Raw genomic sequence first — 44669 nt, 5'->3', positions numbered from 1 at the left:
GGCACCAGAAGGTGCCGGGGGCCCGTTGCGCCGAGGGAGTAGGACCGCGGGTCAGACGGCCTCTGCAACCGCGTCCCGCGGACCGGGCGCGGCGTCCCCAGCCGCATCCCCGGCAGACTTGTCCCCTTCGGGGGCAGAGGGCTCGGCGTCCTTCGGCCCGGCCCCCCGCAGGGGAACCTCCTTGACGAACAGCGCAGCGATCAACGCGGCGACCCCGATGACCGCGCCCAGCAGGAACGCGGAGTGCGTACCGGCGGACACCGCGTGCTGATACGCGTCCCGTACGGGCGCCGCCAGCTTCGCCAGGCTGTCCGCGTCCAGCTGCGCCGACTGCTCGGTGACCTTGCCGCCGAGCTGCCCCGCCCGCTCGGACATCGTGCTCTCGACCCGGCTGTTGAAGAGCGCTCCCATGATCGCGACGCCGAACGAGGAGCCGAGCGTACGGAAGAGCGTGGCCGAGGACGACGCGACGCCCATGTCCTTCATCTCGACGCTGTTCTGCGCCACCAGCATGGTGATCTGCATCAGGCAGCCCATGCCCGCGCCGAGCACCGCCATGTAGAGGCCCGAGGTGAACCGCGTGGTGTCGGTGTTCATCTGCGAGAGCAGGAACAGGCCGAGGACCATCAGTACGGTGCCGGCGATCGGGAAGATCTTGTACTTGCCGGTCGAGGTGGTGAACCGGCCCGAGAAGAACGAGACGACCATCATCGAGAGCAGCATCGGCAGGAGCAGCAGACCCGAGTTGGTGGCCGAAGCGCCCTGCACCGCCTGCTGGTAGAGCGGCAGGAACAGCATCGCGCCGAACATCACGAAGCCGGTGAGGAAGCCGATCACCGACATCAGCGTGAAGTTGAGGCTGCGGAAGATGTGCAGCGGCAGAATCGGTTCCGCGGCCTTCTTCTGCACGATGACGAAGCCGATGAGGGCGACGACGCCGATCGCGATGAGCTCCATGATCACGGTCGAGGTCCAGTCGTACTCCGTACCGCCCCAGGTGGTGACGAGCACGAGCGAGCTGATGCCGATGGTCAGGAGCGCCGCACCGAGGTAGTCGATGCGCCCCTTCGCCTTCTTCTTCGGCAGGTGAAGGACCGCGGTGACCATGGCGAGCGCGACGGCGCCGAGCGGCAGGTTGATGTAGAAGGCCCAGCGCCAGCCGAGGTGGTCGGTGATGGTGCCGCCGACGAGCGGTCCGCCGATCATGGCGACCGCCATGACGCCGGTCATCATGCCCATGTACTTGCCGCGTTCCCGCGGCGTGACGAGCTCACCGATGATCGCCATGACGCCGACCATCAGACCGCCGGCGCCGAGTCCCTGTACGGCACGGAAGCCGATCAGCTGGCCCATGTCCTGCGCCATGCCGCTGAGCACGGAACCGAGCAGGAAGATCACTATGGAGGTGAGGAAGACGCCCTTGCGCCCGTACATGTCGCCGAGCTTGCCCCAGATGGGGGTCGAGGCCGCGGTCGCCAGCATGTAGGCGGTGACGACCCACGACAGGTGCTCCATGCCGCCGAGATCACCGACGATCGTCGGCATCGCGGGGCTGACGATCATGTTGTCGAGCATGGCGAGCAGGATGGTGACCATCAGCGCCATCATCACGACGCGCACGCTGCGCGGCTGAGGCGCGTCCTTGGCCTGCTCCTGCGGCTTCACCGAATCCCGCGGCTCCGCCGAGTCCCGGGGCTCCGCCGCACCCTGCGGCTTCACCCGCTCCTCCGTCTGTTTCTTGATCTCCGCCATGTCCCCTACTCCCCGGTTCACCCGACTGCCCTCTGCCACTTACTTGCCGACCGGCAAGCTGACTACACTGAGGGAAACTAGACCCCCAACTAGCCGGGCGTCAAGTAAGTAAAATCGGGTCCAAGGATTCGAGTCGAGGGAGTCGAGGAGCACCGAGATGGTCACGGGCACAGGCGCGGGCACGGGTACGAACACGGGCAGCGGCAAGCAGCAGCGCCGCGGGGACACCCGCCAGCGCATCCAGGACGTGGCCCTCGAACTCTTCGCCGAGCAGGGCTACGAGAAGACGTCATTGCGCGAGATCGCCGAACGTCTGGACGTCACGAAGGCGGCCCTCTACTACCACTTCAAGACCAAGGAAGACATCCTCACCAGCATCTTCGAGGACCTGACCAGGCCCATCGACGAGCTGGTGGAGTGGGGCAAGGAGCAGCCGCGCACGCTGGAGATCAAGCGGACGATCCTGACCCGCTACAGCGAGATCCTCAAGGACGCGGCCCCGCTCTTCCGCTTCATGCAGGAGAACCAGGCGACGATGCGGGACCTGAAGACGGGCGAGACCTTCAAGGACCGCATGATCAGCCTGCTCGACATCTTCAGGGAGCCCGGCTCACCGATGACGACCCAGGTGCGCTGCTTCAGCGCGCTGTTCACGATGCACGGCGGGATGTTCGTGCTCAAGGACGTCGAAGGCGACCCCGAGGAGAAGCGCAAGGCCATCCTCGAGGTCGCCATCGATCTGGTGACGCAGGCGCACGAGGGCGCCTGAGCGAGTTGCTACGGGGTCAGACGTTGACGCCGTTCGAGCGCAGGAACGCGACCGGGTCGACCGCCGAGCCGTAGTTCGGGGTCGTGCGGATCTCGAAGTGCAGGTGCGGGCCGCTGGAGTTTCCGGTGTTGCCGGAGGCGGCGATGTGCTGGCCCGTGCCGACGGTCTGGCCGACGCGCACGTCGATCTTCGACAGGTGCGCGTACTGCGAGAACGTGCCGTTGTCGTGCTTGATCACAATGGCGTTGCCGTAGGCGGGGCCGTCACCGGCGCCGTTGCCGCCGGCCTTGACGACGGTGCCGTTGTGCACGGCCTCGACGGAGGTGCCGATCGAGACGGCGAAGTCCTGGCCGGAGTGCTTGCTGGACCACATGTTGCCGCCGAGCCCGAAGGACGCGGAGAGGGTGTACTTGTCGACCGGGTCCTGCCAGGCGACGGCCTTCTTGGCGGCGGCCTGCTTGGCCTTGGTCGCGGCCTTGGCCTGCGCGTCGGCCTGAGCCGAGATCGAGTTCGCGGAGACGCCGGGCAGCGCGCCGCTCCTGGAGTTGTCCGCGGCGGACGCGACGCCGGACCCGAGAACGGCCGAGGCACCGAGCCCGACGGTGGCGACGGTGACGACGGCGCTCCGCGTACGGAGCAGGGACAGACCGGACTGGGTGGACGTGGCGCGCTTCGACATACGGATTGCCTCCGGGATGGGGGAGCGTGTGGCATGCGGTGCATGCCGGGGCATAGGGCACCCGGCACGAGCCGGGACATAGGGCGACCCGGCACACGCAGCTCTGCGCTTCCGCCGGGGGCGACCCGGCCTGCGCAGCTCTGCGCTTCCGCCGGGTTGGCCATCCCTTGGTAACCCGCACCCCGCCAACCGCTCAAACACCCCATCTACTACCGAAAGCCGTAGTAAACCACCCGACTTTCTCCTCCTTGACACCCCCAAATCCCGACAATTCCCCCTTCAACTACTTGCCTGATTCGACCCCCGAAACCTGGTTTAACCCCACTTCGGGGCAGCCCTCCCGGCCAGCCACGGCCTGAGCCCCACCTCCGGCCCCCCGACGAGCCGAAGGACCCGGAGGTTGCGGACCGAAGGTCCCGAACCCCCCTCCCGCCGGTCCCACTATTCCTCCTAGTACCGGACATAACGCCTGTGCGTCATGTCACCGGCCCCCGAGATCCACAACCTCCGGAATGTGACCGGCACTACGCTGCGGCGCATGGATCCCGCGGTCATAGGCGTCCGGCTCGCCTCGGGCGTCGCAGCCCCTCTGATCAAGAAGCTGTTCGTACGGGAGGGACCGGGCGCGGGCCTGGTGGACAGGCCGGTACGGGTATCGGGCCTCGTCTCGTTCCGGGGCGAGAAGCGAACCCTGACGCAGAAGGACCTGACCAAACTGGCCGGGGACCTGGTCCACCAGGCGTTACGCACGGGCGAGCGGCCGATCGCAGCCGAGGAGCGCCAGGCGGTGACGGACGCGCTGGCCCGCACCCTGCACGCCCTCGGCGACCTGCCCCTGAGCGACGTGGAGGCGGTCGAACTGGGCCACACCGCTCTGGCCTCCCGGCTCCGGAACGCGGCCGACGCCCCTACCCGGCCCCGGAACGCGGCCGACGCCCCTACCCGGCTCCGGAACGCGGCCGAACCCCCGACCCGGCACCTCTCGGCGGACGCGACGTACTTCTACGACCGCCTCCTCGACACGACGTGCCTGCACATCCTGCAGTTCTTCACGCAGCGCTCGACGTTCGTGGCCGCGACGCTGGTCGAGCAGAGCCGCGGGCAGGCGGAGCTGATCGCGAAGGTGGACGAGCTGATCGCGCGAAATCCGCTGCCGGGCAGTCCTCGTGAGCCATTACGCTCACTCCCATGGATCCTCTGGCCATTCGACTCGCGTCGAGCGTAGTCACTCCTTTGGTCAAGCGGCTGTTCGTCACCGAGGGACCCGGCGCGGGTCTGGTGGAGAAGCCCGTCCGGCTGTCCGGTCTCGTCTCGTTCCGGGGCGAGAAAAGAGAGTTGAACGACAAGGACCTGGCGAAACTGGCGGCGGAGCTGGTCCGCCAAGCCGTACGGGCCTCCGGCGAGCGCCCTGTCCCCGCCGTCGAGGAAAGGTCCGTAGCCGACGCCCTGGGCCGCACACTGCACGCGCTGGGTGACCTCACCCTCACGGACGTCCAAGCGGTCGGACTCGGCCACAACGCCCTCGCACTGCGCCTGCGCCGAGCGAGCGGCAACCCGGACCGTGACCTGTCGGCGGACGCGGCGTACTTCTACGACCAACTGCTCGACACGGCCTGCCTGCACATCCTGCACTTCTTCACTCAACGATCGACCTTCGTGGCCGGGGAGCTGGTGGAGCAAAGCCGCAGACAGGCGGAACTGATCGCCAAAATAGATGAGTTGATTGCTCGCAATCCCCGCCCCGGTGCAGAGGACGTGGCTTTTGAGCAGCGGTATCTCGCGTACGTCGCGAAGAAGCACGGGAAGCTGACGATCTTCGGGATCGATCTTTCCGACTCGCCTGGGCGGTGGCCACTGGACGCGGCATACATGAGCCTGGAGGCAACCGGCCTCCCCGACTCCGACAGCTTCTACCAGTCGCTCACCGACCTGGCGGCAGAGGTGTCCGCCGACGCGGCTGCTGCCAGGTCGTCCGGCTTCAGCGTCCTTACCGCTGCGCAGCAACCCCCTCCTCCGCGGGCCGGAAACACGCCTCCCGGCCCCATGCCAGCCGATCAGGCCTTGGCCACCGACGACCGGGTCCTCCTGCGCGGCGAGGCGGGCTCCGGGAAGACCACGCTCGTCCAGTGGCTCGCCGTGAGCGCGGCGCGCCAGGACCTGGGCAACGACTCCACGGCGTATCTCTACGACCGCATCCCCTACGTCCTCCCCCTACGGACCCTCACCCGCAACGGTGGGCGCCTCCCGGCGCCCAAGGGATTCCTGACCGCCGTCGGCTCCCCCCTCGCCGGTGAGCAGCCCGACGGCTGGGAAGCCCGTGTGCTCAGGGCAGGCCGTGCCCTGGTGCTCGTCGACGGCATCGACGAGATTCCGTACACGGAACGCGCCCGCACGCGCATCTGGCTCAGGGACCTGATCGAGGCCTACCCCGGCAACCGTTGGCTGGTGACGTCCCGTCCTTCGGCGATCCGTGAGGAGTGGCTGGCCGACGAGGGCTTCACGGAGCTGACTCTCTCCTCGATGAGCAAGGCGGAGGTATCGGACTTCATCAAGCGCTGGCACAAAGCCGCCCGCACCGGCACAGATGACGAGGACACGGCACTCGCCTTGTACGAGGCCCAGCTCCTGGAAGCGGTCGGGGCCAAGCCCGACCTGGGGCGCCTGGCCACCAACCCGCTGATGTGCGGACTCATTTGTGCCCTGCACCGGGACCGCCGGGGCTTCCTCCCACTGGGCCGCAAGGAGCTCTACACAGCGGCTCTGGAGATGCTCCTGACCCGCCGCGACCGCGAACGCGCCATAGCCGTAGCGGAGATACGGGAGGAACCGCAGCTCCAGCTGCTCCAACGCCTCGCCCACTGGCTGATCCGCAACGGCCGCACGGAGATGGACAGCTCTCGAGCGGAGTCGATCATCGCTGACGCTCTCCCGGCCGTCCCCGCCCTGGGGGTGCTGGGCGATGCGCAGGCGGTGTATGCGCATTTCCTAGACCGCAGCGGCCTCCTCCGCGAGCCCGGACCCGGCACCGTCGAGTTCATCCACCGCACGTTCCAGGATTTCCTGGGGGCCCGGGCAGCGGTGGACGAGGGGGACTTCGGACTGCTGGCCAGCCACGCGACGGACGACCAGTGGGAGGACGTCATCCGGATGGCCGTGGCACAAGCCCGCCCGCGCGAACGGGCGGCAATCTTCGCGGACTTGATCGACGCCGGCGACGCGCATCCGGACGTACCAGCACGCAATCGGGTTCATCTCCTGGCAGCGGCCTGCCTGGAACATGCGGCAGATTTGGCTCCCGAGGTGCGGGAGGCGGTGGAGCAGCGGATGGCGGCGCTCATTCCGCCGCGCAGCGCACAGGAGGCTCGCGAGCTTGCGGCGGTCGGCCCCATGGTCCTGGACCTGCTGCCCGGTCCAGACGGACTGGACGAGCAGGAAGCCAGTCGCGTCGCGATCACCGCGACGAGCATCCCTTCGGACGCGTCGATCCCTTTCCTCTCACGCTTCGCGGCCCACCCCTCGCTCGCCGTGCACAGCCAGCTCATGTGGGGGTGGAGCCGCTACGACTGCCGCAATTACGCGGATGCGGTCATCGCGCAACTGGACGACGGCGAAACGCACTTCACCCTGCGCAGCGCCGACCAGGTCCTGGAGCTGGAGCGACTTGGGATCCGGCCGAAGCTCCTGGACATCCGCGAGACAGTCTCGCCCGCCGCCGCATCACGCCTGATCGCGGCCTGCACACCCACGTTCCTCAGCCTGAAGGTGCCCCCCGGCCGCCTCTCGTCCGATGCGCTCCACGGGCTGCGTGACCTGGACCAGCTGCACCTCGCCTCCATCGGCGAGTCCTGGAGCCTCGAGCTGCTCCCCGACAACGCCCCGCTGCGCACGCTGGGAGTGCTCGACTCCGCACGTGCCGCGGACGACATGCACGACTTGGACAGGTGGCAGGGGTTGGAGTGGGTCATCTTCGGCGAGAACGACGGCCCGTACTCACGCGCCGTATGGGAGGCCCTTGCGCACCTCCCGCGCCTCGTTCGTCTCGACCTGACATCCCGCTATCTCGACCACGTGCCGGCCGGGCTGACTCTGGCCGGCGTGACGGAACTGTCCCTGCTGCACGAAGGTATCGACTGGGTGGAGACGGTATCTCACGTCACCAGGCTCTTCCCGGACCTCACACATCTCTCCGTATACGGGCTAATCGGCGGGGCGAAGGTCAGCCTGGCCCCGCTGGCGGACCTCTCCGCCCTGAGGCACCTGACGATCGCCACCGGACAGGTCTCCGACATCGGCGCGCTCCCCTCTCGCATCGAGATACGCGACCCCATGATCACCGATTGAGCTGAAACCACACGCCTTTACCGCTCCCGGTCGGCGTCACCCCGCAGACATCCGACAACGCGGTCACGAGAAACAGCCCCCGCCCGCCTTCGTCCTCGACGGGGGCCCGCCGGGGCGACGGCAGCTGAGGGTTTCCGTCGTACACGGCGATGCGTACGTGGGTCACGCCGACCGCGGCTCTCAGATGCACGTCACCCTTCGTGTGCCGGTGGACGTTGGTCACCAGCTCCGAGGTGCAGAGCGCGGCGGTTTCGGCGAGGTGGTCGAGCCCCAGGGTGGTCAGCGCGTTGCGTACGAAGTCGCGGCAGATCTTCGGGGAGATGGCGTTGGCCGGGGAGAACAAGGTGTAAGTCTGCGGGAGTTCGGGCTCAGGCCCGTCTCCGTCAACGGAGTCATGCACGGTTACGCCCATTGAGACGCCTCCAAGGCGCGCGTCGGGGTTCGTTCGCTGTGACGGTGACTGCCGGATCTACTGTTCGCCCGGCCGCAGTGGCCTACTGCCCCTCGCGAACAAGCCGCCGTCCGGCACGGTGACTTGGATCGGGCAGTGCGCTTCTGCGGTCAGGCGTGGGGGTACTGCGTCGCCAGCGAAGCTTCCACCATCAGCGTGTGAGCGTCGCCCTACGTAACGTAAGCAATAACGGCCCACTAGTGCAACCTAGTTGCCTCAATCGGTGGATCCATCGCGACGGACACGGCAAACTGAGCCCGAACCCCGGGGAGGTCCAACCTTGGCACTGCGGCTGCGCACCACCGAGCGCCAGCGAAGGCTCGGCATCGAGCTACGGAAGCTGCGCGAGAGCGCTGGGCTCAACCTCATCGAGGCGGCTGCGCTCATCGACATGGGACGTCCGCAGCTGACCCACATCGAGGCAGCAAGGACCGGCATCTCCACGGAACGGCTCCGCACTCTTATCGGCGAGTACGGGTGCACTAGTGGGTCGTACATCGATGAACTGGTCCGCATGTCGGAGAGCAACGGCAAGGGGTGGTGGTCCGAGTACCGCAAGGCGCTGCCCCAACAAGTTCTCGACCTGGCTGAACTGGAAGACCGAGCGACTGACATCGCAAGCTACGAGACGCTGCTCATCCCCGGGTTGCTCCAGACGGAGCCCTATATGCGCACCCTCTTCCGTGACGCTCGGCCCGAGGCCACACCCGCCGAGATCGACAACCTCGTGGAGTTCCGCCTCGCACGCCAGAGCGTCCTCTCCGGAGAGCGCCCTCCACAACTGCATGCCGTCATCCACGAAGCCGCCCTGCGCATGGTCGTCGGCGACCCGCTCATCATGCGGAGGCAACTGGCACATCTGATTGACGTCGCTGCCAATCCGAGCGTGACGATCCAAGTGCTCCCGTTCCACCAAGGGACGCAGGCGTGGCGAAGCGCCCCGTTCCTGCTCACCGCGCCGGGCGTACCCGGGCTAGAGACCGCTTTCGTCGAGCATCCTGCCGCAGGTATGACCCTGCACGACGCCGCTGCCGTGTCCCGGTATCAAGCGACCATCGCCGGTCTCGCCCAAAGTGCGCTTCCAGCGCTCGCCCGCGAGGACACACCGGACACTCGTGAAGGGCCCGGCTCTTGGGGCCTCGTCCAGCACATCCTGTACACCCACAGTGGAGGACCCCGATGACCGACCACACCTGGCAGAAGTCAACGTTCAGCGAGGGCGCAGGCGCCAACTGCGTCTACGTCGCTGCAAACTCCGACACCCGGACCATCCACCTCCGCGAAAGCGACGCCCCAGAGACAACCCTCACCACAACACCCGCCGCCCTCGCAGCCCTGATACGCACCCTCAAATAGGACCAGCGATGACCGAACTCCTCTGGCAGAAGTCGTCCTTCAGCGACGGCGCAGGCGCCAACTGCGTCTACGTCGCTGCAAGCCACGGCGTCCAGACCATCCACCTCCGCGAAAGCGACGCCCCGGAGAAGAGCCTCACCACAACACCCGCCGCCCTCGCCGCACTGATACGCACCCTCAAATAGGTCAGGATCCGGCCTATTACACGCCTAACGTCGGACGCTCCTCGGCATCAACGCAGATCCCAAGGGAGCGATCGATGAGCCACGTAAAGACCCCCCAACCCCACGGCACCCCCACCTGGATCGACCTCCGCGTTACCGAGTTCGACCGCACCCTGGAGTTCTACGGCGCCCTCTTCGGCTGGGAGTACGCCGAAGAGCCCACGCAAGGAGATCGCACCGCCACCTGCCTCCTGCGCGGCAGCCCCGTCGCGTCGATCACGCGGACCCCGGCCCCCGCAGTCTCCGGCTGGACCATGTACTTCGCCACCCCGGACTGTGACAGCACCGCCAAACGCATCGCGGAAGCGGGCGGCAAGGTGACCGAGGCGCCGGTGGACGTCACGTACCAAGGGGAAGGCGCCCGCACGGCCGTCGCGGAGGACTCCGTGGGCGCCCGCTTCGGGCTCTGGGAGGCCCGGCCCCACCCCGGCTGCCGCACCGTGAACGAGCCGGGCTCACTCGTCCGCAACGACCTCATGACCCCGGACCCCGAGCACGCCCGCGCCTTCTACAGGGCAGTGTTCGACTACACCCTCGATCTCAACGACGTAATGCCGGAGGCCGACTTCACCTTCCTGCGGCGCCCGGACGGCCACGAGATCGGCGGCATCTTCGGAGTCCCCAAAGCCCCCGCCCCCGCCTCCGCGCCATCCGCGTGGGCCACCACCTTCGAGGTGGCCGACACCGACGCGGCAGCCGCGCAGGCCACCTCATCCGGCGGCACCTCCACCACCCCGGAGGACATCCCGTACGGCCGCATCGCAACGATCACCGACCCCGCCGGCAACGAGTTCTCCGTCATCACGAGGCTCTGAACCGCGCCGCGGCAAGTTGTGCAACAGGCTGCTGCACAATTGCCCCGCCGACACATCGTGGGGCCCGGCGATGAGCGACGTACCAACCGCGCCGTCACGGAATAGCCGCCCCAAGCGCCAAGTTCCCCCCAACATGACGACACCCGAAACCTCCCCCTTCGACCCCCACACCCTCCTCGCTGAAAGCAACCTCGGCGTCCTGGCGACCATCAAGGCCAACGGCCTGCCCCAGCTCTCGCCCGTGATGCCCTCCTACGATCGCCCCGCGGGCCTCATCCGCGTATCGACGACCGCGAAGACCGCCAAGTTCGTGAACCTGCGTCGCGATCCCCGTGCCGCCCTTGAGGTGACCAGTGCCGATGGTCGGGCCTGGGCCACCGCCGAGGGCACCGTCACCCTCATCGGGCCCGGGACCGACCCGCAGGGTCCTGAAGTCCAGGCCCTCGTGGACTACTACCGCGCCGCCGCCGGCGAGCACCCCGACTGGGACGAGTACCGCGCCGTCATGGTGTCCGATCGCAGGGTGCTGATCACGCTGACGGTCGACAACGTCTACGGCACCCGGATCGGCTGACACCCCCGCCCCGCCCCAAGGCATCCGCCCCGCCCCGCCCCGCCTCAAGCCAAGCGGATTGCAAGGAAGTCTCACCCCACACGCCCCCGTACCGCTCCCGAGCGGGATTTTCTTGCAACCGCCGCCCACCGCCCCCCGAGCCTTCCCCTACCCTCAACCCATGGTCGAAGCCACCGCGCTAGGCGCCCGCATCGCGTCCAGCGTCGTCGTGCCGCTCATCAAGATGCTCTTCGTGGCCGATCAACCCGGCGCGGCACTGGTGGACAAACCCGTGCGCATCGCCTCGCTCGTCTCGTTCAACGGCGAGAAGCGCGGTGTCACGCCGAAGGACGTCGAGAAGGTCGCCGACGAGCTGGTGCGCAGGGCGCTCAAGGCGGCCGGGCCGATCGAGCAGCCCATCTCCGCCGGTGAAGCCGCCGCCGTCAAGAACGCCCTGGCCCGCTCGCTCTCCCTCCTCGGGCTCATCAAGATCGAGGATTACGAAGCCGTCGCCCTGGGCCCCGAGGAATTCGCCAACCGGCTGCGCACGGCGACCGAGATCAGCGGCTACGGCCTGTCCCGCGACGCCGAGCTCTTCTACGACCGGCTCCTGCACACCGCCGCCCTCCACATCCTCAACTTCTTTTCCCAGCGGTCCACCTTCATCGCGCGTCAACAGCTTTTGCAAACGCAGCAGTTGGGGCGGCTCGTGCGGACCATCGATATTCTTCTCGAACGCCTTCCCTCGCAGAGTTCCGAAGACGCCGCCTTCGAATCCCGCTACGCCACCCACATCGCGGAGCGCCACGGCACCCTGACGATCTACGGACTCGACACCGGTACGGGCGAGTGGCCGCTCGACACCGCCTACCTCAGCCTGGAGGCGACCCGCGAGCGCGCCGGGCACAGCGGCAGCGGGGCGCCCGTCCCCGCCGAGCAGGTACTCGCCCAGCACGACCAGGTGCTGCTGCGCGGCGTCGCCGGGTCCGGGAAGACCACCCTCGTCCAGTGGCTCGCAGTGACGGCGGCGAGCCGGACGTACGAGCACGGGCTCTCGCACCTCATCGGGCGCGTGCCGTTCGTCCTGCCGATGCGGCGCATCCTGCGGCCGGGGGCGGACCTGCCCATTCCGGGGAACTTCCTGGAGGCCGTCGCCTGCCCGATCGCGGGCGAGCAGCCCGCCGGCTGGGTCGAACGCGTCCTGCGCGCCCGGCGCGGCGTACTTCTCGTCGACGGGATAGACGAGATCGCCGGTGAGCGGCGGGAATCCGCCCGCCGCTGGCTGCGCGAGCTGGCGCGGACCTTCCCCGGCAACCTGTGGCTCGTCACCTCGCGGCCCTCGGCCGTTCCCGAGCAGTGGCTGACCGCCGCCGGGTTCAACGAACTCACGCTCTCGCCGATGTCCCGGCACGACGTCGCCACCTTCGTGAGCCGCTGGCATCGCGCGGCCGGGGCCGACGCGACCACCGGCGTCTCCCTGCTGCAGGCCGTACGGACCACGACCGAGCTGAACCGCCTCGCCACCAACCCCCTGATGTGCGGCATGCTCTGCGCCCTGCACCGGGACCGCAACGGCTTCCTCCCCGAGGACCGCAAATCCCTGTACGAGGCCGCCCTGTCCATGCTGCTCGAACGGCGGGACCGGGAACGGGGATTGGATGATCCCGGTGGTGTGCGCATCCCGTACGCCACCCAGATCCAGCTGCTGCAGCGGCTCGCGTGGTGGCTCATCCGCAATGGGCGCTCGGAGATGGACCGCAGCGACGCGCTGCACATCATTACGCAGGCACTCCCCTCGCTGAATCTGAACAGCAGCGCCGAGGAGGTCTACACCTCGCTCCTGCTGCGGTCGGGCCTCCTTCGCGAACCCGCCGACGGGCACGTCGACTTCCTCCACCGCACGTTCCAGGACTACCTCGGCTCCCGGCTCGCCGTACAGGAACTGGACTTCGACCTGCTCCTGAACAACGCGGACAAGGACCAGTGGGAGGACGTCGTCCTCCTCGCCATCGCCCACGCCCGGCCCAAGGAGGCCGAGCGGATGCTGCGGCGGCTCGTGGAGCAGGGCACCCCGCGCGGCAAGCTGCTCGCCGCGGCCGGGTTGCCGTACGCGGCCGAGGTGGCGCCCGCGATCCGTTCCTTCGTGGAGGTCGGGGTGCGGCTGCTCGTGCCGCCGGGGTCCGGCGCAGAGGCGGAGGAGTTGGCGCGGGCCGGGGGCGAGCTGGTGCTCTCGCTGCTGCCGCCCGCCGCTGACCTCGACGACTTCGCGGCGCGCCATGTGGTGCGGACGGCAAGCGAGTTGAGCAGCGAGACCGCGCTGCACTTCCTGACCCAGTTCCGCGAGCACCCCAGCATGGACGTCCAGCGGACCCTCGCCGCGGCCTGGCCGCGATTCGACCGGGAGCTCTACGCCCGCGAGATACTCGCGCACCTGCCGCGCCAGGCCCGGGTCACCGTCCGCGACGCCGACGACCTGCGCTCCCTGCGCTCCATCGGCGGCTGGGCGGACATCCAGGTCGTCGGCGCCTACCGCGTCGAGGACCTGACCGAACTCATCGTGCGCGAGAAGCTCACCCGGCTCGGTCTGGAGGCGTCCCATCCCGTCGAAGGACTGGCCTGGCTCTCGGTCTTCCCGAACCTCAAGAGGGTCCATGTGGCCTCTGAGGTGAGTGAGGCGGTGGCCCAGCAGGCACCGGAGCGCATCGAACTCATCACCCCACCGCCGTGGCGGAGTTGACCTACCCTTGACTTTCCACGGCACCGTCCGCGCAGTCCGCACAGTCCGCGACACACGAAATCCCACCCGCAGGGACCCTCTATGTCCATGGAGCCCGTTGTCCGCATCCCCTCGACTCTCGCCGCACCCCTGGTACAACGGCTCATCCGCCTGCCTCCCCCGCTGCCGCCCGCCACGCCCGAGCTGATCGCCGCGCTCACCACCTGGCGCGGCGCCGACGCCCCGGCGACGCCCGACGACGTACACCGCACGGCGGCGGACTTCGTGCACGTGGCCGCCGAGGCGCACACCGCCCCGACGACCGAACTGGGCGCCGTGGTCGACGTACTGACGCGCACGCTGCTCGCCATCGGGGAACTGGACCTGACGGACGTGGACGCCGTGCGCCTGGGGCCGCAGGACTACGCACGACGGCTGCGGGGTGCCGTGCAGGGCGCGGACCGCTCCCTCTCCCCCAACGCCGCGTGGTTCCACGACGAGCTGCTCGTGGCCGTGTGCCTGCACGTCCTCTACCACTTCGTCCGGCGCTCGCCGCACATCCAGCGGCACATGGCCGAGAGGGCAAGCCGTATCCGCCAGCTCATCGACCTGAACGACGCGGAGGCCGCGGCCCGCCAGCCCGAACGCTCCCAGGAGGACCGGGACTTCGAGTCGGCGTACGCCGAAGAGGTCGTACGCCAGCACGGCTGGCTCACCATCGTCGGCGTGGACCTCGCCAACGCGCCCGACCGCTGGCCCCTGGAGGACACCTACCTCAGCCTGGAGGCCGAGGAGAGCAGCAACAGCGGCGTACCGGGCGAGCCGCGCACCGTGCTGCTCGCCGACCGGGCTCTTGAGGGGCACGAGCGGGTGCTGCTTCGCGGCGTCGCGGGCTCGGGCAAGACGACCCTCATCCAGTGGCTGGCCGTGGCCGCGGCGCGCGAGGGCGTCCGCGTACCCTTCGTCCTGCCCGTACGCCGCTTCGCCCGCGAGGGCTTTCCCGCCCCGGACGACTTCCTGCACGCCATCCGCCACCCGCTCGCCGACCAGGCCCCGGAGGGCTGGGTCGTCCGTACGCTCCTCGCGGGCCGCGCCATGCTCCTGGTCGACGGGATCGACGAGGCTCCGGAGGAGACCCGCGGCGAACTGCGCAACCAGCTGCGCCGCCTCCTGCGCATCTTCTCCGGCAACGGCTGTCTGGTCACCTCCCGCCCCTCCGCCGTCGAGGACGGCTGGCTCGCCCAGGAGCGCCTCGCGGAGGAGGGTTTCAAGGAACTCTCCCTCGCGCCGATGTCCCGCGACCAGGTCACGCGCTTCATACACGACTGGCACGCGGCGGCGATGAGCGACGAGCAGTGCAAGGAGCAGGCGGAGCGCGACAAGCTCAAGGAGTACGAGCAGCGGCTCCTGCACTCCGTACGGATCTTCCGCGAGCTGCGCCAGCTCGCCACCAATCCCCTGATGTGCGGCCTGATATGCGCCCTCAACCGCGACCGCTCCGGCTCGCTCCCCAAAGGCCGCAAGGAGCTGTACGACGCGGCCCTGGAGATGCTCCTCCAGCGCCGCGACCCCGAACGCGACGTTCTTTACGCCGACGACGTACGCCTCCAGCAGGGCCCCCGCGAGCTGCTCCTGCGCAAGCTGGCCCACGCGATGGTCGAGGAGGGCGTCTCGGAGCTGCCCCGGCAGCGCGTGGTCGCCATCCTGGACGGCGCGCTGCCCGCCATTCCCTCCGCGCGCGCCGAGGGCGACGGCGAGAAGATCTTCCGTCACCTGCTGCACCGCACGGGCCTGCTGCGCGAGCAGGCCGGCCTCTCGGTGGACTTCATCCACCGCACCTTCCAGGACTACCTGGCCGCCAAGGAGATCGTGGCGCGCGGCCAGTTGCGCACCCTCGTCGAGCACGCGCACCGCGCCGAGTGGGAGGAGGTCATCCGCATGGCCGCCGCCCACGCACGCCCCGAGGAGTGCGCCGACTTCCTGGAGCGGCTCCTTTCCGCCGCCCCGAACCTGCGCCGCCCGCACGTGAACCACCGGCGCCTGATGGCCGCGGCCTGCCTGGAGCACGTCACCGAGCTCGACCCGGCGGTGCAGCAGCTCGTACAGGAGCGTACGAAGAACCTCGTGCGCCCCACGACGGAGCTGGCCGCCCGCAGCCTCGGCTGGGTCGGCCCCATCGTCCTGGAGCAGCTGCCGGACCCCGAGCAGGTGCCGAGCGACCAGCAGGCGCTGCTCCTGGCGATCACGGCGACCCACGTCCAGGACGACGTCGCCATCGACTACCTCGCCCGCCTGCGCCACCGCTCGGCGCTTTCCATCCGGATGGAACTGGTCCGCCCGTGGCGGCACTTCGACACCGAGCGGTACGCGCGCGAGATCATCGCCCATCTCGACCCGGTCGGCCTGTACTACCCCGTGGCCGACACCGCCGAGCTCGCGGCGCTGCGGCAGCTCGGCGGGCGGCCGTGGATCCAGCTGGTCGGCGTCATGCCCACCGAGGAGCTCCTGGACGGCCTGGAGCACGAACAGCTGACCCACCTGTGGGTCACCGCCGAACTGGCCGACACAAACGTCTCCTGGCTCTCCCGCTTCCCAAACCTGACGGTGCTACGAGTAAATCCCCGCCTGCCCCGCCTCCGGAATGTCCCGGAGGGGGTAACGATCACGTCGTAGGACTTCGTGCGGAGGGCGCCCCGTCAGGGGCGCGGGGAACTGCGCGACAAGCCACAAGGCACCCGCGGCCAGAACTCAAAGCAAAAGGGGCTGCCCCGGACCGTAGTAAACGATCCGGGGCAGCCCCTTTAACCCTGCAAGCCGAGCCGGAGGCTACGCCTCCTTGCTCAGGTTGGGCCCGGCGCCACCAGCCGCCTGCTCAATCGGCGGAACATCCGGCAACGCCGCCTTCTCCTCGCCGCGGAAGGTGAACTTGGCTTCCTCGCCCTCACCCTCCGTGCCGACGACCACGATGTGGCCGGGGCGGAGCTCGCCGAAGAGGATCTTCTCCGACAGGATGTCCTCGACCTCGCGCTGGATCGTCCGGCGCAGCGGCCGGGCGCCCATGACGGGGTCGTAGCCCTTCTTCGCGAGCAGCTTCTTCGCGTCACCGCTGAGCTCGATGCCCATGTCGCGGTCCTTGAGACGCTCGTCCACCTTGGCGATCATGAGGTCGACGATCTCGATGATGTCTTCCTCGGTGAGCTGGTGGAAGACCACCGTGTCGTCGACACGGTTCAGGAACTCCGGGCGGAAGTGCTGCTTCAGCTCGTCGTTGACCTTGGTCTTCATGCGCTCGTAGTTCGTCTTGACGTCACCCGACGCGGCGAATCCGAGGTTGAAGCCCTTGGAGATGTCACGCGTACCGAGGTTGGTCGTCATGATGATGACCGTGTTCTTGAAGTCCACGACCCGGCCCTGGGAGTCGGTCAGGCGACCGTCCTCAAGGATCTGCAACAGCGAGTTGAAGATATCCGGGTGGGCCTTCTCGACCTCGTCGAAGAGGACGACCGAGAACGGCTTGCGACGCACCTTCTCCGTCAGCTGACCGCCCTCTTCGTAACCGACATATCCGGGCGGCGAACCGAAGAGACGCGAGACCGTGTGCTTCTCGCTGAACTCCGACATGTCGAGAGAGATCAGGGCGTCCTCGTCACCGAAGAGGAATTCGGCGAGCGTCTTGGAAAGCTCCGTCTTACCGACACCGGACGGGCCGGCGAAGATGAACGAACCACCGGGACGCTTCGGGTCCTTCAGACCCGCACGCGTACGACGAATCGCCTGCGAAAGCGCCTTGATGGCGTCCTTCTGGCCGATGACCCGCTTGTGGAGCTCGTCCTCCATGCGCAGCAGACGCGAGGACTCCTCCTCGGTCAGCTTGAAGACCGGAATGCCCGTCGCCGTGGCGAGGACCTCGGCGATGAGCTCGCCGTCGACCTCGGCGACGACGTCCATGTCGCCGGCCTTCCATTCCTTCTCGCGCTTGGCCTTCGCCGCGAGCAGCTGCTTCTCCTTGTCGCGGAGAGAGGCCGCCTTCTCGAAGTCCTGGGAGTCGATGGCCGACTCCTTGTCGCGACGCACGCCCGCGATCTTCTCGTCGAACTCGCGGAGGTCCGGCGGCGCGGTCATCCGGCGGATGCGCATCCGGGAACCGGCCTCGTCGATCAGGTCGATCGCCTTGTCCGGCAGGAAGCGGTCCGAGATGTACCGGTCGGCCAGGGTGGCGGCCTGCACAAGGGCCTCGTCCGTGATGGAGACCCGGTGGTGGGCCTCGTAACGGTCGCGCAGACCCTTGAGGATCTCGATGGTGTGCGGCAGGGACGGTTCCGCGACCTGGATGGGCTGGAAGCGGCGCTCGAGGGCGGCGTCCTTCTCCAGGTGCTTGCGGTACTCGTCGAGCGTCGTGGCACCGATGGTCTGCAGCTCGCCTCGCGCCAGCATCGGCTTGAGGATGCTCGCAGCGTCGATCGCGCCCTCGGCGGCGCCCGCACCCACCAGGGTGTGGAGCTCGTCGATGAACAGGATGATGTCGCCGCGGGTGCGGATCTCCTTGAGGACCTTCTTCAGGCGCTCCTCGAAGTCACCGCGGTAGCGGGAGCCGGCGACCAGCGCGCCGAGGTCAAGCGTGTAGAGGTGCTTGTCCTTCAGCGTCTCGGGCACCTCGCCCTTGACGATGGCCTGCGCCAGGCCCTCGACGACGGCGGTCTTGCCGACGCCGGGCTCGCCGATGAGCACGGGGTTGTTCTTCGTACGGCGGGACAGCACCTGCATGACCCGCTCGATCTCCTTCTCGCGCCCGATGACCGGGTCGAGCTTGGACTCACGAGCGGCCTGGGTGAGGTTCCGGCCGAACTGGTCGAGCACCAGGGACGTGGAAGGCGTGCCCTCCGCAGGACCGCCGGCGGTGGCGGTCTCCTTGCCCTGGTATCCGGAGAGCAGCTGGATGACCTGCTGCCGCACCCGGTTGAGATCGGCGCCCAGCTTCACGAGGACCTGGGCGGCGACGCCCTCGCCCTCGCGGATCAGGCCGAGCAGGATGTGCTCCGTGCCGATGTAGTTGTGGCCCAGCTGAAGGGCCTCGCGGAGCGAAAGCTCCAGCACCTTCTTGGCACGGGGGGTGAAGGGGATGTGCCCGGACGGGGCCTGCTGGCCCTGACCGATGATCTCCTCCACCTGCTGGCGGACCGCCTCGAGCGAAATCCCGAGGCTCTCCAGGGCCTTAGCGGCGACACCCTCGCCCTCGTGGATCAAGCCCAGGAGGATGTGCTCGGTGCCGATGTAGTTGTGGTTGAGCATCCGGGCTTCTTCCTGAGCCAGGACGACAACCCGCCGCGCGCGGTCGGTGAACCTCTCGAACATCGTTAATCGCTCCTCAGAGCGGTCAGGCAGTAAGGGGGCTGTCCCCTCCCTGTCCTTCCGCAGCTTAGTCCCGCAAGCGGGGACCGCTCATTCCAACTGCCGACACCCGGCCGAGAACAAGAGGTGCCTCCTGACCCCGAACGCCGACAACTGCTCCAACCCGATGGTGCGAGACGATGTTCCCGCAGGCCAAGCACTTACCCTCACCACAGCTACGCCGATGGCGAACGTGAGACGGCCTCGCGCGTGTGTCGCCCCTCCCCACTAGGGATGTCTTACCCGTAAGGACTGACACTCCATGCGGCGCGCGCCGGTTCCCTCCGCTACGGGCGAACAGCCTTGCGCCGCCGAACACGCCACCACGCCTCTTTTCCGGCCACTGTGCGCATCCCCAGCGACACGCTGCGTAACCCGGGAACCTTCCGGCCGGTTGCTCCTGGCATGGCCATCACGGTTCCCCCGCCCCGCGTACCGGTCGAGCAGAGCGACCCGGTGCGGCAGTGGTACGCGAACGAACTCGGCTGGGCGACCGCCGAGCGCCGTCCGGGACTGCCGGTGCAGCTCCTGACGGGGCTCCGCTTCGATGTACTGCAGCTGCCCGCCGAAGCCGGTTTCGCCGCCCTGCGGCACGTCGGGCCGAAGGCTCCGGTGGCTCTGCGGGGCGATTCCATGCGGCTCTTCGTGGCCGCGGGGAGCGCCGACGAACTGCCGGGGCTCCTGGAGTGGCTCGAGTGGGGCGACATCCCGCTGGACCTCACGGCCGTCGGGGCGGGCGGACGGATCGACGCGCCCACGCCTCCGGGGTGGTCCGGCTCGCAGGGGGCCGCCGTATGGCTGCGACCCCCGGAGCCCGGGTGCGAGGTGGAGCCGACGCTGCCGGCACTGCCGTCCCTGTCGTGCGTGGGGGGTGGCACCGCGCCGCACAGCGATCCCGCCGTGGGCTCCGGTCTCGTACGACTCGTGGACACGGCGGCGACGCAATGCCACCGGGTCCGGCTGCGACGAACCCGTCGTCAGCCGTTGGCCTTCTCGTAGGCCTCGCGAATGGACGCCGGGACGCGGCCGCGGTCGTTGACCTCGAAACCGTTCTCCTTCGCCCAGGCACGGATCGCCGCGGTGTCCTGACCGCCACCGGCAGCAGAAGCACGAGCTTTGGCGCGCCCGGCCGAACCACGGCCACCGGTACGACGACCACCCTTGAGGTACGGCTCAAGAAGACCGCGGAGCTTGTCCGCGTTCGACGTGGTGAGGTCGATCTCGTACGACTTGCCGTCCAGCGCAAACGTCACGGTCTCGTCTGCCTCGCCACCGTCGAGGTCATCGACAAGAAGGACCTGAACCTTCTGTGCCACCGGATTTCCTTTCATCGATAACTTAGGGCCGGATCGCACGACGCGAGCCGCAGAATCGCCGCCCCCTGTTATATGCAGTACTGCAGTACGTCGGAAAGCAAACCGCTTTTGCTGGGAAAACACAAACCCCTGGGAGAGACCGACCTCCGCGGGAACCCGGGAAACGTGCGCGTTTCGGACATAGGGAACCCGGGCAGCGGGCAGCCCGGAATACCGGCGGCGATCACAGATGCAGAAGCATCCGGCTGTTGCCCAAGGTGTTCGGTTTCACTCGTTCGAGGCCGAGGAACTCCGCGACACCCTCGTCTTTGGAACGCAGCAGCTCGCTGTAGACATCTCCGTCGACAGGAGTCTCACCGATCTCCACGAAGCCGTGGTGCGCGAAGAAGTCGACTTCGAAGGTGAGACAGAAAACCCGCCGGACACCGAGCCAGCGAGCTGTCTGCAACAACTTCCCCAGTACCTGGTGTCCCACTCCGAAGCCCCTGACATCGGGGTTCACCGCGAGAGTGCGTACTTCCGCGAGGTCTTCCCACATCACGTGCAGGGCTCCGCAGCCGACGACCTCGGCGTTGTCGTCGCGTTCGGCCACCCAGAACTCCTGGATGGACTCGTAAAGCGCGACCGTCGCTTTGTCGAGCAGGATCCCCTGACGGGCGTAGGAGTCGAGGAGGTTGCGTACGACCGGCACATCGGCGGTGCGCGCCCGGCGTACGGAGACTGCTTTAGCGCTGAGTTCAGGGGGTTCTGCTGGCATGACCGGACGCTATCTCTCTGCTTCGGGCTCCGCCGCGCCGGGGTTCTCCGGGGCTTGAGTGGTGGAGTCCGCGGAGAGGGGGGCTTGAGCGGCCGGGCCGATGATGCGCATCGCGTCACTGAGTGCTTCGCGCTGTTCTGCCGACATCATCCCGAAGAACGCGACGAGAGCGGCGGCGGGGTTGTCACTCCGCGACCATGCTTCGTTCATCAGTGCGGCGGCGTAGGCGGCCCGAGTGGAGACCGCCTCATATCGATAGGCGCGGCCTTCCGCTTCACGGCGCACCCAGCCCTTCTGATGAAGATTGTCCAAAACGGTCATGACGGTGGTGTACGCGATGGACCGTTCCTGCTGAAGGTCTTCCAGGACTTCTCGAACGGTCACGGGGCGGTTCCACTTCCACACCCGTGTCATGACTGAGTCTTCGAGTTCTCCCAAGGGGCGAGGCACACCAGAACAATAGTGGGAGAAGTCACTAATGCCATGACGGACGTGGCGGAGGTGCCATTTCCCCAACAAAAAGGGCGTACGACTCGGAATGTGAGCGAGTCGTACGCCAAGAGTGTGCGGGCGGTGACCTCTGGTCACCGGAGGGCCGGACGGGTCCGGTCAGGCCTTGGGAGTCTGCTGTGCGCCTTCGGCGCGGGCGATCACGGCGTCCACGGCCGCGTCCTCCTTGGCCTTGTTGGCGCCGCCCTGGGTCTTCACGATCGTCACGATGAGACCGCCGAAGAACACGGCCATCACTACGGGGGGCAGGAGCGCGGAGACGTATTCCATGCCCCCAGAGTAGCTAGCCCGCGGCGAGCTGGTGCGGCGGGTCCGTCGGGCGGCGCTTGGGAGGGAAGACCTCGGCCGGGGTCGGCACGGGGCGGGGCGGCGCGGGAGCGGCCGGCTTCTGCGGCGGGGAGCTCGGCGCCTTGGGGCCCGGCGTCGTCCGTTCGTCGCCCTCGGACCGGCCGCCGGGGATGGACAGGAGCCGCGTACGCGAGGCGGGGACGAGGGGGCGGGGCGCCGGGACGGCCGTATGGGACCGTCCCGCGAGACGGGTGCGTACGGCCTGTTCGGCGACGGTCCGGCAGCGGTCGAGGAGGGCGGCGGCGACCGGGTTGCCGCGCAGGGCGCGCAGGGCGGCGAGGTCGTCGGCGCCCGGCTGGTAGCCGGAGGCGAGGAGGTCCTCCAGGAGCGCGAGGTAGCCGGTGGCGGTGCCGGGCAGGGCCGTCCGGTAGCGGGCGAGGTCCGCCATCAGGAAGGCGCGGAGCCTGACGCCCTCGCTCACCGCCTCGTCGACGGCGTCGGCGAGACGGAGGCAGTCCTGGACGTCCTCGTCGGAGACGGGGCTGGGATGCAGGGCGACGGCCAGAGCGCGGCGGAGCACACGCAGCTCCTCCGCACCGAAGGCCATGCCGCCGCGAGAACCGTATGGCGTGGGCATGAGCCGACAATACGTGTTAAACGGACAAAATCCGCTAAACGTCATGCTGTGGCGTGGCTACGGATGGCGTCTCTTGTTGATCCCGGTCGTCCCGGTCGCTGGTTCCGGCCGCCGTTTCATTCCGACCGGCGGCGGATCATCGCGAAGACGACCGCGCCGACCCCGAGAGCACCGGCCGCCGCGGCGGCGATCCAGGGCAGTACGCCCGCACCGGTGTCCGCGATGGTGCCGTCGGAGGCGGGGGCGTCCGCTTCCGCATCGTCCGCATCGTCCGCATCGTCCGCGCCGGACATCGGCGACGTGCTGGAGGTGGCGGACGCGCTGGGAGTGACGGTCGCGTCGGGGGCGTCGGCCGCGCCGCCCGCCCGCGGGTGCGCGGCGTAGGACACCGCGTGCGGGCCCGTGGCGTGCGACACCGCGTCCAAGTCCCCCGCGTACGGCGCCGCGTGCACCGCGCGCTCGCCGGCGGGCCCGGTGTCCGGGGTCGCCGCCGCGGCCGGTCCGGCGAGCCCGGCCAGCACCCCGGCCGCCACTGTCGCGACCAGTCTTCCCCTACGCCCCATTTTCTCCACGCCCGCTCGAACCTGCCCAAGTCCCGTCCCTGCGCAGACTCTTGTATGGGGCGCGGGGTTGTGTGCGCAAGCCCCGCTTATGAGCCGCCAGTTATGAGCCGCCCGTTCGCGGGCCCGCGAACGGAGCGCTCAACTCCGGGCGACGTTGCGCTCGTATACGAGGCGCAGGCCGATGAGGGTCAGCCACGGCTCGTGCTCGTCGATGACCGAGGCCTCGCCGAGCACCATGGGCGCGAGGCCGCCGGTGGCGATGACCGTCACGTCGTCGGGGTCGCCGCCGGGGCCCGCCAGTTCGCGGGCCATGCGCTGCACGACGCCGTCGACCTGGCCCGCGAAGCCGTACAGGATGCCCGACTGCATGGCCTCCACGGTGTTCTTGCCGATGACGCTGCGCGGCCGGGCCAGCTCGATCTTGCGGAGCTGGGCGCCCCGCACGCCGAGTGCCTCGACGGAGATCTCGATGCCGGGGGCGATGACGCCTCCGGTGTACTCCCCGCGCGCGGAGACCGCGTCGAACGTCGTCGCCGTGCCGAAGTCGACGACTACGGCGGGGCCTCCGTAGAGCTCGACCGCCGCGACCGCGTTGATGATGCGGTCGGCGCCGACCTCCTTGGGGTTGTCCATGAGGATCGGGACGCCGGTCTTGATGCCGGGCTCCACGAGGACGGCGGGCACGTCTCCGTAGTACCGGCGGGTGACCTCGCGCAGTTCGTGCAGGACGGAGGGGACCGTCGAGCAGATGGCGATGCCGTCGATGCCGTCGCCGAGCTCCTCGCCGAGGAGCGGGTGCATGCCCATCAAGCCGTTCAGGAGGACGGCGAGTTCGTCGGCGGTGCGGCGGGCGTCGGTGGAGATGCGCCAGTGCTCGACGATCTCCTCGCCGTCGAAGAGGCCGAGGACGGTGTGGGTGTTTCCGACGTCGATGGTCAGCAGCATGTCGTCGTCACTCCGCCGCGCGCAGGTCGAGGCCGATGTCGAGGATCGGCGAGGAGTGGGTGAGGGCGCCCACGGCGAGGAAGTCCACGCCCGTGTCCGCGTACGCCTTGGCGTTCTCCAGGGTGAGGCGGCCCGATGACTCCAGGATCGCGCGGCCGTCCACGATGGCCACGGCCTCCTCGGTCTCGCCCGGCGTGAAGTTGTCCAGGAGGATCAGGTCGGCGCCCGCGTCCACGACCTCGCGCAGCTGGTGGAGGGTGTCGACCTCGACCTCCACGGCCAGGTCGGGGAAGGCCGCGCGCACGGCCTTGAAGGCCTGCTCCACGCCTCCGGCGGCCACCACGTGGTTGTCCTTGACCAGGGCCGCGTCGGAGAGCGACATGCGGTGGTTCACGCCGCCGCCCATCCGCACCGCGTACTTCTCCAGGGCGCGCAGGCCCGCCGTCGTCTTGCGGGTGTCGCGGACCTTGGCGCCGGTGCCGTCGAGTGCGTCGGCCCACGCGCGCGTGGCCGTCGCCACGCCGGAGAGGCGGCACAGGAGGTTGAGCGCGCTGCGCTCGGCGGTGAGCAGGTCGCGGGTGCGGGTGGTGACGCTGAGGAGCTTCTCGCCCGCCGCCACCCGGTCGCCGTCCTCCACGTGCCGCTCGACCTCGAAGGTGTCCGTGCAGACCAGGGAGATGACGGCTTCGGCGATCCGCAGGCCCGCGACCGTGCCGGCCTCGCGCGCGGTGAAGTCGCCGGTGGCGACGGTCTCTTCGGGGATCGTGGCGACCGAGGTGACGTCCACGCCGCCGTCCAGGTCCTCCTCGATCGCCATGTGCGCGATGTCCTCGACCTGGACGGGGTCGAGGCCCGCGTCGGCCAGGAGCTGCGCGAGAGCGGGGTCGAGGCCGCACTCCAGGGGGTCGTACGCGTCTTCTCCGCCGCAGCCGCAGGCGTCGCCGCAGCCGCCGCCCGTGGGGGCGAGAGGGAGGTCGTCGGGGGTACTCACGGTCACTTCTCCTGAAGTCTTGGACGGGGACTCGGGCCGGTCGGCGGGAAGTCGTGGGTCTCGGTCGTGTGCGCGGCCAGGGTCCGGTCCGCGTTCAGCCGTACGACGATGTGGCGCCGCCAGGCTTCGTCGTCGCGGTCGGGGCGGTCCTCGCGCCAGTGGCAGCCGCGGGTCTCCTCGCGGCGCTGTGCGGCGGCGACCAGGACGCGGGCCACGCACAGCAGGTTGGTGGTCTCCCAGGTGTCGACGCCGGGCTCGGCGGTCTTGCCGTCCTCGGCCAGCGCGCCCGCGGCCTCGGCGTGGATGCGGGCGAGCCGGGCCGCGGCCTCGGAGAGGGAGTCGGCGGACCTGAGCACTCCGGCACCCTCGGTCATCACGCGCTGGATGGCGAAGCGGGCCTCGGGGGGCAGCAGGGGGTGCGCGGGGGCGTCGAGGTCGGGCGCCGGTGCGGGCACGGGGACGGGAACTGCCGCGTACAGGGCGGGCAGGGCCTTCTCCGCGTGCTGTGCCGCGATGTCCGCCGCGATGCGCTCGGCGTAGACCAGGCCCTCCAGGAGGGAGTTGGAGGCCAGGCGGTTGGCGCCGTGCACGCCGGTGCAGGCGACCTCGCCGCAGGCGTACAGGCCGGGGACCGTGGTGCGGCCGTGCGGGTCGGTGCGGACGCCGCCCGATGCGTAGTGCGCGGCCGGGGCGACGGGGATCGGCTCGGTCACCGGGTCGATGCCGTGGGAGCGGCAGGCGGCGAGGATCGTCGGGAAGCGGTTCTCCCACATGTCGGCGCCGAAGTGCCGGGCGTCCAAGTACATGTGGTCGGCGCCCTTTTCCTGCATGCGCCGCGTGATGCCCTTGGCGACGATGTCGCGCGGGGCGAGCTCCGCGAGCTCGTGCTGGCCGACCATGAAGCGCACGCCGTCCGCGTCCACGAGGTGGGCTCCCTCGCCGCGCACCGCTTCGGAGACCAGCGGCTGCTGGCCCTCGGCGTCGGCGCCCAGGAAGAGCACGGTGGGGTGGAACTGCACGAACTCCAGGTCGCTCACCTCGGCGCCCGCGCGCAGGGCGAGCGCGACGCCGTCGCCCGTCGATACGGACGGGTTCGTGGTCGCCGAGAAGACCTGGCCCATGCCGCCGGTGGCCAGGACGACCGCGGGGGCGTGGACCGCGCCCACGCCGTCGTGCTGGCCCTCTCCCATGACGTGCAGGGAGACACCGGCGGTGCGGCCTTCGGCGTCCGTCAGGAGGTCCAGTACGAGGGCGTTCTCCACGGTGGGTATGGACTGTGCGCGGACCGCTTCGACCAGGGCGCGGGAGATCTCCGCGCCGGTCGCGTCGCCGCCCGCGTGCGCGATGCGGCGACGGTGGTGGCCGCCCTCGCGGGTCAGCTCGATGGCGCCTTCGGGGCCGGTGTCGAAGTGGGCGCCCGTCTCGATGAGGCGGCGCACGGCGCCGGGGCCCTCGGTGACCAGGGTGCGCACGGCCTCCTCGTCGCACAGGCCGACGCCCGCCACGAGGGTGTCGTCCAGGTGCTGTTCGGGGGTGTCGCCCTCGCCCAGTGCCGCGGCGATGCCGCCCTGGGCCCAGCGCGTGGAGCCGTCGTCCAGGCGGGCCTTGGTGACCACGACGGTCTTCAGGCCCGCCGCCGAGCAGCGCAGGGCCGTGGTCAGTCCGGCCACTCCGGAGCCGACGACGACGATGTCGGCGGCCAGGGACCAGCCGGGCGCGGGGGCGTGCAGCCGTATTCCGGTGGCACTCATGCGGTGGCTCCGAACGTGAGCGGGATGTTGTCGATCAGCCGGGTCGCGCCGACCTTGGCCGCGACGGCGAGGACCGCCTCACCGGTGTGGCCCGGCTGTACTTCCGTGAAGTCGGCCGGGTCGACGAGGGCCAGGTAGTCCAGGCGCAGCGGGGTCTTGCGGCGGGCCGCCTCGTCCAGGACCTGCCGGGCGGCGGCGCGGACGGCGGCGGGGCCGCCGGGCACGGTCGGCGTGACGGACTGGGCGACGGCGTGGGTGTCGGCCGCGGCGCGGGACTCCCCCAGGGCGTTCAGGGCGTCGGCGCGGGCGTGCGTGACGGGGGCGAGCGCCGCGCGCGCGTGCAGGGCCTCCTGGGCGGCGTGCCGGTCGCGGCCCGCGAAGAGTGCTTGCGAGAGCGCGAGTGCGGTGCGGCGCTCGTCCGCCGACAGGTAGCGGTTGCGGCTGGAGAGGGCGAGGCCGTCGTCCTCGCGCACGGTGGGTACGCCGACGATCTCGACGCCGAAGTTCAGGTCCCGCACCATGCGGCGGATGAGGGCGAGCTGCTGGGCGTCCTTCTGTCCGTACAGCGCCGCGTCGGGCCGGGTGAGGTGCAGGAGCTTGGCGACGACCGTGAGCATGCCGTCGAAGTGGCCGGGGCGCGTGGCCCCTTCGAGGAGTGTGCCCATGGGGCCCGCGCTGATCCGGACCTGCGGTTCGCCGCCCGGATAGACCTCGTCGACGGACGGGGCGAACACGAAGTCCGCGCCTTCCTGTTCGGCGATCTTGACGTCGGCGTCCAGGGTGCGGGGATAGCGGTCGAGGTCCTCGCCCGCGCCGAACTGGAGGGGGTTCACGAAGACCGTGACCACGACTTCGCCCTCGTCGCCGGCTATGCGGCGTGCGGTGCGGATCAGCGTGGCGTGGCCCTCGTGCAGGGCGCCCATGGTCATGACGACGACGCGGCGGCCGTCACGCGCGCGCGTGCGCAAGGGCTCAGCGGTGTGCAGGAGGACGGTCATCGGGTCCCTCCCCCGTCGCCGCCGGTCGGGGTCCCGCCGTTGGCGAGGACTCCCAGGAGGTCCTCGGCCAGCTCGGGCTTGAGCAGTCCGTGGGCGAGCGCGCGGTCGGCGGTCGCGCGGGCCATCGCCAGATATCCGGCGACGGTCTGCGGCGCGTGCTTGCGCAGCTCGGCGACGTGCGCGGCGACGGTGCCCGCGTCCCCGCGTGCGACGGGTCCGGTCAGTGCGGCGTCGCCGGAGCGCAGAGCGTTGTCCAGGGCGGCGCCGAGCAGCGGGCCGAGCATGCGGTCGGGGGCGCTCACGCCCGCTTCCCGGAGCAGGTCCATGGACTCGGCGACCAGCGTGACCAGGTGGTTCGCGCCGAGTGCGAGCGCCGCGTGATACAGCGGCCTGGCCTCCTCGGAGATCCACTCGGGCTCGCCGCCCATCTCGATGACCAGGGCCTCCGCGGCGAGGCGCAGCTCTTCGGGAGCGGTCACGCCGAAGGAGCAGCCCGCGAGGCGCTGCACGTCCACGGGGGTGCCGGTGAACGTCATGGCGGGGTGCAGCGCGAGCGGCAGGGCGCCGGCCCGCAGGGCGGGTTCGAGCACCTTTGTGCCGTATCGCCCCGATGTGTGCACCATGAGCTGGCCGGGGCGGACCGCACCGGTCTCGGCGAGGCCCTCGACGAGGCCCGGCAGTGCGTCGTCCGGCACGGTCAGGAGGACCAGGTCGGCGCGCTCAAGGACCTCTGCGGGCGGGAGGAGGGGGACGTCGGGCAGCATGGCCGCCGCGCGTCGTACGGAGGCGTCGGAGACTCCCGACGCGGCGACCGGGCGGTGCCCGGCGAGCTGGAGTGCCGCGGCGAGCGCGGGGCCGACACGGCCCGCTCCCACGACACCCACCGTGAGCCTCGCGGGGCGGTCCCGCGGGTCTGGCTGATGAGGTGCGTTCACGCGATGACGCCTTCCCGTTCCAGTCCGCTCGGGGTACCGGACGATTTCTCGTCATGCTAACGCGATTGGTCCGCGACGCGTCCTGCGCTGTCCACAGGCTGTGGGTATTGATATGACCGGCGGCCGATCGCACGGCATCCTCGGGGGATGACTTCACACGACGGAGCACAGGGGCAGGAGCCGGGTGAGCTGGACCGGTCGGACGAGCAGGGCCGGCCGGGCGAGGAAGATCTTCTGGCTGCCCGCCGCCGGGCCGCGGCGCTCGGTGCCGACCGGACCCTGCACCGCTGGTCCGCGCACCTCCCGATCGCCGCGCGGCTCTCCGCGCTCGCGGACGCGGCCCCGGAGGTCGTGGGCCCGGACGAGCCCGTCGACATCTACGGCAACACCGTCGTCGCCCGCCTGGAGGACGAGGTCGCGCGGCTGCTCGGCAAGGAGGCCGCCGCCTTCTTCCCGACCGGCACGATGGCCCAGCAGGTCGCCCTGCGCTGCTGGGCGGGCCGTACGGGCAACGCGACCGTCGCCCTGCATCCCCGGGCCCACCCCGAGGTCCACGAAGGGGGCGCCCTGCCCGCGGTGAGCGGGCTGCGCACGGTGCATCCGACGCGGGAGCCGCGGCTGCCCACGGCCGAGGAGGTGGCGGACTTCGGAGAGCCCTTCGGGACGCTGATGCTCGAACTGCCGCTCCGGGACGCCGGTTTCGTCCTGCCGTCCTGGGAAGAGCTCGAAGAGGTCGTGGCGGCGGCCCGCGAACGCGACGCCGTCGTGCACTTCGACGGCGCGCGCCTGTGGGAGTGCACACCGCACTTCGACCGCTCCCTCGCGGAGATCGCCGGTCTCGCGGACAGCGTGTACGTGTCGTTCTACAAGTCCCTGGACGGCCTGAGCGGCGCGGCGCTCGCGGGTCCGCGCACCCTGGTCGACGAGGCGAGGACCTGGCGCCACCGTTACGGCGGCCAGGTCTTCCAGCAGTTCCCGGCCGCCGTCGCCGCCCTGCTCGGATTGAAGAACACGCTGCCGCGCCTGCCGGATTACGTCGCCCACGCGCGCGTGGTCGCCGACGCGTTGCGCGAAGGGTTCGCGGCCGCCGGGGTGCCCTGGTCGCGCGTGCACCCCGAGCAGCCGCACACCCATCAGTTCCAGGTCTGGCTGCCGTACGACCACAAGGTTCTCTCCGAGGCGGCGCTCGGGCAGACGGAGGAGACCAAGACCCAGTTGTTCAACCGCTGGTTCCCCGACGGGCCGCCCGGCCTCTCGGTCACGGAGGTCACCGTGACCGGGGCGGGCCTGGAGTGGACGCCCGAAGACGTCAGTGATGCGGTCGCGGAGTTCGTACGGCGGATCCCCGGCTGAGGCGTCCCGCGTGGGCGAGCCTGGCCAGCGCGGCACGGACCCGTCCGTGGGCGGGGCGTTCCTCGACGACCGCACGGAAGCGGCCGTAGTCGCGCACCTCGCGGACGACCTGCCAGTCCTGCGAGCCGGGGGCGGGCGGGGTCCGCTCGTCGTGCCGGGCGGCGCGGTAGCTGTCGAGGAGGTACTGCTGCGTGATGCTCATGACGGGTTCGCCTCTCAAGACAAATAGTACTTATCGGGCGCCCATGTGCCGACGGAAAGCAGGATCGGCGCAAGATCGGCGCAGGGGTGTCCCGGGGAAAGGCCGGATCGGATTCCGGCCCGGCGGCGACGCTGCCGTGCGGCCCCGGTCACCAAAGACTGCGCCCGCCGCCGGGCCCCCGTCGCGCCGATTGACACCCGGCGTCAATCGGCGGCCGGGATGTCAGTGGCGCGGTGCACGATGGCTCCATGAGCGTGCACATCGAGATCGCGGGCCTGCCGCAGGAGCGGATCTTCTTCGACCCCTCGCCCCTGGCGGAGCTGGGCGTCGCCCTGCACGCACTGTCCGAGCCGGGGCACCACCCGGGGATGCACGGCTGGGCCACCGCGACCACCGCCTGCCTCAAGCCGGACCTCGCCGACCGGCTGTGCGAGGCGGACTTCCTGTGGCGGAACACGTTCTCGGACGTCTTCATGCCGTTCGCGGGGCTCGTGGACGGCGACGGCAGACCGGGGGCCACCCTCGCCGAGGAGCTCGACCTCCTGGACCGCCTGGACGACGAGCGGTTCGTCATGGCGGCCCTGGAGTTCACCTGCGGCACGACGTACAACGAAGGCGGTCCCTCGCCGCTGACCGACCCCGTCCGCGGCGCCCGTGCCCTGGAGCTCGCCGCCACCCGCGGCACGCGGCAACTGGACTTCGCCGAGCGCCTGCTGACCGACCCGCACACCGTCCGGGCCTGGCTGCGCCGCCTCCTGGAGGACTGCGACGAGGCGTTCTTCGCCGACACCTGGCGGCGGGTGCGCGTCCAACTGGCCGCCGACGCCCGGCACAAGACGGAGATACTGCGCCACAAAGGCCTCGCCGAGGTGCTCGCCTCGGTGTCCGCGGCGCTCTCGGTGGACCCGGATGGCCGCCGCATCACCGCGGACAAGCTGGTGCCGGGCACCACGACGGCACTGGACCACACCCTGGGCGCGGGCCTCACGTTCGTGCCGTCGCACTTCGCCTGGCCGCACCTGATGGTCCTGCACGCCCCGGGCTGGCGCCCGGTCATCCACTACCCCGTGTCGGCCCCGGACCTGGCCAAGCCCACCTCGGTGGAGACCCTGGAGCGGCGGCTCACGGCCCTCGCGCACCCCGTGCGCCTGCGACTGTGCCGCGACATGGCCCGCGCGCCCTTCAGCACCGGCGAGCTGGCCCACGCGACCGGGCTCACGGCGCCGGAGGTCTCCCGGCACCTGACGCTCCTGAAGAAGGCGGGCCTGGTCACCACGACACGGCGCGGCAGGTACGTGATGCACCAGCTGGACGTCACCGTGGTGGCCCGCCTCGGCAGCGACTTCCTGGAGGGCATCCTGCGCTGACGCCCTGCCGGAGATCCCCGGTCAGGCGCCTCAGGCGGCCCCGCCGCCCGCCCGCACCAGACCCGTCTCGTACGCGAGGACCACCACCTGCACCCGGTCCCGCAGGCCGAGCTTCGTAAGGATGCGGCCCACGTGGGTCTTCACCGTGGCCTCCGACAGGACGAGCCGCGCCGCGATCTCCCCGTTCGAAAGCCCCTGGGCGACCAGGATCATGACCTCGCGCTCGCGGTCGGTGAGCCGCTCCAGCTCCTTGTGCTGCGGCTGCCCGCCCGCGTTCGGCAGCATCGGCGCGAAACGGTCCAGGAGGCGCCGCGTCGTGGACGGCGCGACCACCGCGTCACCGCTGTGCACGGAGCGGATCGCGGCGAGCAGCTCCCCCGGAGGCACGTCCTTCAGCATGAAGCCGGACGCGCCCGCCTTCAGCCCCGAGAAGGCGTACTCGTCGAGGTCGAAGGTCGTCAGGATGAGGACCTTCGGCGGGTTCTCGTCCTGGCAGATGCGCCGGGTCGTCTCCACGCCGTCCAGCTTCGGCATGCGTACGTCCATGAGGACCACGTCGACCTCGGTCGTCCGCAGCGCCTGGAGCGCCTCGACCCCGTCGCCCGCCTCGGCGACGACCTCCATGTCCGGCTGTGCGGCGAGCACCATCCGGAACCCCGTGCGCAGCAGCGCCTGGTCGTCGACGAGCATGACGCGGATCGACATCAAAGGCCCTTTCGTGGGTGTGTTCATGAGCGCGTGGATGTGTTCATGAGCGTACGGGTGTGATCACGAGCGAACGGACGCGGTCACGAGCGTAGGGCGTGGACATATCGGTGACAGGTGTCAATTTGCGGGCTTGAGCGGGAGAAGCGCGCTGATGCGGAAGCCGCCGCCCGGCCGCGGCCCCGCGTCGAGCGTGCCGCCGACCATGCCGACGCGCTCCCGCATGCCGATAAGGCCGTGCCCGCTGCCGTCGGCGCCGCCGTCCTCGTACAGCTCGTGCGGGGCGCCCTTGCCGTCGTCCTCGACGAGCAGCCCCAGGCCGTCGTCGAAGTAGACAAGGCGCACGCTCGCGCCGGTGTTCTCGCCGCCGTGCTTGCGGGTGTTGGTGAGCGCCTCCTGCACGATGCGGTACGCGGTGAGCTCGACGCCGCTGGGCAGCGGGCGCGGGGTGCCCTCGACCTTGAAGTCGACCGGAAGGCCGGCCGTGCGCACCTGCTCGATGAGCTCGTCGAGCTGCTCGACGTCGGGCTGCGGGACGTACTCGCCGCTCTCCTGGTGCTCGCCGGTGCGCAGCACGCCGAGCAGCCTGCGCATCTCGGCGAGCGCCTGCCGCCCGGTGCCCGAGATGGTCTCCAGGGCCTGTTTGGCCTGCTCGGGCGCCTGGTCGAGGACGTACGCGGCGCCGTCGGCCTGGACGACCATCACCGAGACGTTGTGCGCCACGACGTCGTGCAGCTCGCGCGCGATCCGGGCCCGCTCGGCCGCCACCGCGACCTTGGACTGCGCGGCCCGCTCCTTCTCCAGGCGGTCGGCGCGCTCCTCCAGCTGGGCGAAGTAGGCGCGACGGGTGCGGATCGAGTCGCCGAGCACCCAGGCGAGGGCGAAGGGCACCATCTGGAAGATCGCGAAGAAGATGCTGCCGAAGGTGCTTATGCTCTCCTCCGGCCAGCGCAGCGACGAAAGCGGAGCCGCGCACAGACCGCCCGTGAGGGCGAACCGCGAGGCCCACTTCGTGCCGTCGGCCGAAGCCGTATAGATGATCACCAGCATCGCGAAATCCGCCGGCATCGTCTGCACGTCGAAGATCAGCTGGGCGACGCCGAGAACGGCGGCGAGGACCAGCATCTTCTCGGTGTACTTGCGGCGCAGCCCCACCACGACGGACATGCCGAGCATGACGAGGACGGAGGGGACCGTCGGGTCATGGCCTTCCGCGTCTGCCATGGAGACAAGACCGATGCCGGAGATCCCGAGCAGGGCGATGGCCCAGAAGCCATCGACCCCGGTCGGGTGTCTGCGGAGGAAGTCATAGACGCGTTGCACGTAACCCAGCGTAGGCAGCGCTATGGCCCTCCGGGGTCAACCGGAGGTTCGATCCGTATCGATCGCATGTACTCCCCAAGGTGGAGGCCCGCTTAGCCTTCTCGCGTGAGAGACGAGGCCCAAGGGGAGCGGCAGGACGTACGGCGCGGCTGGCGGGAGGCCATGGAGACCGCCCTGTACGGGCCCGACGGCTTCTATCTGCGCCCCGAAGGACCCGCGGGGCACTTCCGGACGTCGGCGCACGCCTCGCCGCTCTTCGCGGGCGCGGTGGCCCGGCTGCTGTGCCGTGTGGACGAGGCGCTCGGCCACCCGGACGAGCTGGCCTTCGTCGATCTCGGTGCGGGGCGCGGCGAGTTGACCGCGGGCGTCCTTGCGGCGCTGCCCGCGGATGTGGCGGCACGCGCGCGTGTCTGTGCCGTGGAGCGCGCCGGACGTCCCGAAGGACTCGACCCGCGTATCGAGTGGCTCGACCGGGTGCCGGACGGGATCACGGGCCTGCTCTTCGCCAACGAGTGGCTGGACAACGTCCCCCTGGACGTCGCCGAGGTCGCACCGGACGGCGTCGCCCGCCGCGTCCTCGTCAGCGACGACGGCACCGAATCGCCGGGCGGCCCCGTCGGGGGGCAGGACGCCGAGTGGCTCGCGCGCTGGTGGCCGCTCGCCCCGGAACCGGGCCTGCGCGCGGAGATCGGCCGCCCCAGGGACGAGGCGTGGGCGAGCGCCGCGGCGAAGCTGGCGCGCGGCCTCGCGGTCGCCGTCGACTACGCGCACGACCGCGCGGGACGGCCGCCCTTCGGCACGCTGACCGGCTTCCGCGCGGGCCGCGAGACGGCGCCCGTGCCGGACGGCACCTGCGACATCACGGCCCACGTGGCACTCGACGCGTGCGCGCTGCCCGGAGCCGCCCTGCTGACCCAGCGGGCGGCCCTGCACGCCCTGGGGGTGAGCGGTGGCCGCCCGCCGCTCTCGCTGGCCTCCAGCGATCCGGCGGCGTACGTACTGGCCCTCACGCGCGCGGGGGAAGCGGCCGAGCTGACCGCGGCGGGCGGCCTCGGCGACTTCGGGTGGCTGATCCAGCCGGTGGACTTGGACGACCCGCTACTTGTCGATGTCCCCGACCACGAAGAACAGTGACCCCAGGATCGCCACCATGTCGGCGACCAGCTGGCCGGGCAGCAGCTCGGCGAGTGCCTGGATGTTGTTGTACGACGCCGAGCGCAGCTTCAGGCGGTACGGGGTCTTCTCGCCCTTGGAGACCAGGTAGTAGCCATTGATGCCCAGGGGGTTCTCGGTCCACGCGTACGTGTGGCCCTCGGGGGCCTTGAGCACCTTCGGGAGGCGTTGGTTGACCGGCCCCTGCGGCAGCCCGGCGAGCCGCTCCAGGCAGGCGTCGGCGAGGTCGAGGGCGTTGTGGGTCTGCTCCAGGAGCACCTCGAAGCGGGCCAGGCAGTCGCCCTCCTGACGCGTGACGACCTTCAGGGTGTCCTGCAGCTCCCCGTACGCGAGGTAGGGCTCGTCACGGCGCAGGTCGAAGTCGACTCCGGAAGCGCGGGCGATGGGACCGCTCACTCCGTAGGCGTGCACCGCCTCCGGGGAAAGCACACCGACGCCGCGGGTACGCCCCCGGAAGATCTCGTTGCCGAGCACCAGCTTGTCGTACACGTCCATGCGGGAGCGGACCGACGCGACAGCGGCACGCGCGCGTGCGGTCCATCCGGCGGGCATGTCCTCCTTGAGGCCGCCGACCCGGTTGAACATGTAGTGCATACGGCCGCCGGAGATCTCCTCCATCACGTTCTGGAGCTCCTCGCGCTCCCGGAACGCGTGGAACACCGGGGTGATTCCGCCCAGTTCGAGCGGATACGAGCCGAGGAACATCAGGTGGTTGAGTACGCGGTTCAGCTCGGCGAGGAGCGTGCGCATCCAGACGGCACGCTCGGGCACCTCCATGCCGAGCATCCGCTCCACGGCGAGGACGACCCCGAGCTCGTTCGAGAACGCGGAGAGCCAGTCGTGCCGGTTGGCGAGCACCACGATCTGCCGGTAGTCACGCGCCTCGAAGAGCTTCTCCGCGCCGCGGTGCATATAGCCGATGACCGGCTCCGCCTGCTGGATCCGCTCGCCGTCGAGGACGAGGCGCAGCCGCAGCACGCCGTGCGTGGACGGGTGCTGCGGGCCGATGTTGAGCACCATGTCGGTGCTCTCCGCGGCGCCGCCGATGCCGAGCGTGGTCTCCGTCGTGGGGCTCATGCGCGCATTCTCTCGTACGCGCGCTCATACGCGACTGTCACGTCGGCTACGTAGGCTTGAGGCATGGAATCGGGGACGGCACGACCGGCACGGCCGGCACAGCCCGGACAGTCAGGCGCGGAGCCGGTGTGGACCGGACTGCCGCGGGGGCTGCTGCGCATGCGGCGGCTGCTGCTCGTGGTGTGGCTCGTGCCGGTCGCGGCGGCCGTCGGAGTGCTCCTGTGGATCTTCGCCGGACCCGTGTGGGCGGCCTTCGCGGCCGTTCCGCTGGCCTTCGTGGCCTGGGGCTGGCCGATGCTCGGGCGCAACTGGCGCTCGTGGCGGTACGCGGAGCGGTCCGACGACCTGCTGATCAGCCGGGGCGTGCTCTGGCGCGAGGAGACGATCGTCCCGTACGGCCGCATGCAGCTGGTCGAGGTGACATCGGGGCCCGTGGAGCGGCACTTCGGCCTGGCCAGCGTGCAGCTGCACACCGCGGCGGCCGCCACGGACGCCCGGATCCCCGGCCTCATCCCCGAGGAGGCCGAGCGGCTGCGCGACCGGCTCACCGAGCTGGGCGAGGCCCGCTCGGCGGGGCTGTGAGCGGCGTACGGGAGGTGACGGGGGAGGAACACGCCCCGGACGCCGAGGACGTACGAGAACAGCGTCTGCACCCCGTCACGCCCCTGCGCAGGGCGTGGGCACCGGTGGCGATCGTCGTGGGCTTCGCGGTGCACGACCCGAACGGCACGCAGCGCCGGGTGTCCGAGCTCCCCGTGACCCAGATCCTCGCCGGGATCGCCGTCGTCCTCCTGGGCGGCGCCCTCTACGGCTTCATGAGCTGGTGGTTCACGCACTTCGCCGTCACCGACACCGAACTGCGCATCCGTACCGGACTGATCTTCCGGCGCACCGCGCACATCCGGCTCGACCGGCTCCAGGCGGTGGACGTGACGCAGCCGCTCGCGGCCCGTATCGCGGGCGTCGCCAAGCTCAAGCTGGACGTCGTCGGTACGGAGAAGAAGGACGAACTGGCCTATCTGGGCCAGGAGGAAGCTTCCGCCCTGCGGGCCGAACTCCTCGCGCGGGCGGCCGGTTTCGCGCCCGAGACCGCCCGCGAGGTCGGCGAGGCGCCGGTCAACAACCTGGTGCACGTACAGCCGCGCATGCTCGCGATCTCCCTGCTGCTGACCGGCACCACGTGGGGCATGCTCGTCGCCACGCTCATCGTGCCGCCCTTCCTGTGGTTCGCCACCCACAACCTGTGGACAGTGCTCGCGACCGGACTTCCCATGCTGGGCGGCGCCTTCGCCAGCAGCATCGGGCGGTTCATCGGGGAGTACGACTGGAAGGTGGGCGAATCCCCCGACGGCCTGCGCATCGACCACGGGCTGCTCGACAAGGCGCACGAGACGGTGCCTCCGGGCCGCGTGCAGACGGTGCGCGTCGTGGAGCCCTGGCTGTGGCGGCGGCGCGGGTGGGTGCGGGTGGAGCTGGACGTGGCGGGCTCGTCCAACGGCGTTCTGGTCCCGGTCGCGCCGCGTGAGGTCGCGGAGTCGGTGATCGCGCGGATCCTGCCGGGCGTGCGGGTGCCTGCTCCGGCCGAGCTGAGCCGTCCTCCCGCGCGGGCGGCATGGTGCCTTCCGGTGTGGTGGAAGGGGTACGGCCTCGCGGTCACGGACACGGTGTTCGCGGCGCGGCACGGACTCCTTCGCCGCCGCCTCTCCCTGGTGCCGCACGCGAAGGTGCAGAGCGTGCGGCTCACGCAGGGGCCCTGGGAGCGGTTCAAGGGGGTGGCGGACGTGGAGGTGGACACCGGCGCGAACAAAACGGTCACCGCGCGGCTGCGCCCCGCCGGGGAGGCGATCGAACTGCTCCAGTCCCAGGCCGACCGCTCACGCACGGGCCGGCGGACAGCACGTCCGGACCGGTGGATGGCCTGACGAGAAGGGCTTCATTCCCCAACCCCGCCCCTTCCCGAAAACCCGCTCCGGCGCAGGGGCCTACCTGGGGCTCCACCCCAGACCCCGCACAAGATGGCCTCAAACGCCGGCCGGGCTGGAAGAACGCCTACGCGCGCAACGCAGTCCGCAGCTCGGCGACGTCGATCTGCTCAGTCTCATCATGCGCCGTCAGGTCGATGACCTGCCCCACGCCCCGCTGCGCGTCGTCGCCGTCAGGCTTCTTGAACTCCGCCTCGGCCTCCGCCTTGTGCACGGCGAGTGCCTCCTCGCCCACCACATCGGCGAGGTCCACGTTCTGGACGGACTCCAGTGCCCCAGCAGTCGCCTCGCCCTTCGTACCGAAGAAGTCGAAACCGCCCTGTACGGCCGGACGCAGCCTCTGTGCGGGCGGCGCGACGGCAACCGCGCGCTCATGCCCGCCGTACCCCTCGGCCGCCCCGGACTTCCCCCGCGCTTCGTCCCCGTCCGCACTCTGGCCGGAAATCGCACCCTCGCGGGACAGCCCGCCCTCGCGCGAAAGACCGCCCTGACGCGAAAGACCGCCCTCGGGGGAAGGCTTCGGCGTCAGCCGGTCGAGCGCCGAGTTCGCCCGCTCGTACAACGACGGGGGCGCGATCGACCCCGGACGCACGACGGGAGCCGGGGTCTCGGCACGGGCGGCCGGAGCCTGCGCGGGGACCGGTACCTGCTCGCGGACCGGAGCCGGTGGCAGCGCCCGCGCCGGAGTGGACGCCTCTATGGCGAGCAGCCGCCGCCCCTCAAGGGCGCTCGCCCGCTCGGTCTCCGCCGTCGCATACCGCCGAAGGAGCGCCGCGTGTTCGTTCCGCAGTGCGGCAAGCTCGGCCCGCTTGGACCGCAGCTTCGTCTCCAGACGGCCCCGGATCTCGCGGGACTCGTCGAGGTCGGACTCGCACTCGGCTATGCGTTCCTCGTAGCGCCACTCGTCGCTCTTGCGGCCGCGGCCCAGCTCGGCGACCTGTTTGCCGGCCGCCAGGTCCCAGCGGCGCATGACGACCGAGCCCACGACGGCCGCCGCGGCAGCGGCGGCGGCCAGGCCGCGGAGCACGACGGGTTCCGCGAACAGCCAGGCGCCGCCGGCGCAGACCAGAGAGAGACCTGCGACCGTCGAGGGAGGAAGCAGCCTGTGCAAGGGTGGGGAATGGCGGTGACGTCCACGTGGCATGGCCAGAAACTTACCGCGCGTAGGCGAACTCTGGTGCCCCGCCCGCCAAAATGACAACGCCACTGTGCCGACTCCCCACCCTTAACGATCCTCTTCGGCCACTCAACTCCACTTTCGGCCGAGCCACTTCGAGGATGCCGCGTGATGCCGCCTCCGGTTCCGCTACTTCCCGATCACTTCTTGATCAATCCCTTCGACTCCAGATACTCCCTGGCGACATCGGCTTCCTTCTGCCGCTCCACATCGACCTTCCGGTCGAGTTCCGCGAGATCTTCGGTCGTCAGCGTCTTGGTCAGCTTCCCGAGGGCGTCGGCTATCTCCTTGTCGCCCGCTTCCTTCGCGTTCACAACCGGAAGGATGTTGTCCGCGTTCTGCAGCTTCTTGTCGTCCTCAAGGGCCACAAGACCGAAGCTGTCGAGCGTCGCGTCGGTGGTCGTGGTCAGCACCACCTGGTCCGTGCCGTTCTTGACGGCCTGCTTGGACTGCGTGGTGCCCACGCCCTTGGGGTCGATTCCCGCGACATCGATGCCGTACGTCTTCTTGAGTCCCGGAGCGCAGAACGGCCGCGACTCGCATTCGTCACTCGCGGCGATCTTGACCTTCTCGCCGGACTTGCCGAGATCCGAAAGCGTCTTGAGCTTGTGCTCCTTCGCGTATTCCTTGCTCACCGCGAAGGAGTTCTGGTCGACCGCCTCACCGACCTCAAGCACCTTCAGGCCGCGCGGTTCGGCGAGCTTCTTCAGCTCGGCCACCGTGTCGTCCACATCATTCGAGGCGACGGGCTTCGCCTTCGGGCCGTTCTTGCCGAGGTTCAGGAACTCCGCGAGCGTCGCCGCGTATTCGGGAGCGACATCTATCGCGCCCTTCTTCAGCTCGGGTTCGTAGACCTCGCGGTTCTGGACGGTCTTGACCTCGGCGTCGTATCCGGCGTCCTCCAGGACTCCCACATAGAGCTCGGCGAGGACCTTCTGCTCGGTGAAGCGGGCCGAGCCGACGACGATCTTGCCCTTGTCGCCCGCCTTGCCCGCGCTGTCGCCCTTGCCGTCCTTCTCCAGGCTGTCCCCGCCGCACGCGGTGAGCCCCGCGGTCAGCGCCACGACGGCCACGGCCGCCCCTGCCATCCGTCGCGCGCGACGCGTTGTGCTGTTCATCGGTGAACCACCATTTCGAAAGCCCTTGAGAACACTGAAAAATGCGGCAGACTGCCGCGAACTGCCTGCCGCCCGGCGATCACTGCGCGACCCCCGAGCGACCCCGCATGGGATTGAAGACCTTGCCCACCACGACGAGCACCACCTCCACGAAGAGCGCGAGCAGTGCCACGAGCAGGGCGCCCGCCACCACCTGAGGCGTGTTCTGCAGGTTGAACCCGGCCGTGATGATCCGGCCGAGGCCCCCCTCGCCCGCCATGGCGGCCAGCGTCGCCGTGGCGACGACCTGCACACCCGCGGAACGGACTCCGGTCATGATCAGCGGATACGCGAGCGGCAGTTCGACCCGGACGAACAGCTGCCGGCCACTCATGCCCATACCCCGTGCGGCCTCGACCACCGCACGGTCGACCTCGCGCATCCCGATGTAGGCGTTGGTCAGCAGCGGCGGAATCGCGAACAGTACGAGCGCGATCAGCGTCGGCACATCACCGTGCTCCCCGAGCGGGGTGAGCGTGAGCAGGACGAGCACCGCGAGGGTCGGCACCGCACGGCCGATGTTCGAGATGTTCACCGCGAGGGCGCCGCCCTTGCCGATGTGGCCGAGATACAGGGCGATCGGCAGCGCGATCAGGCAGGCGACGGCGAGGCACACACCGCTGAAGTAGAGGTGCTCGGCAAGCCGGTGCCACACCCCCTTCTCGCCCTCCCAGTTGGCGCCCGTGGTCAGCCATTCGTACGCGCCGGTTATCGCGTTCATGCAGGTTCAGCCACCTTGGCCGGGCGCTTCGCGCTCGCGGGACGGTTCGTACGGATGCGGCGGATCCGGGTCCAGGGCGTCAGCCACCTCTGGAGCGCGAGCAGGAGCAGGTCGGCGACGACGGCGAGGAGCACGCAGAGCGCGGACGCGGTGAGCACCTGCGCCTTGAAGGTCGTGTCGAGGCCGTCGAGGATCAGCGAACCGAGGCCTCCGTAGTCGACGATCGCGCCCACGGTCGTCAGGGCCACCGTCGAGACCGTGGTGATCCGGACGCCGGCGAGCAGCGCGGGCAGCGCGAGCGGCAGTTCGACCTCCCACAGCAGCCGCAGCGGGCCGTACCCCATCCCCCTGGCGGCGTCCCGTGCCTCCTCCGGCACGGCCTGGAGCCCCGCCAGGATGTTCCGCACCAGGATCGTCAGGGAGTACAGCACGAGGCCCGTGACGACCAGCGAGGCCGAGAGCCCGAAGAAGGGCAGCAGGAGCGAGAACATGGCCAGCGAGGGCACGGTGTAGAGCACGGTCGTCACACCGAGGATCGGGCCTGCCAGGAAACGCCAGCGCCGCGCGAGCAGCGCGAGCGGCAGCGAGACGGCGACGCCGATGGCGACCGATGCCGCGGTGATGCCCACGTGCTGCACGGTGGCGTCGATCAACTCCTGGCTGCGGGAGCTGACGTACTCCCCGCAGATCCAGTCGTTCGTCACCAGACAGTTCTGCCCGCTCATCCGCCCCACTCCCCCCGCATCCCGTTTCCGAGGCCGTCTGGCGACCCTAACGCGGGGCACCGACAATCGCCGAGACTCGTCGTACAGGCGCAACATGGGCTTTACACAACGCCCGCAACAATGGGGAATCATGATCCGGTTCGAGCACGTCACCAAGCGGTACGAGGACGGCACCACGGCCGTCGACGACCTGTCCTTCGAGGTCGCCGAGGGCGAACTGGTCACGCTCGTCGGCCCGTCGGGCTGCGGGAAGACGACGACGATGAAGATGGTGAACCGTCTCATCGAGCCGTCGGAGGGCCGGATATTCGTCGACGGAGAGGACATATCCACCACCGACCCGGTGCAACTCCGGCGCCGTATCGGCTATGTCATCCAGCAAGTCGGCCTCTTCCCGCACAAAACGGTCCTGGAGAACACGGCGACCGTCCCGCACCTCCTCGGCGTGAAGCGCGGCAAGGCCCGCGAACGCGCCGCCGAACTCCTCGACCTGGTCGGCCTCGACCCCGCCACCTTCGGCGACCGCTACCCCGAGCAGCTCTCCGGGGGCCAGCGCCAGCGCGTGGGCGTGGCCCGTGCGCTGGCGGCCGATCCGCCGGTGCTCCTGATGGACGAGCCCTTCGGCGCCGTCGACCCCGTGGTGCGCGAGCGCCTGCAGAACGAGTTCCTCCGCCTCCAGCAGGCCGTCCGCAAGACCGTGCTCTTCGTCACGCACGACATCGAGGAGGCGGTCCGCCTGGGTGACCGGATGGCCGTCTACGGAGAGGGCCGCATCGAGCAGTTCGACACCCCGTCGACGATCCTGGGCGCACCGTCCAACGACTATGTGGCGGACTTCGTCGGCGCGGACCGCGGCCTCAAGCGCCTCTCCGTGACGCCCATCGAGGAGGGCGACCTGGAGCAGCCGCCCGTCCTGCACCTGGACGACCCGCTGCCCGCGAAGCTCGACGCCCGCTGGGCCGTGGTCCTGGACGGCGAGAACAACCTGCACGGCTGGATCTCCGCCGAGCACGCGCACAGCGGCCCCGGAACGGTCCGGGATCACGCGCGCCGCATGGAGGCATGGCTTCCGGTGGGGGCGACCCTGAAGCAGGCGTTCTCGACGATGCTCCAGCACGACGCGGGCTGGATCGCGGTCATCGACAAGGAAAGCGAGGGCCGCTTCCTCGGCATCCTCACCCCGGCCCGCCTGCACGAGGCGCTGCGCAGGTCGACGGCGGCGGACGCACGTGACATCGCTCGCGGGGACGTCGAGTTGGAGACGATCACGGGCATCGGAAAGAGCTGAGGAGGCCCGCTCGGGTCAGTCCTGCCCGCCGGCCAGGCGCCCGCTCATCCACTCCATGGCGGCGGGGATCTCACGGCGCCACGTGTTGAAGTTGTGCCCGCCGCTGTCGAGCGTGATCGACGAGATGCGCGTGGGCGACTTCACCTTGCCGATGAACTTCTCGGTGTCCTCGTAGTTGTCCTCTCCTTGTTTGCTGGTGGTGACAAGGAGGGACGTCTTGGGCGGCGGCATGTGGTCGAGGTACCACATGAGGTCGGCGCGCCGCTCCAACTCCTTGTCGCCGTGGAAGAGATCGCCCGTCGTGACGTCGATCGGCGCCTTGTAGTACGCGGAGAGGCCCACCCCCGCCGCGTACACGTCGGGGTGGTGCACGGCGAGCTTCAGGGCGCAGTAGCCGCCCGTGGAGTCGCCGATGATGCCCAGGGAGCCCGCGGTCCGGCCCGCCCTGTAGTGCTCGGAAATGGCACCGGGCAGGTCCTTGGCGAAGAACGTCTCGGCCTGCGGTCCGCCGGGGACGTCCACGCACTCAGTGTCCCGCGGCGGCGCCACGGTGGGCCGCATCATGACCAGGATCATCGGCTGCATCAGGTCCCGCTTGGCCTTCTGGTGGACGGTCTGCGGGTAGTGCAGGCCCTTGATCAGCGCCTCGGCGGTGCCGGGGTAGCCGGTGAGGACCACGGACACGGGGAACGTGCGCTTCTTGAACCGCGGCTGGAAGTACTCGGGCGGCAGGTAGACGTACGCGGGGCTTGCTATGTCCGACTCCTTGCCGCTGACGACGACCTTCTGGATCTGTCCGCCGATCGAGGGCCGCTCGCCGCCGGGCACGTTCACCGGGCGGGTGCCGCGCACGTCGACGGGTGTCGTGCCCGCGGCCGGATCGTGGTCGACGACGACTCCGGGGCTCGTCTCCTGGCCGAAGAGATCCGCCCACGTGGCGTAGAAGCCGAAGGCCTGGTTGGCGGCGAGACCGACCGAGGAGAAGACGGCCAGCTGTGTGGCGAGGAGGAGGCCGACACGGCCGCTGACGGCCCGCCAGGAGCGTTTGGCCAGGCGCGGCCAGAGCCAGACCGTGCCGATGAAAAGCACGGCGGCGAGGAGCACCGCCAACGCGAGGACCGCTTTGCTCGTCAGACCCATGGGGAGTTCTGCCTGCGCTTTCTGCCTGTTCCGTTGTTCTTTTTTCCGGCGGTTTTCCGGTCGGGAGTGAACCCGATTCCCGGAAGAACCGTCCTAGAGGGCGCAATGTCGCCGGATGCCGTTTTGGTGCCGGATTCAAGGTCTCTCGCAGAACCACGGGATGCGATGTCTGTCAGGATAGATGCGGAAATGTCGGGCCGGGTTCCGGACAGTGAGGGCAGCCGCCCCGAGGGACGGCGCCGTGTCGACGGGCTCCGTGACGGCAGACTCGGCCGCCTGCTCCGCGGCCCCCGCCCCGAGGCCGTACCGACCGTCGTCGCCCGCGCCTGCACCCTGGTCGGCCTGCTGAACATCGCGGCCGGCGTCTTCCCGCGCTTCCGCAAGAGCCGTATGCACGCCATCGCCGAGGTCCTGCCCGGCGCGCTCGGCCCCTTCGCCGCCGCGCTCGCACTCAGTATCGGTGTCCTCCTGCTGCTGCTCGCACACGGCCTGCGCCGCCACAAGCGGCGGGCCTGGCGGGCGGCCGTGGTGCTGCTCCCGATCG

The 44669-nt window shown here is 69.9% G+C and carries 41 protein-coding genes and 1 pseudogene (1 of these 42 cut by a window edge); 18 read left to right on the top strand and 24 right to left on the bottom strand.

Annotated features, from left to right (window positions below):
* Positions 1-51: 51 nt before the first annotated feature.
* A complete protein-coding gene (locus ACWFR3_RS14530) occupies positions 52-1752 on the bottom strand; it encodes an MDR family MFS transporter (protein ID WP_453734887.1) in 1701 nt (566 codons plus the stop codon).
* 157 nt (positions 1753-1909) lie between these two features.
* Here ACWFR3_RS14530 and ACWFR3_RS14525 point away from each other — a divergent pair, with 157 nt between their 5' ends.
* Positions 1910-2521 carry a TetR/AcrR family transcriptional regulator gene (locus tag ACWFR3_RS14525; protein WP_453734886.1) on the top strand — a complete coding sequence of 204 codons (612 nt, stop codon included), beginning with the start codon at positions 1910-1912 and terminating at the stop codon, positions 2519-2521.
* Positions 2522-2537: 16 nt separating this feature from the next.
* On the opposite strand, the gene ACWFR3_RS14520 is transcribed toward ACWFR3_RS14525, so the two are convergent.
* Entirely contained in the window at positions 2538-3200 is a 663-nt protein-coding gene (locus tag ACWFR3_RS14520) for a M23 family metallopeptidase (RefSeq protein WP_453734885.1), read from the bottom strand.
* 538 nt (positions 3201-3738) lie between these two features.
* Between ACWFR3_RS14520 and ACWFR3_RS14515 the strand changes: the two are divergent.
* Together ACWFR3_RS14515 and ACWFR3_RS14510 are read left to right on the top strand one after the other, a co-directional pair.
* Positions 3739-4359 (top strand): annotated as a pseudogene (locus ACWFR3_RS14515) (NACHT N-terminal Helical domain 1-containing protein); the annotation flags it as partial.
* A gap of 29 nt (positions 4360-4388) precedes the next feature.
* Positions 4389-7541: an NACHT domain-containing protein gene (locus ACWFR3_RS14510; protein ID WP_453734884.1), complete on the top strand. Its 3153-nt coding sequence runs from the start codon at positions 4389-4391 to the stop codon at positions 7539-7541.
* Here the strand turns inward: ACWFR3_RS14510 and ACWFR3_RS14505 are convergent.
* On the bottom strand, positions 7531-7884 hold the full coding sequence (locus ACWFR3_RS14505) for an ATP-binding protein (RefSeq protein ID WP_453734883.1): 354 nt from the start codon (positions 7882-7884) through the stop codon (positions 7531-7533). The two genes, ACWFR3_RS14510 and ACWFR3_RS14505, sit on opposite strands and share 11 nt — an antisense overlap.
* 388 nt (positions 7885-8272) lie before the next feature.
* Here ACWFR3_RS14505 and ACWFR3_RS14500 point away from each other — a divergent pair, with 388 nt between their 5' ends.
* From ACWFR3_RS14500 to ACWFR3_RS14470, 7 genes are all read left to right on the top strand, one after another.
* Entirely contained in the window at positions 8273-9175 is a 903-nt protein-coding gene (locus ACWFR3_RS14500; RefSeq protein WP_453734882.1) for a helix-turn-helix domain-containing protein, read from the top strand.
* A complete protein-coding gene (locus tag ACWFR3_RS14495; RefSeq protein ID WP_453734881.1) occupies positions 9172-9348 on the top strand; it encodes a DUF397 domain-containing protein in 177 nt (58 codons plus the stop codon). The genes ACWFR3_RS14500 and ACWFR3_RS14495 overlap by 4 nt, the downstream gene beginning before the upstream one ends.
* 8 nt (positions 9349-9356) lie before the next feature.
* Complete coding sequence (locus tag ACWFR3_RS14490; protein WP_453734880.1) at positions 9357-9533, top strand: DUF397 domain-containing protein; 177 nt, start codon at positions 9357-9359, stop codon at positions 9531-9533.
* A 74-nt stretch (positions 9534-9607) separates the two neighbouring features.
* Positions 9608-10387: a VOC family protein gene (locus tag ACWFR3_RS14485; RefSeq protein WP_453734879.1), complete on the top strand. Its 780-nt coding sequence runs from the start codon at positions 9608-9610 to the stop codon at positions 10385-10387.
* Positions 10388-10520: 133 nt separating this feature from the next.
* Complete coding sequence (locus ACWFR3_RS14480; RefSeq protein ID WP_453734878.1) at positions 10521-10961, top strand: PPOX class F420-dependent oxidoreductase; 441 nt, start codon at positions 10521-10523, stop codon at positions 10959-10961.
* Between the two features lie 160 nt (positions 10962-11121).
* Complete coding sequence (locus tag ACWFR3_RS14475; RefSeq protein WP_453734877.1) at positions 11122-13677, top strand: NACHT domain-containing protein; 2556 nt, start codon at positions 11122-11124, stop codon at positions 13675-13677.
* An 87-nt stretch (positions 13678-13764) separates the two neighbouring features.
* Positions 13765-16329, top strand: a complete 2565-nt coding sequence (locus tag ACWFR3_RS14470; protein WP_453734876.1) for an NACHT domain-containing protein — start codon at positions 13765-13767, stop codon at positions 16327-16329.
* A 153-nt stretch (positions 16330-16482) separates the two neighbouring features.
* Here ACWFR3_RS14470 and ACWFR3_RS14465 read toward each other — a convergent pair whose 3' ends face one another.
* Complete coding sequence (locus ACWFR3_RS14465; protein WP_453734875.1) at positions 16483-19008, bottom strand: ATP-dependent Clp protease ATP-binding subunit; 2526 nt, start codon at positions 19006-19008, stop codon at positions 16483-16485.
* A 441-nt stretch (positions 19009-19449) separates the two neighbouring features.
* On the opposite strand from ACWFR3_RS14465, the gene ACWFR3_RS14460 reads away from it, so the two are divergent.
* A complete protein-coding gene (locus tag ACWFR3_RS14460) occupies positions 19450-20043 on the top strand; it encodes an SCO3374 family protein (RefSeq protein WP_453734874.1) in 594 nt (197 codons plus the stop codon).
* Here ACWFR3_RS14460 and ACWFR3_RS14455 read toward each other — a convergent pair.
* From ACWFR3_RS14455 to ACWFR3_RS14405, 11 genes are all read right to left on the bottom strand, one after another.
* Positions 20022-20360, bottom strand: a complete 339-nt coding sequence (locus ACWFR3_RS14455; protein WP_361191134.1) for a histone-like nucleoid-structuring protein Lsr2 — start codon at positions 20358-20360, stop codon at positions 20022-20024. The two genes, ACWFR3_RS14460 and ACWFR3_RS14455, sit on opposite strands and share 22 nt — an antisense overlap.
* Positions 20361-20583: 223 nt before the next feature.
* Positions 20584-21117: an amino-acid N-acetyltransferase gene (locus tag ACWFR3_RS14450; protein WP_361191132.1), complete on the bottom strand. Its 534-nt coding sequence runs from the start codon at positions 21115-21117 to the stop codon at positions 20584-20586.
* Positions 21118-21126: 9 nt separating this feature from the next.
* Positions 21127-21567 (bottom strand): BlaI/MecI/CopY family transcriptional regulator, encoded by a 441-nt coding sequence (locus ACWFR3_RS14445; RefSeq protein WP_453734873.1) that lies wholly within the window; start codon positions 21565-21567, stop codon positions 21127-21129.
* Between the two features lie 159 nt (positions 21568-21726).
* On the bottom strand, positions 21727-21897 hold the full coding sequence (locus ACWFR3_RS14440) for a hypothetical protein (RefSeq protein WP_365858810.1): 171 nt from the start codon (positions 21895-21897) through the stop codon (positions 21727-21729).
* A gap of 13 nt (positions 21898-21910) precedes the next feature.
* The gene (locus ACWFR3_RS14435) at positions 21911-22552 is read right to left on the bottom strand and encodes a hypothetical protein (RefSeq protein WP_453734872.1); all 642 of its coding nucleotides are present in this window, start codon (positions 22550-22552) and stop codon (positions 21911-21913) included.
* Positions 22553-22668: 116 nt separating this feature from the next.
* The gene (locus ACWFR3_RS14430; RefSeq protein ID WP_453734871.1) at positions 22669-23115 is read right to left on the bottom strand and encodes a hypothetical protein; all 447 of its coding nucleotides are present in this window, start codon (positions 23113-23115) and stop codon (positions 22669-22671) included.
* A gap of 138 nt (positions 23116-23253) precedes the next feature.
* Positions 23254-24060, bottom strand: coding sequence for a type III pantothenate kinase (locus ACWFR3_RS14425; protein ID WP_453734870.1), 807 nt, complete (start codon positions 24058-24060; stop codon positions 23254-23256).
* 7 nt (positions 24061-24067) lie between these two features.
* Entirely contained in the window at positions 24068-25051 is a 984-nt protein-coding gene (gene nadC, locus ACWFR3_RS14420; protein WP_453734869.1) for a carboxylating nicotinate-nucleotide diphosphorylase, read from the bottom strand.
* A 2-nt stretch (positions 25052-25053) separates the two neighbouring features.
* Positions 25054-26802, bottom strand: a complete 1749-nt coding sequence (locus ACWFR3_RS14415) for an L-aspartate oxidase (protein WP_453734868.1) — start codon at positions 26800-26802, stop codon at positions 25054-25056.
* Complete coding sequence (gene panC / locus ACWFR3_RS14410; protein WP_453734867.1) at positions 26799-27800, bottom strand: pantoate--beta-alanine ligase; 1002 nt, start codon at positions 27798-27800, stop codon at positions 26799-26801. The genes ACWFR3_RS14415 and panC overlap by 4 nt, the downstream gene beginning before the upstream one ends.
* The gene (locus tag ACWFR3_RS14405) at positions 27797-28735 is read right to left on the bottom strand and encodes a Rossmann-like and DUF2520 domain-containing protein (protein WP_453734866.1); all 939 of its coding nucleotides are present in this window, start codon (positions 28733-28735) and stop codon (positions 27797-27799) included. Before ACWFR3_RS14405 ends, panC begins: the two co-directional genes overlap by 4 nt.
* 147 nt (positions 28736-28882) lie before the next feature.
* Here ACWFR3_RS14405 and ACWFR3_RS14400 point away from each other — a divergent pair, with 147 nt between their 5' ends.
* Positions 28883-30088, top strand: a complete 1206-nt coding sequence (locus ACWFR3_RS14400) for a threonine aldolase family protein (protein ID WP_453734865.1) — start codon at positions 28883-28885, stop codon at positions 30086-30088.
* On the opposite strand, the gene ACWFR3_RS14395 is transcribed toward ACWFR3_RS14400, so the two are convergent.
* Positions 30045-30290 carry a hypothetical protein gene (locus ACWFR3_RS14395; protein WP_453734864.1) on the bottom strand — a complete coding sequence of 82 codons (246 nt, stop codon included), beginning with the start codon at positions 30288-30290 and terminating at the stop codon, positions 30045-30047. The two genes, ACWFR3_RS14400 and ACWFR3_RS14395, sit on opposite strands and share 44 nt — an antisense overlap.
* A gap of 254 nt (positions 30291-30544) precedes the next feature.
* On the opposite strand from ACWFR3_RS14395, the gene ACWFR3_RS14390 reads away from it, so the two are divergent.
* A complete protein-coding gene (locus tag ACWFR3_RS14390; RefSeq protein WP_453734892.1) occupies positions 30545-31657 on the top strand; it encodes a DUF5937 family protein in 1113 nt (370 codons plus the stop codon).
* Positions 31658-31687: 30 nt separating this feature from the next.
* On the opposite strand, the gene ACWFR3_RS14385 is transcribed toward ACWFR3_RS14390, so the two are convergent.
* Positions 31688-32362, bottom strand: a complete 675-nt coding sequence (locus ACWFR3_RS14385; RefSeq protein WP_367044040.1) for a response regulator transcription factor — start codon at positions 32360-32362, stop codon at positions 31688-31690.
* A gap of 120 nt (positions 32363-32482) precedes the next feature.
* Positions 32483-33685 carry a sensor histidine kinase gene (locus ACWFR3_RS14380; RefSeq protein WP_453734863.1) on the bottom strand — a complete coding sequence of 401 codons (1203 nt, stop codon included), beginning with the start codon at positions 33683-33685 and terminating at the stop codon, positions 32483-32485.
* Between the two features lie 162 nt (positions 33686-33847).
* On the opposite strand from ACWFR3_RS14380, the gene ACWFR3_RS14375 reads away from it, so the two are divergent.
* Positions 33848-34819: an SAM-dependent methyltransferase gene (locus ACWFR3_RS14375; RefSeq protein WP_453734891.1), complete on the top strand. Its 972-nt coding sequence runs from the start codon at positions 33848-33850 to the stop codon at positions 34817-34819.
* On the opposite strand, the gene ACWFR3_RS14370 is transcribed toward ACWFR3_RS14375, so the two are convergent.
* Entirely contained in the window at positions 34784-35935 is a 1152-nt protein-coding gene (locus ACWFR3_RS14370; RefSeq protein WP_453734862.1) for an NADH-quinone oxidoreductase subunit D, read from the bottom strand. The two genes, ACWFR3_RS14375 and ACWFR3_RS14370, sit on opposite strands and share 36 nt — an antisense overlap.
* A gap of 63 nt (positions 35936-35998) precedes the next feature.
* Between ACWFR3_RS14370 and ACWFR3_RS14365 the strand changes: the two genes are divergently transcribed.
* Positions 35999-36517 carry a PH domain-containing protein gene (locus ACWFR3_RS14365; RefSeq protein ID WP_453734861.1) on the top strand — a complete coding sequence of 173 codons (519 nt, stop codon included), beginning with the start codon at positions 35999-36001 and terminating at the stop codon, positions 36515-36517.
* Positions 36514-37857, top strand: a complete 1344-nt coding sequence (locus ACWFR3_RS14360) for a PH domain-containing protein (RefSeq protein ID WP_453734860.1) — start codon at positions 36514-36516, stop codon at positions 37855-37857. The genes ACWFR3_RS14365 and ACWFR3_RS14360 overlap by 4 nt, the downstream gene beginning before the upstream one ends.
* Positions 37858-37984: 127 nt before the next feature.
* On the opposite strand, the gene ACWFR3_RS14355 is transcribed toward ACWFR3_RS14360, so the two are convergent.
* The 4 genes from ACWFR3_RS14355 to ACWFR3_RS14340 all read right to left on the bottom strand — a co-directional run bounded on the left by ACWFR3_RS14355 (position 37985) and on the right by ACWFR3_RS14340 (position 41697).
* Positions 37985-39061, bottom strand: coding sequence for a hypothetical protein (locus tag ACWFR3_RS14355; RefSeq protein ID WP_453734859.1), 1077 nt, complete (start codon positions 39059-39061; stop codon positions 37985-37987).
* Between the two features lie 173 nt (positions 39062-39234).
* A complete protein-coding gene (locus ACWFR3_RS14350; protein WP_453734858.1) occupies positions 39235-40212 on the bottom strand; it encodes an ABC transporter substrate-binding protein in 978 nt (325 codons plus the stop codon).
* Positions 40213-40291: 79 nt separating this feature from the next.
* Entirely contained in the window at positions 40292-40972 is a 681-nt protein-coding gene (locus ACWFR3_RS14345; RefSeq protein WP_453734857.1) for an ABC transporter permease, read from the bottom strand.
* Complete coding sequence (locus ACWFR3_RS14340; RefSeq protein ID WP_453734856.1) at positions 40969-41697, bottom strand: ABC transporter permease; 729 nt, start codon at positions 41695-41697, stop codon at positions 40969-40971. The genes ACWFR3_RS14345 and ACWFR3_RS14340 overlap by 4 nt, the downstream gene beginning before the upstream one ends.
* A gap of 130 nt (positions 41698-41827) precedes the next feature.
* On the opposite strand from ACWFR3_RS14340, the gene ACWFR3_RS14335 reads away from it, so the two are divergent.
* Positions 41828-42985, top strand: a complete 1158-nt coding sequence (locus ACWFR3_RS14335) for an ABC transporter ATP-binding protein (RefSeq protein WP_453734855.1) — start codon at positions 41828-41830, stop codon at positions 42983-42985.
* 15 nt (positions 42986-43000) lie between these two features.
* On the opposite strand, the gene ACWFR3_RS14330 is transcribed toward ACWFR3_RS14335, so the two are convergent.
* Positions 43001-44125 carry an alpha/beta hydrolase gene (locus ACWFR3_RS14330; protein ID WP_453734854.1) on the bottom strand — a complete coding sequence of 375 codons (1125 nt, stop codon included), beginning with the start codon at positions 44123-44125 and terminating at the stop codon, positions 43001-43003.
* A 165-nt stretch (positions 44126-44290) separates the two neighbouring features.
* Here ACWFR3_RS14330 and ACWFR3_RS14325 point away from each other — a divergent pair, with 165 nt between their 5' ends.
* A protein-coding gene (locus ACWFR3_RS14325) for a phosphatidylglycerol lysyltransferase domain-containing protein (protein WP_453734853.1) crosses the window boundary here: on the top strand, positions 44291-44669 show its 5' end (the start). The gene runs 1496 nt beyond the window's last position; the window shows 379 of its 1875 coding nt (coding positions 1-379); it begins with the start codon at positions 44291-44293; its stop codon lies beyond the right edge, outside the window.

It is taken from the genome of Streptomyces sp. NPDC055189 (genome assembly GCF_053606765.1).
Note: the sequence above shows the minus strand (reverse complement) of the source record. Positions and strands in the feature narration are given on the sequence as shown.

Bases quoted from the DNA above. Each gene is read 5' to 3' on its own strand.
- ACWFR3_RS14385 (WP_367044040.1), bottom strand. From the start codon at position 32,362: ATGTCGATCCGCGTCATGCTCGTCGACGACCAGGCGCTGCTGCGCACG.
- ACWFR3_RS14465 (WP_453734875.1), bottom strand. From the start codon at position 19,008: ATGTTCGAGAGGTTCACCGACCGCGCGCGGCGGGTTGTCGTCCTGGCT.
- ACWFR3_RS14430 (WP_453734871.1), bottom strand. From the start codon at position 23,115: ATGGGGCGTAGGGGAAGACTGGTCGCGACAGTGGCGGCCGGGGTGCTG.
- ACWFR3_RS14475 (WP_453734877.1), top strand. From the start codon at position 11,122: ATGGTCGAAGCCACCGCGCTAGGCGCCCGCATCGCGTCCAGCGTCGTC.
- panC (WP_453734867.1), bottom strand. From the start codon at position 27,800: ATGACCGTCCTCCTGCACACCGCTGAGCCCTTGCGCACGCGCGCGCGT.
- ACWFR3_RS14330 (WP_453734854.1), bottom strand. From the start codon at position 44,125: ATGGGTCTGACGAGCAAAGCGGTCCTCGCGTTGGCGGTGCTCCTCGCC.
- ACWFR3_RS14495 (WP_453734881.1), top strand. From the start codon at position 9,172: ATGACCGACCACACCTGGCAGAAGTCAACGTTCAGCGAGGGCGCAGGC.
- ACWFR3_RS14365 (WP_453734861.1), top strand. From the start codon at position 35,999: ATGGAATCGGGGACGGCACGACCGGCACGGCCGGCACAGCCCGGACAG.
- ACWFR3_RS14335 (WP_453734855.1), top strand. From the start codon at position 41,828: ATGATCCGGTTCGAGCACGTCACCAAGCGGTACGAGGACGGCACCACG.
- ACWFR3_RS14510 (WP_453734884.1), top strand. From the start codon at position 4,389: ATGGATCCTCTGGCCATTCGACTCGCGTCGAGCGTAGTCACTCCTTTG.
- ACWFR3_RS14525 (WP_453734886.1), top strand. From the start codon at position 1,910: ATGGTCACGGGCACAGGCGCGGGCACGGGTACGAACACGGGCAGCGGC.
- ACWFR3_RS14400 (WP_453734865.1), top strand. From the start codon at position 28,883: ATGACTTCACACGACGGAGCACAGGGGCAGGAGCCGGGTGAGCTGGAC.
- ACWFR3_RS14375 (WP_453734891.1), top strand. From the start codon at position 33,848: ATGGAGACCGCCCTGTACGGGCCCGACGGCTTCTATCTGCGCCCCGAA.
- ACWFR3_RS14370 (WP_453734862.1), bottom strand. From the start codon at position 35,935: ATGAGCCCCACGACGGAGACCACGCTCGGCATCGGCGGCGCCGCGGAG.
- ACWFR3_RS14435 (WP_453734872.1), bottom strand. From the start codon at position 22,552: ATGCCCACGCCATACGGTTCTCGCGGCGGCATGGCCTTCGGTGCGGAG.
- ACWFR3_RS14460 (WP_453734874.1), top strand. From the start codon at position 19,450: ATGGCCATCACGGTTCCCCCGCCCCGCGTACCGGTCGAGCAGAGCGAC.
- ACWFR3_RS14345 (WP_453734857.1), bottom strand. From the start codon at position 40,972: ATGAACGCGATAACCGGCGCGTACGAATGGCTGACCACGGGCGCCAAC.
- ACWFR3_RS14490 (WP_453734880.1), top strand. From the start codon at position 9,357: ATGACCGAACTCCTCTGGCAGAAGTCGTCCTTCAGCGACGGCGCAGGC.
- ACWFR3_RS14530 (WP_453734887.1), bottom strand. From the start codon at position 1,752: ATGGCGGAGATCAAGAAACAGACGGAGGAGCGGGTGAAGCCGCAGGGT.
- ACWFR3_RS14425 (WP_453734870.1), bottom strand. From the start codon at position 24,060: ATGCTGCTGACCATCGACGTCGGAAACACCCACACCGTCCTCGGCCTC.
- ACWFR3_RS14520 (WP_453734885.1), bottom strand. From the start codon at position 3,200: ATGTCGAAGCGCGCCACGTCCACCCAGTCCGGTCTGTCCCTGCTCCGT.
- ACWFR3_RS14470 (WP_453734876.1), top strand. From the start codon at position 13,765: ATGGAGCCCGTTGTCCGCATCCCCTCGACTCTCGCCGCACCCCTGGTA.
- ACWFR3_RS14450 (WP_361191132.1), bottom strand. From the start codon at position 21,117: ATGCCAGCAGAACCCCCTGAACTCAGCGCTAAAGCAGTCTCCGTACGC.
- ACWFR3_RS14350 (WP_453734858.1), bottom strand. From the start codon at position 40,212: ATGAACAGCACAACGCGTCGCGCGCGACGGATGGCAGGGGCGGCCGTG.
- ACWFR3_RS14395 (WP_453734864.1), bottom strand. From the start codon at position 30,290: ATGAGCATCACGCAGCAGTACCTCCTCGACAGCTACCGCGCCGCCCGG.
- ACWFR3_RS14480 (WP_453734878.1), top strand. From the start codon at position 10,521: ATGACGACACCCGAAACCTCCCCCTTCGACCCCCACACCCTCCTCGCT.
- ACWFR3_RS14440 (WP_365858810.1), bottom strand. From the start codon at position 21,897: ATGGAATACGTCTCCGCGCTCCTGCCCCCCGTAGTGATGGCCGTGTTC.
- ACWFR3_RS14485 (WP_453734879.1), top strand. From the start codon at position 9,608: ATGAGCCACGTAAAGACCCCCCAACCCCACGGCACCCCCACCTGGATC.
- ACWFR3_RS14340 (WP_453734856.1), bottom strand. From the start codon at position 41,697: ATGAGCGGGCAGAACTGTCTGGTGACGAACGACTGGATCTGCGGGGAG.
- ACWFR3_RS14415 (WP_453734868.1), bottom strand. From the start codon at position 26,802: ATGAGTGCCACCGGAATACGGCTGCACGCCCCCGCGCCCGGCTGGTCC.
- ACWFR3_RS14355 (WP_453734859.1), bottom strand. From the start codon at position 39,061: ATGCCACGTGGACGTCACCGCCATTCCCCACCCTTGCACAGGCTGCTT.